The sequence below is a fragment of the Halomonas sp. Mc5H-6 genome, assembly GCF_024124705.1.
Classification (GTDB): domain Bacteria; phylum Pseudomonadota; class Gammaproteobacteria; order Pseudomonadales; family Halomonadaceae; genus Vreelandella; species Vreelandella subterranea.
In genome coordinates this window covers 57,672-113,803 of sequence record NZ_JAMXSI010000007.1, presented here as the reverse complement: position 1 = coordinate 113,803, position 56,132 = coordinate 57,672, and the positions used below count along the sequence as shown (strand labels likewise).

The following is a 56,132-nucleotide window of genomic DNA, read 5'->3' as shown; positions in this document are numbered from 1 at the left end:
CGCGCCAACGGCACTTCTCCCCCGCGCTGCGTAGTTGCTTGGTGCAGCAATGGAACAATGCCTGCCGAGCGGATGATGAGCGTGCGGATGACGCCTCACTTGCCATGCTTCCCGCGCCGGAGGGAACCGACGATTGCCTGGCGGCGCTTCGCGAACAGCAGCTCTGCGCTGTTTTCTTGCGTGACCCCAAACAGGCAATTGACCACCTGATCGAGGATATCCAGGCGGGTCAGGAACTGCTTTGGGTACTCTCCGAAGGCATGAAATATCATCCCCACGGCAAGTCGGCTGAACTGATCCAGGCCAACTGTTTCATGCCGTATGGCCCGGATGGTGAAGAAAACCCGCTCTACCTCGACACCTGGTATGACACCCGCCTTGAACGCTCCCGGGAAAGCCTGTTCGCCCGCTTGATCAAGGAAGAAGAGCGCCGCCTGGCCCGCCTGCGGATCGACGAGCGGCTCTCGGCGCTGGTGGCGCTATTCGATGACACATCACCGGGGGCCTTTTGCCATACCCTTCGCGACGCCATGCTGTTTGATGATATCAACCACCTGGAGCCTTACGCGCTGCTGGCAAGGTGTATCGAGACCCTGCAAACCGGCTTGAACTGCCTCGACCTCAAGGCAACGCCTGAAGAAGCCAAGGCACTCCAGGCTCCTGCAAAGTGTCGGCAAACCCTCGAGACGCTATTTGCGGCGACACAGCAGCACGCTGGGCATGCCTGTTCGCCGTTGCTGTTTGCCGATGAGAACTGCAATACGAACATCTGGGGGAGTCCTTATGCCAGGAACCTGGACGTGCTGCAGGTGGCCGCCAAAAATGTCATGGACCAGCAGGATCAGGTCGCTACCCCGACCGGGGAACAACTGATTGCCTGGCAGCAGCGCCTGGATGAAGACGTCGGTGATCTGGGGCCGGCCATGAGCCGCGCACGCACGGCGCTCAACGGTGCGGACGCTGTCGCCAGCAGCATCGTGCCCACCCTACTCAACGCGGTGACGGGCCTGAAGCTGGGTGAGACCATGACCATTACTCTGGCCACCGATATAGCCGATCTCAAGGGTGCTTTGATGGGTGGCCTCCCCATCGAGGTGGTCGATGCCGATGGCGCCGTTCATTGGCTTTTGCCCAGCCAGTTCAAATCTTTGACCGAGGAGATGGCTCAGGGCGGCATCGCCCTCCAGGCCGCCTCCGCTCGCAACGTTTTGGGTGGCGACGTCGCTTCGTCATCAGCGGCCACCGGCCGTGCTCAGGTGACAGGACAAGTGACCAGTGAGCAGGCCTTTCGATGGACCCAGACGGGGTATATCGGGTTGTGGTCGGGGTTGGCGGGGCTTGAAATATGGAATTTGGTGGTGAGTATAAAAGAAGTCTCTAAAGATAGAAGTGTGCTCAAGGTTTCTAAAGCCGTTAGTGCTGCTATCGATACCTCGCTACTAACAGCGCAGGGTTTAAAGTTGGCTAACGTTAACTGGGGCTGGGCAGTACGTGCCAATAGTTTACTTGACACCCCCTATGTCAAATTAGCTTGGCAGGAAGCTATGGGGGAGGCCGGCCGCTTGCGTGGCTTATTGGGTTTTGGTGCTGGACTATTCACTGCCACACTGGTCGCAGTCGATGCCTATCAGCTCTATCAGCAGCAACAATACACCTCGGCACGCTGGATGGCTGGTGCCAGCGGTGCTATTGCAGTCGGTAGCTATGCGGGTTCAGGTTTTGGCCAAGCGGCTGCCAATATTGCCAAGGAAAACCTTCTTCGTAATCAGTTCTTTCACCGGCTTCTGGGGCTCATAGGCACGCCAAGGCCAATGCCCATCATGCTGGTCAGCTTGGCAGTTGCTCTCGTTTGCAACTATATGGCCACCAATAGCCGCAATGACCGTGTTTCGTTATGGACTAAATATGGCCCGTTGAGCAACAAGCAGGATGAGCGCGAAGGACGCCTCGCAGCCCTGGCTTCAGAAGATGAATCGGAGATGACAGAGAGTGACGCCAACATTCGGGACTACCTCAGCGCCTTGCAGGATGCCTCTCCCCAGCAGGCCTATATGTTGCTCCTTCAGGGGCTGTTTCAAGCTCATTTCGAGCTGGTGGCACCCCAAGGCCTGGTCGATCTCGATTCCGATTTTGTTGACTGCGATATCGCCATTCGCATGACCTGCCCCGGGCTGCGCTACGGCGAATTTAAAGTGCCCATCACTCAGGTAGAAGTAGACTGCTCGGCCCCTGTACCGGATAGGCGTCACACCTATCAATACGCCCCCATGGATAGCCGCCGCTTACTGGTGGAAATTTCGAGACAAGATCCAGAGGACCCGACGGTGCGTTATCTTGGCATCCGCCTTCCTCGGGAGTGGCATCGCCTGGGTGTTCCCACCACGGGGCTTGGCGATGTGCCCGCCAAATGGCTGGCGGCCAGTCATCACCGCTTCCACCATGAGCCGGATTATCAACGCGAATACCACCAAGGCAGTTACCTAGTGCGCATAAGCCCAGGGGATCTTGAAGGCCAAGGCAGCGTGGAATACTGGGACTCAGTCGAACGACAGCACCGCAAGCTGGAAGATAGTGTCTCCTTCGCGGCGCAACCCTCTAAGCTGACCTGGGTATGGAACAAACAAGGAGCCGAAGCATGAGCCTGACGGAACAGCCACAAGGTCACTATGCAGAGACCGCATTCCAGGCCGACGCCATTCCCCGGCAGGCGCCGCCGCCAGAAAAAAGCACTTGGAAAAAACTGGGCAGTCATTTAGACGTGGCCCGGCTACCTTGGGGACATTATATTGGCGTCAATCCCACCCTATATGAGTACGACAATGAGTGGTTTGAGGATTACCAGTATATGAAGGAAGACTATCTAGCCTATGCCATGATTAATGAAGAGCGCTGGTCAAAATTTGTCGATGAAGATATCGGCTTGCTTTATCGCTTCTTGCGCTTTTGGTTTGTGGTCATCTCTCACGGTTTTAGTTTTATCGGTGGGGGGGGGTATTTTATCGCAGGTATTGCTTTATTTGTGACTGTACTGCTTTTGGGTGCTGAGTTATTCGATCCTAGTGAAACATTTCCTTTTGATGCATTTCTAGTTCCATTCGTGATGGTGGCATTCTGCTCAGTAGCTACTGTTCTACGCAAGCTTTACGAGAAATACAGTATTCGTTTTTACAAAAGCAATAAAAACTGGTCGGACGATATCGCTTTTTGTCGGCGCACGGGTATGGTGAAGTCTTTCCAAGGTAACTTTCCGTTCTATGAATTCGATGCCTATATCGAAATGCGCGCTGATATGAAGGGTAATCAGTTCCATAGCCTCAAGGTGCGTCATCGCTATCCTCAACACAGTAAAGACGAACGCAACGGTCTACCGCTTGATTTCGGTTTTCCAGCCGACGGGAGTATTGCCCAGTTATATGCCATGTGGGACATGCTGGGCCGCTATATGGACGTCAGCCAGCCCTTGCCGGATATTCCCCGCCTGGAGCCGTTCCGCCATCTCGACCCCACCACCAAGGCTTTCGATGAGGCGGGTAAGCGTGGCCGTCCAGCCACCTACTGGCGTGATCTCTACGCCAAGGCCAGCGAGCAGGAGCTGAAACAATGGCGCGAAGAGCACCGAAAAGTGGTCGACGCCGCGCCTTGGGGCAGCCGCCCAGACCTGATGGCCCAATCCGTGCCCGGCTATGGTGATAGCTATACCGCTGAGCCCGAAGACGTTAACGCCTACGGCCGCATCCCCAACAAGTCGGACCGCTTCGTTGAGCGTGCTGAAGCAAAAGACACATCCCGGCAGAACAAACGCAATAACTATTAACGTCATCAATACGCCTTTTGCAAAGGCCAGTTATAGGTTTTTCAAGCGGTTTGTAGGCGAACTTGGCGCGTGGCCCATTCCCCGCATTAACTACGATTCCGCCAACGCTGCCCGCCAACCATCACCAGGTGTAGCGGCAGGTAGACGACTACGGGCCATATCAGCGTCAGTAGGAACAGATAAAGCAGAGGGTCGAGGCTGTCTTGAGGTTGGCCGAAGGGCCCGTGTACCCAGTTGATATTACGGTCTGGGTCGGTGAGCAGGTAGGACAACGGCACCACGATCCAGGTCAGCAGGGTTTGCCACAGCAGGGCGCGGCGCGCGTAGCCCAGTTTCGCCACGCCGATGCCTGCCACCAGCGGCAGTACGGCGTGGTAAAGCGACATGGCCCGCGTCATGGGTGGGTGCTCGGGGTTGAACATGTACTCGGTGCCACCGATGGGGTGGACGCCGGTGAGTGCTGCCGTCGCGACGTCAAACGTCCACAGACTACCGACCAGCGCCACCGCCAGCCACTGCATCGACATCAGGGTACGATGCTCTGTCCAAAGCGCCACCAGTAACAGGAAGTTTGCCACGTTGCATAGCCAGAAGAAATTCTGGGGCCCCAGCAGCACTGCATAGCTCGGTGCCCAGATCAGGATCCACAGCGAAAAGGCCAGCTTCAGCCAGCGAGGTACACCCGCTACCGGGGAATCGGCCATGGTCGTCTCCTTGTTGGCTAGACAAATCAACGTCGCTAGTTCATGGCACCCTTACTTTTCCAGCTCATCCCGCCAGGAGTGGCGTGGCGCGAAACCCACCAGACGACGCGCTTTCTCAATACTATAGAAGGTCTCGTACTCGCCCATTTCGCGCTTGATCGGTACCCCTGAGTAGAAGCGTTCAATCACCTGGGCGTTGGTCAGCCCCACCGATAGATCGTCATTGGCGACGTTGAACACCTGGTAGCCCAGGCCGTCAGTCTTCAGGCAGCAATCGACCATCTGGCCCAGGTCGCGGGCGTCGATGTAGGCGAAGATATTGCGGCGGCGCAGCGCCGGGTTGTCCATGTAGGCCGGGAAATGCTGGCGGTACTCGTGGGGCTCGATAACGTTATTGATGCGCAGGCCATAGATATCGATACCCGAGCGTGCCTGGAAGGAGCGGGCGGTGACTTCGTTGACCACCTTGCTCATGGCGTAGCTGTCCTGGGGTACGGTGGGGTGCTCTTCATCGACCGGCAGGTAATCCGGTTGCACCTCGCCGTCGGCAAAACATACGCCATAGGTCGTCTCGCTGGAGGCAAAAATCACCTTGGGAATACCCAGCTTGGTGGCGGCATCCAGTAAGTTATAAGTGCTCAAGGTGTTGATGCGATAGGTCTCGTTGTCCGGCCGGTGCAGGATGGCGGGTATCGCCGCAAAGTGGACAATGGCATCGTAACGCGGCACGCCGGTGCCCGGTTCCAGCTCGTCCATCCCGGCGTAGGCATGGCAGGCGTTGAACACCTGGCCAGCATCGGTGAGGTCTGTCTTCAGAGTGGGAATGCCGGGCACGTCGGAGGTTGCCCAGTCCAGGTTGGTGACGCGGTGACCCTGGTCGCGAAGATAGGCGGTCGCATGGCGGCCCGCCTTGCCACTGCCACCGGTGAATAGAAGTCGCATAGGTATCCCCTAATTAATGGAAAGCACCACATCACCTTAGCAAACAACGGCTAACCCCGCTGATTGATCACCTGGCTGTGCGTGTCATGGCTAAATAGCATTACGAAAACGCATCATCTGGCTGCCGTCGATGGGGTCGGCGAAAATATCGGCGTAGACACCAAAGGTCTGGCGTAGCCGGAATGCCGTCAGTACCTCTTTAGGCGTGCCACTATCCACCAGGCAGCCGCCGTCCATGACACCGATGCGGTCACACTCCATGGCGTGGTTCAGGTCGTGCAGCGAGATAATCACCGTAACCGGAAGTTGCCTGACCAGCTCAAGGATCGACAGCTGGTGGCGGATATCCAGATGGTTGGTGGGCTCATCGAGCAGCAGAATCTTGGGTTGTTGCGCCAGTGCGCGGGCAATATGCACGCGCTGGCGCTCACCGCCGGAAAGCGTGTGCCAAAGCCGGTCGGCCATATGCGCCATATCGACATCGACCAGCGCCTGAAACACGATGGCATCATCTTCAGTAGACCAGGGGCGCAATGCGGTAAGAAAGGGCGTCCGGCCCAGCGCCACTACGTCACGCACGCTAATTCTATCGGTGGTATCGGCCTGCTGCTCCACTAAGGCAATAGATTGAGCAATCGCCCGCTGCTTGAGGTTTTGCAGGGGCTGGCTTCCCATTAGCACCTGTCCTGCTTTGGGTTTGTTCAAGCCTGCCAACAGGCGAAGTAGCGACGTTTTACCCGAGCCGTTCGGCCCCACCAGGCCAAAGGTTTGGCCGGGCTCGACGGTAAGGTTAATGTCAATCAGTAGAGGCGTGCCATGCACTGACCAATCGAGTTTTTGAGCGGTTAACTGCATTACGACCTCTTGCCGCGCACGAGAATGAGCGCAAAGGCAGGTGCGCCAATCAGCGAAGTAATCACCCCGATCGGTAGCACTTGGCCGGGGATCAGAGTGCGCGAAAGAATATCTGAGCCAATCAAAAAGACCGCCCCAGCAAGCGCCGTGGCTGGAACCAAACGCGTGTGTTGGCTGCCTACGATAAAACGCATGGCATGGGGAATCACCAGTCCAACAAAGCCAACCGCCCCCACAATAGACACCATCACCGCCGTGACCAGCGCCATGGCGATAATCAGCATCCCGCGCACCGGGCGCACCGCGATGCCCATGGAGGCGGCGCTGTCGGCACCGAAGGTAAAGGCATCCAGGGAGCGGCGGTGCCATAGGCAAACCAGTACCCCAAACATTGCGGCAGGCACCGCTAAGGTTACATCGGCCCAGCGCACACCAGACAGATTGCCCATCAGCCAAAACATAATGCCGCGGGCCTGCTCGGCGCTCGCCGACTTGGTAATGATAAAAGCGGTCAGCGCATTGAACAGCTGTGAGCCTGCGATGCCTGCCAGAATAATCGCCCCCGCTGCCTGAACGCCGCGGCCACCACCGACGCCACTGTTGGCCGCATGGGCGAGCATCACCACGATACCAAAGGCGAGAAGGGCACCCACGAAGGCACCCAGGGAGAGCGAAAGCGCGCCCGCGCCAATGCCCGCGACGGCCACGGCCACCGCGCCGGTAGAGGCCCCAGCGGAAATGCCCATCAAGTAGGGGTCGGCCAAGGGGTTGCGCAGCAGCGCCTGAAGCACCACCCCTGCCAGCGCTAGGCTAGTACCACAACAAGCAGCGACGACGGCCCGGCTAAGCCGGTAGTTCCAGATAATGCCCGCATCGATCCGGTCCACCGCGTAATCTGCGCCCAGTAGCTGATTGGCGAGCACTTTGAGAATGGTATCAACGGGAATTGGTGTCTCGCCGATGGCGGTGCCCGCGATCAGCGCCGCCACGAGCACCAGCGGCGTGATCCATAGCCAGCGCAGCGCAAAACCCGCCGTAGATAGCCGCGTTAACGCAATGCTCATTCGTCAAATGCCATTGTCGCTAGCGCCTCGGCCAGTGTTTCAAGACCGTAAATAGTGCGCATCGTGGCGCTCATGGCGTGGGCATCCATCTCTATGATGTGGTCGTTTTTAACCGCCGTCATTTCACGGGTAACCGGGTCGCTGCGCAGAAACTCACGCTTGGCTTCAATATCGTCGGCAGGAAAGCGGCGGCGATCCATGCGAGCGATAACAAGCACATCGGGGTCAGCCCTGGCGATGCTCTCCCAGCCCACCGTGGGCCACTCCTCATCGGACTCGATCACATTGCGAATACCGAGCTTGTCCATCATATAGCCCGGTGCGCCGAGTTGACCCGCGACGAAGGGGCTAACCCCCAGGTCTGTCGATGAGAACCAGAACGCCGCTGATAAATCGTCCGGTAAGTCCAGGCTGTTCGCCAGTGCTATTGCTCGCTCTTCGCGGTCGATAAGGTCGGCTACCAGAGCCTCGCCAGCGTCTTGAACATCGTAAATGTCGGCGAGTTCGGTGATTCCCTTATAGACCGAATCCGTAGAGAAAGCGGCCGTGCGGGTGCCATCGCCGCCGGTAGAGTTATCCTTGGTGTCGCAGTCGGCGGGCATAATATAGGTGTTAATACCCAGCTCATGAAACTGCTCACGGGTGGCGACACTGCCGGTGGGGCCTACGTGCCACTCATACTGTACCGCCACCAGGTCAGGCCGCTTATTGACCACGGCTTCAAAGCTTGGGTCGTCGTTGGCGATCCGCTCGATCGCTTCATTGACCTCAGCAAACTGGGGCAGGACCGGGGTGAACCAGACCGAGGTGCCATTCACTCGATCAGCGAGCCCCAGCGAATAGAGAATCTCCGTGGCTGACTGGCCTACCGTCACCGTTCGTTCTGGGGGCGACGCCACGCTGATCTCTACACCGCAATTGGTTAGCGTAAGCGGGTAGTCGGTGGAGGCGTAAGCCGCCTGGGCAAGGCCGACAGCGCTCGCGGCGATGGCCGTGGTCAATCTCAACATCATGTACACTCCCGTGCATGATGAGCTCCGCATTCGGCCAGAAAACACTGGCCGAGCCACTTCGCTCGATGTAAGCAATATATCGGCAGTTCTCCTGACTGACGGGTCATGGCTAGCTCGCCTTCCCAGACGCTGTGTCCAGTGGCATCAAGGAGCATCGCTCGCCGCCTACAGTTGCGGGGGCAGTTCCGTTTCGCGGCAAGCCGCGGCGGATTCTCTATTAAGTTCCGTGGGGAACACCGACACTGGCCATTCTAGGCGGCAGGGAGATAGCGAACAACACAAAGCCTAAGGATCTTATGAAACCCCGTCATTATAGAATGTTATAACATAATATTTAAAGGACGTGTAAAAATCCAGCGGCATGCATAGCGTCAGCTGATATACGCCTTCGCAAAGTTAATAGCTTGTAACAAATTGGCCTCGCTGCTACCCCTTACTCTATACTGAACGCCTTTTCTGTTCCCACTTATTTATGAGTAGTTTATTATCATTCAGCTAGTTACCATGAATAAGATTCAAGATCGACGGTGGTCAAATCAGTTGGCAGCGTTTCAGTTGAAAAGGATTGCTCGATTGACGGGCTTGGCCAGCACGGGAGGTGCCGGTGAGTGAGTTTCCCTTTGCGGCAGTGGTTGGCCAGGAAGCGCTGAAAACCGCGCTGATCCTTAATGCCATTAATCCGCGTATCGGCGGGGTGCTGGTTAGTGGGCCAAGAGGCAGCGCCAAGTCGACCTTGGCACGAGCTCTGGCCGCTATTTTACCTGGCGATAGCGACGGGCAGCGTGCTCCTTTTGTGACGCTGCCCCTGGGCGCCAGTGAAGACAGGCTGGTCGGCAGTCTGGATCTGCAAAAGGTGCTGGCCAATGGCGAAGCCACCTTTCATGCCGGGCTGCTCGCCAAAGCCGACGGCGGCGTGCTGTATGTGGACGAGGTCAATCTGCTGCCGGATACCCTGGTCGATTTGCTGCTGGATGTGGCCGCCAGCGGAACGAACATCGTCGAGCGCGACGGTATCAGCCACTCCCACCCGGCGCGCTTCAGCCTGATTGGCACCATGAACCCGGATGAAGGCGAGCTACGCCCGCAATTGCTGGATCGTTTTGGGCTGTGTATCGACCAGGCCGCGAGCATCAGCGTGGAAGAGCGTATCGCCATCGTCCAGCAGCGCGAAGCCTTTGACCTCGACCCTGAGGGGGCGGCCCGTGGCTTCGAGGAGGCCCAGGCCGCACTGACCGAGCGGATTCATCAGGCCCAGCGTCAACTGGCTGATGTCATTACCCCGTCATGGGTGTATCACACCATCGCCTCGCGCTGTGAAACCGCCGGTGTGGAAGGGTTGCGAGCCGACGTGACATGGCACCGCGCCGCCCGCGCCCACGCCGCCTGGCGCGGTGCAAGCGAGGTGGCACAGCAGGATATCGATACCGTCGAGCCGTGGGTGCTGGACCATCGGCGCACCCAATCGCCCGAGCAAACCCCGCCGTCTTCGCCGCCGAAGTCACCACCTTCGGGAGGTGAGGGTGTTTCGTCATCAACGACTGGTGCGTCGACCGGCGGATCATCCGATCAGCGCGGCGAACAAGGGCAGTGGGGCGCCATGCCGCCCCAGGCTCAGTCAACCATTCAGCAGGCAGCGCCTGAACTGGCGAATACGCCAAACGGTGTTGGTCAGGCGAAAACGGCGATGACTCCGGCGTCCGGTGAAAAAGGGCAGGTATCAGGCAAGGGACGCTCGCGGACTGAAACGTCCCGTCTGGACGGCTTTGCCACCCTGGTCGCCAACCGCGGCCAGTGGCCCTGGCGAACGCTTAAAATGCGCAAGACACAGGCCGGGCAGCCAAGGGCGCACCTGGTGCTGCTGGATACCTCCGGCTCTACCCTGGGGCAGCGCCTGCTGGGTCAGGCGAAGGGGCTTGTGGAAGCGCTGGTGCGTCAGGCCTACGCGGCACGCGAGCAGGTCGCCGTGGTGGGGTTTGGCAATGGCGGTGTGGTGCCGCTCCTCTCCCGGCGTCGTGCGCCCAAGCGGGTACAAGATGCGCTGGAGGCCGCGACGGGAGGCGGGGGGACGCCGCTGCGCGAGGCGGTGATCGAGGCCAAACGCCTGATCCATCAGTGGCAGCGACGCGAGCCCGGGCTGCGCATTCGTACCTATCTGATTACCGACGGGCGTACCCGTGAATCCGTCGCCGACCTCGGCCCGCTGGGCGACTGTGTCCTGCTGGATACCGAGTCATCGAAAATCAAGCGCGGCCAGGGCGCACGCATCGCCCAGCAACTGGGGGCGCGCTACGCGACACCTTTTTCTGGACAGGAAACCCCATGACTGACGATCGCCATACTCACCGCATGCAGCGCAAAAAGGACGTGGTCGACGAGCGCATCAGCCGCGCCACGGAAGAGCGCGGGGTGTTGATCCTGCTGAAAGGTAACGGCAAGGGCAAAAGCAGCTCGGCGCTTGGCACCATGGCGCGGGCGCTGGGCCACGGGCAGCGCTGCGCGGTGATCCAGTTTATCAAGGGCCGCCGTGAAACCGGCGAGTATCTGTTTTTCCGCAATCAGCTCAACCTTGACTGGCACATCATGGGGCAGGGGTTTACCTGGGAAACCCAGGACCGCGAGCGTGATATTGAAGCCGCCCAGTCGGCCTGGGCGGTGGCCAAGGGGTTGCTTGAAAACCCTGACTACCACCTCATTGTCCTCGATGAAATGAGCTACATGTTCAAGTACGGCTACCTCGACCCGCTGCCGGTGGTCGAAGCGCTTAACCAACGCCCCGCGCATCAAAACGTGATCATTACCGGGCGCACCATGGCGACGCCGCTTCAGGAAATTGCCGACACCATCAGCACGGTGCAGGACGAGCGTCACGCCTTTCGTGGCGGTGTTAAAGCCCAGGCGGGGATCGAATACTGATGAGCACACCTACTGCAAGCTGCCCGGCGCTGTTTATTGCCGCGCCTTCTTCCGGGCAGGGCAAGACCACCTTTACCGCCGCGCTGGCCAGGGCGCTGCGCAACCAGGGCAAGGTGGTGCGCGTGTTTAAAACCGGCCCTGACTACCTGGACCCCCAGGTGCTGGCGCAAGCCGCCGGCCAGCCGGTGGATCAGCTTGACCTGTGGATGGCGGGTGACGCCTACTGCCGCCAGCGCTTTTACGAAGCCGCCCAGACGGCGGACATGATCCTGGTCGAAGGCGCCATGGGGCTGTTTGACGGCGAGCCTTCCAGTGCCGATCTGGCCGCGCGGTTTGGCTTGCCCATGGTGGTGGTGATGGACGTCAAGGGCATGGCGCAGACCGCGGGTGCCCTGCTGGCGGGGCTGGCGGGCTTTCGCGACGATATCCGCATTGTCGGGCTTATCGCCAACAGTTGCGGCTCCGAGCGCCACCGCGAGCTGATCGAGACAACCCTGCCGACAGACATCCCGCTGCTGGCTGCCATTGCGCGTAACCCGGAACTGTCGCTGCCCGAGCGCCATTTAGGCCTGGTGCAGGCCGACGAAATTCGGGATGAGCTGGAAGTGCGCTTTGAAAAGGGCGCAAGCGTTATCGAGGCGGAAAACCTGCCCCAGACGCTGCTTGCGCTGCCGCCGGTGACCTTTATCGCCCCGGCAGACGTCGTGACCGCCGACTTGCCGTCGCTTGCCGGTTGCACCATTGGCGTGGCCAAAGACGCCGCGTTCAGCTTCATTTACCAGGCCAACCTGGACCTGCTCGAGCAGATGGGCGCGCAGCTGCGCTTTTTCTCGCCGCTCACCGACAGCGCCTTGCCGAGCTGCGATGCGCTGTGGCTACCCGGCGGCTACCCGGAAATTCATGCCGCGACCCTGGCGGCCAATGCGGCCATGCTCGCGGCGATCAGGCAGTTTTTTGCCGACGACAAGCCGATTCTTGCCGAGTGCGGCGGGCTGCTGTATTGCCTGGAAACCCTGACCGACTACGACGACACCACCCACAGCATGCTCGGCCTGCTGCCGGGGCACGGTGCCATGCGCGGGCGTCGGGGCTGCCAGGGCATGCAAACCGCCGCGTTGCCCGAAGGCCCGGTGCGCGGCCATGCCCACCACCGTTCCATGGCCGAGGGAACGCCTGAGCCCATTGCCCATGGCGAACGCCAGCGCCACCCCGCGCCGGGGGAGGCCATTTTTCGTGAGCGTGGATTGACGGCCACCTACTTGCACCTGTTTTTTGCCAACAACCCTGCCGCGATCGCGCTGCTGTTTAGCGGCAAATCGTCGCCAGCGCTTCAGCCTATCGAATCTAAGGACGAGACCCATGCAGTTAAATAAGATACCCGCCACCGTGGTCACCGGCTTTTTGGGCAGCGGTAAAACCACCCTGCTGGCGAGCATTCTGCGCCAGGTGACCGGCAAGCGAATTGCCGTGATCGTCAATGAATTTGGCGAGCAGGACATCGACTCAAGCCTGCTGCGCGGCTGTGCCCTTGACTGCGAAGACGGGCAGGCGGTGGAAGGCGACGACAGCGGTATTTTTGAGCTGGCCAACGGCTGTATCTGCTGCACCGTAGAGGAAGAGTTTCTGCCGGTGATGAAAAAGCTGGTCGCCCGCCGCGACGATATCGACCACATTCTGATCGAAACCAGCGGCCTGGCGCTGCCTAAGCCGCTGGTGCAGGCCTTCAACTGGCCGGAGGTGCGCCAGCATTGCACCGTCGATGCCATCATTACGGTGATCGATGGCCCCGCCGTGGCCTCTGGCCGCTATGCCAGCGATGTTGCCAAGGTAGAAGCCCAGCGTCAGGCCGATGAAAGCCTGGATCACGACCCCAGCCTGCAGGAGCTGCTCGACGACCAGCTCAGCGCCGCCGATCTGGTGCTGGTCAGCAAGACCGACCTGTTAAGCCCCGACGAGAAGGCGCGGGTCGAGGCACTTATCCAGGCGCGTGTGCCGGAATCAGTGAAGTACCTGTTTGTCGATCAAACCCTGGCCACCAACACCGTTCAATTGGAAGCCCTGATGGGCATCGGGGCGGCCAGCGAAGCGAGCATCGACCTGATCACCAATCACCACGACAAGCATCACGCCGAGGGCGCGCATCACGACCACGCCCACGACAACTTTGATTCCTGCGTGATCAGCCTGGGCGAAGTCGACGGCGACCTGCTGGCGGCCAAGCTGCAGCACATTGTCAAAACCCAGGAAATTTACCGCGCCAAAGGCTTCGCGGCGATTCCCGGCAAGCCGATGCGGCGGGTCATTCAAGCCGTGGGTGAACGCCTGGATGGCTACTTCGACCGCCTCTGGGCGGAGGGTGAAACGCGTCAAACCCAACTGGTCATCATTGGCAAGTCGCTGGACAGCGGCGCGCTGCACGACGCGCTTGCCGAAGCAGAGGTAACAACAGCCGCCTAATGCACCTTTTTGCCGCCAAACCCGGCGGCTTTGTTGATGATGAAGGCATTGTCGATCTTCAACAAAGCCCCGCGGATGTCGTGATTCTCTCGGCCGCCGACAGCAACCTCTCGGCCCTGGCCCAGGCAATCGATCGCCTGGGCGAGCGCTACCCGTCGGTGCGTCTGGCCAACTGGATGAACCTGGTCAAGCCCGCCGCCTACGACCTCTACGAGGATCGGGTGTTGGAAAAGGCGCAGCTTGTGGTCGTGTCGATGCTGGGCGGGCAGGCCTACTGGCAATACGGCTACGAACGCCTGCTGGCTTGGCGGAATGCTAAGCCAGGCCGCCAGTTGATCCTGGTGCCCGGCTGCGACGCCCCGGACGATGCCCTGCTGGAAGCTTCGAGCGTCGACTATGACAGCGCCTATCGGGTGTGGCGCTACCTGCGCGAAGGCGGGGTGGATAACGCCGAACAGCTGCTGCGCTACCTGGGAAGCGAGTGCCTGGCGTTGCCCACCACCTGGAAGGAACCCAAGGTGGTGCCCGCGGCGGTGATCTATGCGCCAAGCGATGCCGCAAGCCAGACGGGGCGCCAGGTGATGAGCCTGAGCGAATGGCGTGCCAACCAGCAGCCGGAACGGCCGGTGTGCCTGCTGCTGTTCTACCGCAGCCACTTGCAGGGCGCCAATACCCTGGTCGTCGACGGCATGATCGAGGCGCTTAAAGGGCAGGGGCTCGAGCCGCTTGCCATCGCCGTTGCCTCCCTGAAGGAGGCCGACTGCATTGCCTTTATCAATCACCTCATCGAGCAGACCGGTGCCATGCTGGTGGTCAACACCACCAGCTTCTCGATCAACCGCAATTCCGACGACACCTACCCGCTGGGCGGAGCGATTCCCGAGAGCGTCTTCGTCGGCCAGCCGGTGATCCTGCAGGCGATCCTTTCCAGCAGCACCGTCGAGGACTGGCAGGCCTCAGCCGCCGGGCTGAGAAGCCGGGATGTGGCGATGCAGATTGTACTGCCCGAAATGGATGGCCGGGTGATCACCCGGGCGGTGGGCTTCAAGGCCGAAGCGCTGTATAACGAACGCAGCCAGCTGTCGGTAACTCACCACGCGCTGCACCCGGAGCGCGCTGAGTTTGTCGCCAAGCTGGCGCGTCGGTTTTCCCACTTGCGCACCACCCCCAATCACGCCAAACGGCTGGCGCTGGTGCTGGCTAATTACCCCAACCGCGATGGCCGGATTGGCAACGGCGTGGGGCTGGATACGCCCGCCTCGACGCTGCAGATATTAACCGCGCTGCAATCCGCGGGTTACCCGGTCAGCGACCTGCCCGACAGTGGCGATGACTTGATCCGCCTGCTGCAGGGGGCGGTGACCAACGACCGCAACGTCATCGACCAGCGTATGTGCTGGCAAAGCATTAGCGTTGACGACTATCTGGCCTGGTTTCAAACCCTGCCCGCCGAACTTCAGGAAACGGTGTGGACGCGCTGGGGCGCGCCCGCTGATGACCCCAAATGCCGCCAGGGGCGGCTGATGATCTCGGGTATCCGGCTGGGGGAAACCTTCGTGGGTATCCAGCCCGAGCGTGACTTTATCGAGGACCTGACTCAGTCCTACCACGATATGCAGCTGGCGCCGCCGCACAGCTACCTGGCGTTCTACTTCTGGCTGCGCGAGCACTATCAGGTGGAAGCGGTGATTCACGTGGGCAAGCACGGCAACCTTGAGTGGCTGCCGGGCAAAAGCAGCGCGCTTAGCGCCGACTGCTGGCCGGATATTGCGCTCGGCCCGGTGCCGCACTTCTACCCGTTTATCGTCAACGACCCGGGCGAGGGCGCCCAGGCCAAGCGGCGCAGCCAGGCGGTGATTATCGACCACCTGATGCCACCGCTGGCCCGCGCCGAGCTGTATGGCGACATGGCCAAGCTGGAAGCGCTCACCGACGAATATTACCAGGCGCTGGATATGGACCCCCGCCGCGAGGCGTTAATCCGCGAGCAGATTCTCGATCACCTGCGCGAGACCGGTATCGACCAGGAGCTGACCAAAGCGGTCGACAGCCAGGACGAAGCGCTGATCCTGAACGAGCTGGATACCTTCTTATGCGACATCAAGGAATCGCAGATTCGTCACGGTTTGCACATTCTTGGCACGCTGCCGCCCCAGGATAAAGTGGTCGGTACCCTGGTGGCGCTGCTGCGCTTGCCGAGGGGCGAAAGCATTGCCCAGCGCGGCCTGCTGCATAACCTGGCCGATGATTTGGCCCTGCAGGGCGAAAGCCAGACGCCCTTTGACCCGCTGAAGGCCGACGCCGAGCCCTGGACGGGGCCACAGCCGAGCGTGCTGCGCGAGCTGGATAGCGCCGCCTGGCGCAGCGGCAACGACACCCGCGAGCGGCTGGAAGCGCTGGCCCATCAACTGGTCGAGGATCACGTGGTCGCGCCGGGCAGCCTGGAGGCGTTGGCCGCCAACTATCCTGCCACCGCCGAACAGCTGCGCTACGCCCGGGACCAGCTTTGGGTGGCGCTTCAGCAGAGCGCCGAGTTGGAAGTCAGCTCGCTGCTGGAAGGCCTGAATGGCCTGTTTGTGCCGCCGGGGCCGAGTGGTGCCCCCAGCCGTGGGCGGCTGGATACGCTGCCCACCGGGCGCAACTTCTTCAGCGTGGACAACCGCTCGATCCCATCCCCGGCCGCCTGGACGCTGGGCGAAAAATCCGCCCAGGCGTTCGTCGAGCGCTACCTGCAGGACAACGGCGACTACCCCCGCCGCCTGGGGCTCTCCATCTGGGGCACCGCCACCATGCGCACTGGCGGCGATGACATTGCCCAGGCCTTTGCGCTGATGGGAGTGCGCCCCATCTGGTCGCTGGGCTCCCAGCGGGTGATCGATATCGAGGTGATTCCCTCGATGCTGCTCAACCGCCCGCGGGTGGACGTCACGCTGCGGGTTTCCGGCTTCTTCCGCGATGCGTTTCCCAATGTGATCCGCCTGTTCGATGCGGCGGTACAGGCGGTGGCCAGCTACGCCGAACCGGGAAACAGCAACACCATCCGCGAGGCGGTGATGGCCCGCCAGCAGGTGTTGGAAAAGCAGGGGCTGAGTACCGAGATGGCCGCCCAGCAGGCAGGCTATCGGATCTTTGGCAGCAAGCCGGGGGAGTACGGTACCGGCCTGAACCGGCTGATCGACAACGGCGCCTGGGAAAATGCCGATGACCTGGCACAGGCCTACTTGGACAACGGCGCCTACGCCTACGGGCAGTTTGCCGAGTCCGGCACCGCCGCCCCGGATGCCTTCGAGCAGCAGCTTAAAGGCCTGGAAGCGGTGATGCAGAACCAGGATAACCGCGAGCACGATATCCTCGACTCCAACAGCTACTACGCCTTCCAGGGCGGCATGGCCAACGCCAGCCGGTCGCTGAGCGGGCAAACCCCGGCGATCTACCACGCCGACCACGCCAACCCGGCCCAGCCCAAGATTCGCACGCTGAAAGAAGAGCTTGCCAAGGTGATTCGCTCGCGGGTGCTCAATCCCAAGTGGATCAACGCCATGCGCGAGCACGGCTATAAAGGCGGCTTCGAGATGGCCGCCACGGTCGACTATCTATTCGCCTACGATGCCACCACCGACCTGGTCGCCGACTACCAGTACGCCCAGGTCACCGATGCCCTGGTGCTGGATGACGCCAACCAGCAGTTCCTGCGCGAGCATAACCCCTCGGCGCTGGAAGAAATGGCCGAACGCCTGCTCGAAGCCGCCCAGCGCGGCATGTGGCAGGCGCCCGGCGAGCAGGGCGACGCGCTGAAAGACCTGCTGCTGGACATGGACGAGGCCAAGGAGGTCGCGGCGGATGTCGGCTGAGCCTCGCATCAAAGGCTGGTGCCCCGGTGCATGGCAGCCGATGGCAACCGGCGATGGCTTACTGGTGCGCGTGCGCCCACGGCTGGGCCAGCTCGAGCGTGGCCAGGTGCTGGCACTGTGCGAGGCGGCGGAGGCCTACGGCAGCGGCTTGATCGAACTGACCAGCCGCGCCAATCTGCAGTTGCGCGGCGTCACCGAGGCGAGTTGGCCAGCGCTGATGGAGACCCTGGTTGCCCACGACTTGATCGATGCCGACCCGGAAGCGGAGCGTCGCCCGCAAATTCTATTGGCTCCCGGCTGGCAAGCGGGGGACGATACCCATAAAATCGCCAGCGCGCTTAACGACCGCTGGCAAGAATTGCCGGTGGTGCCCGCCAAGGTCGGGATCGCCATTGATGCTGGCAAGGCACCGGTGCTGGGCGAAGCCTCGGCGGACTTTCGTATCGAGCGCGCCGAGTCGGGCGGCCTGCTGGTGCGCGCCGATGGCCATGCGCTGGGCACCGCGGTGCCTTCGATCGACGATGCGGTGGCGCAGCTTATCCGCCTGCTGGCATGGTTTGTCGAAAGCGGCGGCTGGGACAGCAAACGCATGCGGCGCCATCATGTGCCGCTGCCTGACTGGGCCCCGGCCAACGCACGGCCCGCTGCAACGGGCAGCCAATTGCCTCTGGGCAAGCACGAACACGGCGCGGTGTACGGCCTGCCGTTTGGGCGGGTGCCCGCCAGGGTGCTGAGGGCTGCGGTGATGCCTGCCGACGTCAACGCCTTGCAGGTGACGCCCTGGCGGCGCATATGGATCGCAGGCGCCAGCGCCGAGACTATCGACGGGTTGATCAGCGACGAACAGGACGTCCGCTTGCGGATTGATGCCTGCCCCGGCGCGCCCTATTGCGAGCAGGCCAGTGTCGCCACCCAGCCGCTTGCCGAGCGCCTGCGTGGGGTTACCCAGGGTGCCGTGCATGTATCCGGCTGCGCCAAGGGCTGCGCCCGCCGCTCACCGGCTGACGTGTGTGTGGTCGGCCAGGCCGGTAGGTTTGACCTTATAATTAACGGCCGTGCCGATAGCACGCCGGTCAAAACAAACCTCACGGAGACTGAGGTAATCGCATATTTGGAGAGTTTAGGTGCCCCACATTTATGAAACCGACGGCCCGGCGATTTACCGGGAGTCCTTTGCCACTATTCGCCGTGAAGCAGACCTGGGGCGGTTTTCTCGCGATGAAGAGCCGATTGCCGTGCGCATGATCCATGCCGCAGGGCTGGTGGAGCTTGCCGCGTCGATTTATTTTTCGGGCGATGTCGTCACCCATGCCCGCAAAGCGCTCGAAGCGGGCGCGCCGATTTTATGCGATGCCCGTATGGTCTCAGAGGGCATCACGCGGAAACGCCTGCCCGCCGATAACCCGATTATCTGCACGCTGAATGACGAGCGCACGCCCGCACTGGCCAAAGAGATGGCCAACACCCGCTCGGCGGCGGCGCTGGAGCTCTGGCGCCCGCATCTGGAAGGCGCGGTGGTGGCGATTGGCAACGCGCCCACGGCGCTGTTTCATCTGCTCAATATGCTTGAAGACCCCAACTGCCCCCGGCCCGCGGCGATTATCGGCTGCCCGGTAGGCTTTGTCGGTGCGGCGGAGTCTAAACAGGCGCTCTGGGAAAGCCAAGTCAGCCCCTGCTGCACAGTGCAGGGCCGCCTGGGCGGCAGCGCCGTGACCGTCGCCGCCCTCAATGCCATCGCGGACCGAACAGAATGACCCAGGGAATCATCTACGGGGTCGGCCTTGGCCCGGGAAGCCAGGACCTGATGAGCGTTCGCGCCGACCGGCTGATCCGCGGCGCCTCGCACGTGGCCTACTTCCGCAAGAAGGGGCGTACCGGGCATGCGCGCAGCATCGTCGAAGGCATGCTGGCCCCCGAGGTCACCGAGCTTGCCATGGAATACCCGGTCACCACGGAAATCCCCTTCGATGACCCGCGTTATAATGAGTTGCTGGCCAATTTTTATGAGCGCAGCGTGGCGCTGTTGATCGAACTAGCCGAGGCGGGGCGCGATGTGGTGGTGCTCTGTGAAGGCGACCCGTTCTTCTACGGTTCCTTCATGCATCTCTATACCCGGCTACTGGACCACGCGCCGGTCTCCGTGGTGCCGGGGATCACCGGGATGTCGGCGGCCTGGACCGCTACCGGCCAGCCGATCACCTGGGGCGACGACATCCTCACCGTGGTCATGGCCACGCTGCCGGAGGCCTCCCTGGCCGAGCGCATCGCCGAGACTGATGCCCTGGTGGTGATGAAAATCGGCCGCAACCTGGACAAACTTCGCCGGGCGCTGGCCCAGGCCGGGCGCGAGGACGACGCCTGGCTGATCGAATACGCCGCCATGCGCCAGGAGCGCGTTCAGCCCTTCAAGGACGCAGGCGAAAGCGTGCCCTACTTCTCGATTGTGCTGATTCACGGCCACGGGAGGCGCCCATGAGCGGCTGGCTGAAAATCGTCGGCTTGGGGCCGGGCAGCGACCAGTTGGTGACCCCCGAGGTGTCGGCGGTGCTCGCCGAGGCCACGGATGTGGTGGGCTACGTGCCCTACGTTGAACGGGTTGCGCCCAGGGCCGGGCTTGTGCGCCACGGCTCGGACAACCGGGAAGAAATCCAGCGGGCCGAGCAGGCGCTGACGATGGCCGCCGACGGTCGTCGCGTGGCGGTGGTATCCTCCGGCGATCCGGGCGTGTTTGCCATGGCCTCGGCGGTGTTTGAAGCCTTGGAGGCGGGCGATGCCCAGTGGCGCTCGCTGGACGTTCAAGTACTGCCGGGGATTTCCGCCATGCTGGCCGCCAGTGCCAGCGTCGGCGCGCCGCTGGGGCACGACTTCTGCTGCATTAATCTATCCGACAACCTCAAGCCCTGGGCGCTGATTGAAAAGCGCCTGCGCCTGGCCGCCGAGGCCGACTTCGCCATGGCGTTCTACAACCCGCGCTCCAGGGCGCGGCCGGAGGGCTTTGCGCGTACGCTTGAGGTGCTGCTTGACGCCTGCGGGCCGGATAGGCTGATCATTTTCGCCCGCGCTGTCTCGACTCCGGATGAGTCGATTCGCGTGACCACCCTGAGCGAAGCAACGCCGGAGATGGCGGACATGCGCACCCTGGTCATCGTGGGCTCCAGCCAGACGCGGTGCATTGAAAGACAAAACTCTGAACAGAGCGAACCCTGGGCTTATACCCCTCGCTCGGTGGGCGCAAAAAGCCAGGCCAGCACGTCATCCACGGTGTGACATTCCCGGCGTGAGGGCAGCGTGGGTCGCCCGATCATCACCACCGGCAGGCCAAGCGTGCGGGCGGCGGTGAGTTTGGACACCGCGCCGTCGCCGCCGGCATTTTTGCACACCAGTCGCTCAACGGCGTGGTCTTTGAGCAAGGCCAGATCGCCCGCCGTGGTAAACGGGCCGCGCGCGACGGTGATAGTCTGGTGGGGCAGTGGTATCGGCTGCTCGGGGTGATCGACGAGCCGCAATAAATAGTGATGCTGCGGCATCGCGGCAAAGGCTTCCAGGTGCTGACGCCCGATGGCCAGCATGATGCGCTGGGGCGGGCCGTCCAACTGGCTCACTGCCTCGTCGATGCTGGCAGCGTGCGTCCAGTCATCGCCGGGTTGGGGTTGCCAGGCCGGGCGGGTGAACGCCATCAGGGGGACGTTACACTGTTCGGCTGCGGCCAGCGCGTGGCGGCTCATCTGCTCGGCGAAGGGGTGGGTCGCGTCAACCAGGTGGGTAATGCCCGCTTGCTGAAGGTACGCGACCAGGCCAGCCACGCCGCCAAAACCGCCAACACGCGTCGGCAAGGGTTGCGGCTTGGGGGTGCTGACCCGCCCCGCATAACTATAGACGGCCGGGATCGAACGCTCGGCCAGCAGGCTGGCCAGGGCGCTGGCCTCTGAGGTTCCGCCAAGAATCAGGATATTCATAGTGGTTAACGGTAACGAGGTTCCCTGGCTGACGATAATAGGCTGGGGGGAGAGTGGCACACAGGGTCTCACGGCGGCAAGCCGCGAGGCGCTTGAGCGTGCCGAGGTGGTGTTTGGCGCCCGCCGACACCTGCGCCTGCTTGCACCCCTGAGCACTGACCAAAGCGCCGATCTGAAAGCCGACCTGAAAACCAAGCTGCGTGAATGGCCAGTGCCGTTTGCCGACGGCATCCCCCAACTGCTCGCCGAACGCGGCCGCCGCGTGGTGATGCTGGCCTCAGGCGACCCCTTCTGGTTTGGCGCGGGCACCTCCCTAGTCAGCCACCTTGAGCCCCAGGAATGGCAGGCGCTGCCGTCGCCCTCCACGTTCAGCCTGGCGGCTTCCCGCCTGGGCTGGCCGCTTCAGGACTGTACATGCCTGGGCCTGCACGCCAAGCCGTTAACCCGCGTTCGCCCCTACCTGCATCCCGGCAGGCGCGTGCTGGTGCTGGTTCGCGACGGCGACGCTGTAGCGGAGCTCGCCCGGTGGGTTTGCCAGTTCGGCTTTGCGAATTCAAAACTGACGGTGCTGGAAGCCGTGGGCGGCGAGCACGAGCGGGTGCGTGCCTTTCCGGCAGCGGCGACACTTCCCGATGACATCGCGCACCCGGTCGCGGTAGCGCTTGAGGTCGCAGGCGAGGGGCCCGCATTGCCGCTGACGCCCGGATTGCCCGATGACTTTTTTGACCACGACGGCCAGATCACCAAACAATCCATTCGCGCCATGACCCTGGCCGCGCTTGCCCCCAAGCCTGGCGAACGGCTGTGGGATATCGGCACCGGTTCGGGCTCGATTGCCATCGAGTGGCTGCTGGCCCACCCCGACAATCAAGCGGTAGGCTTTGAACAGAACGCCAGCCGCGCCGCCCGGGCTGCCCAAAACGCCCGGCAACTGGGCGTCGACTGGCTTGAGGTAAAAGAGGGCAGCGCGATTGAGCGTTTAAGCGATGCAGCGCCGCCGCACGCGGTGTTTATCGGCGGTGGGCTCTCCCAGGCGCTGTTGGAATCGTTATGGCAAATTCTGCCGAGCGGCGTGCGTATCGTCGCCAATGCGGTAACGCTGGAGTCCGAAGCGCTGCTGGCCCACTGGCACCAACAGGCGGGCGGCGAGCTGCTGCGCCTGGAGCATGCCAGCGCCGCGCCCTTGGGCACCCGCCGGGGCTGGAGGGCCAGCTACCCCATTGTGCAGTGGCGGGGCGTTCGATGAGCGGGCAGGAGCGAAAAATCATGGGCTTTGGTTTTCGTCGCGGTGCGTCGCTCGCCTCGCTGGCAGGGTTGCTCGATACGCTGACCCAGCGCTTTGGGGCCATCGACGCCCTGGCGGGCACGCAATCCATGCGCCCGCTGGTGCAAAGCCTGGGTCAGGCGCGCTGCCTGAATGTCATCCTGGTCGCCGATGCACACCTGCCAGGCGTCACCACTCTCACGCAATCCGCGCAAAGCCTGCAGGCGCGGGGGACGGGCAGCGTGGCCGAAGCGGTGGCGTTATTGGCCGCCGGGCCAGGGGCGCAGCTGCTCGGCCCACGGCACATTTCTACTGACCGGCAGGCAACGGCGGCCATCGCCATAGGAACATCATTATGACCGTACATTTCATCGGTGCGGGGCCAGGCGCCCCGGACCTGATCACGCTGCGCGGCCGCGACCTGATTGCCGCGAGCTCGGTGTGCCTCTACGCAGGCTCGCTGGTTCCGGAAGAACTGCTGGCGCATTGCCCGCCAGGGGCGCGCATCGTCAACACCGCGCCGCTGTCGCTGGACGAGATTATCCAGGAAATCCAGGCAGCCCACGCGGCTGAGCAGGATGTCGTGCGGCTGCACTCGGGGGATCTATCGGTATGGTCGGCGGTGGGGGAGCAGACCCGCCGCCTGCGCGTGCTGGAGATTCCCTACACCATCACTCCCGGCGTGCCCGCCTTTGCCGCCGCTGCAGCCAGTTTGGGCCAGGAGCTGACCCTGCCGGGCGTGGCGCAATCGGTGGTGCTGACGCGTACTTCCGGGCGCGCCAGCGCCATGCCGGATAACGAAACCCTGGCCAACTTTGCCCAAACCGGCGCGACGCTGGCCATCCACCTGTCGGTTCATAACCTCGCAAGCGTGGTGGCGTCGCTTACGCCGTATTACGGCAGTGACTGCCCCGTGGCCATTGTGTGGCGAGCCAGCTGGCCCGATGAAAAAATCATCAGAGGGCGCCTCTCTACTATTGAGGTGTTGGCCGCCAACACGCTGCAGCGCACGGCGCTGATTCTGGTGGGGCCGGTGCTTGAGAGCCAGGACTTCCAGGAAAGCGCGCTGTACGCCGTGGGCTACGACCGCCGTTTTAGGCCGCAGTCCGCGGACTCGCCGTTTGCCAACCTGCCAGACGATGAGGGCCGTGACCTATGACGACGCTTTCGCTGATCGGCATCGGCACGGGCAACCCGGACCACGTCACGCTCGCCGCCGTGCGGGCCCTCAATGACGCCGACCTGATCCTGCTGCCTCGCAAAGGCGAAGCCAAAAGCGACCTGGTCGACCTGCGCCGCCTACTATGCCAGACCTTGCTGCGCGAGCCCGAGCAGGCCCAAATCGTCGAATTCGACCTGCCTAAGCGCGGCGAGCGCGGTGATTACCTGGGCGCCGTCGATGAATGGCATCACGCCATCGCCGAAGTATGGGCAACGCTGATGGCGCACCACCTCCCCGAAGGCGGTCGGGTCGGCATGCTGATCTGGGGCGACCCCTCGCTTTACGACAGCAGCCTGCGCATCGCTGAACGCTTGAGCGCAGCCGGGGGACAAGTAGACGTCGAGGTGGTGCCGGGCATCACCAGCCTGCAGGTACTCACCGCCGAACACCGCATACCGCTGAACGCGCTCGCCGAGCCCATCCAGATCACCACCGGCCGCCGCCTGCGTGAACGCGGCTGGCCAAGCGATGCCGCCACGGTCGCCGTCATGCTCGACAGCGGCGGGGCGTTTACCGCGTTGCCCGCCGACGATACCTACATCTGGTGGGGCGCCTACCTCGGCATGGAGAAACAGTGCCTGATCAAAGGCTGGCTAAGCGAGGTCAGCGACGAGATCGTCCAACGCCGCGCCAGCCTGCGCGAACAGCACGGCTGGATCATGGATATCTACCTGCTGGCGAAACAGCCGCTGATTTGACGCCGGTATCAATATGGAATGTTTTTCCATAAAATAACTGTATCGACTAAATGACTGCGTTATCAGGAGCGACCATGAGCTTTTACGTTTATCTATCCGGCGAGATCCACACCGACTGGCGCGACGAAATCCAACGCGGCGCCGACGCGGCAGGCCTGGACATCGTCTTCACTGCCCCGGTGACCGACCACGACGCCTCGGACGCCGCCGGAGACCACCTCGGCAAACCCGAAAATGGCTTCTGGCGCGACCACCAGTCCTCCAAGGTCAACGCCATCCGCACCCGCACCATGATCGAACAGGCCGACCTGGTCGTCGTTCGCTTCGGCGACAAATACAAGCAATGGAACGCCGCCTTCGACGCAGGCTACTGCGCCGCCCTCGCCAAGCCCTACATTACCCTGCACAGCGAAGACATCGTCCACCCGCTGAAAGAAGTCGACGCAGGCGCCCAAGCCTGGTGCACCACCACCGATCAAGTCGTCGAGACCCTACGCTACGTCCTTAAAGCTTAATACGCCCATCCAGCGAAGTGCACGGTGTCTTGCAGGAGCGCGACCAGCAGAACCGTGGCACCTAAGCCCACGGTGAGGGGGGACGTAGGAGCCCAATTCATTGGGCGATCAGCGTGTAATCAGCCACCAAAAACGATCGCCCGACGAAGTCGGGCTCTTACAGAAGCCCATTGCAATGGGGTTGCAACGGGCTAATCCATTTCCATTCTAGAAATCATCACGCCATCAATGCCTGCGTCTAGGGGGTTGTAGGAGCCCAATTCATTGGGCGATCAGTATCAAATAAGCCAACAAAAACAATAATTTGTACAGGGTTTCCTTCCTCACCTTTCCAACCCTGAACACACCACCGACAAAATTTACCTTCCCGGCGCGTGACCTAAGCCAAATTTATGAATAGAGTATGATTGAACAGAGTAAAATGAGCGGGCACGCGATTTTGTATATGCTGCCGAACGGTAAGGTTGATGTATTGTAAAACAGTAGGTTATGAGAATGCTGCTTGCTCGATAATATCAATAAACGCGTCGGCACGTTCATTGATATTATGCAGCCGGGCATATAATCACTGTTAGGAAAATATGAGCATTTCGCGACCATACAGAAGGACTTGCCGCCAATTCACCGATGGGAATTACTCAGAAGGTGGGAGGTGGATGTATCTGTTGCACCGGAAATACGCGACAGATCCAAGACACTACGTCAGAGCATTCCTGCTTATACAGCAGGATATGTTGGACTTGTTTTCCTATGTTGAACCATCAGACAGAAATCTGGACACATATTCCCATCGAATTCAGCAGCTCTTGATGAGGACTTGTGTCGAAATCGAGGCAAACTTCACCGCCATATTTCTCGATAATGAATTCTCCGTCTCTGGTAGAAATTTCACAATCAATGATTACAAGCTGATCAATAAGTCTCATAGGTTGTCGTCATTCGAGACCCGAGTTCCTGGCTGGATTGGTGATCATGGAATTCGACAGCCTTTTGCTAGCTGGGCCGAGGAACAACCTTTGTCTTGGTATCGTGCCTACAACAAGTCAAAGCACAACAGGCATGAAAACTTTCATCTCGCAACTTTCGATTCGCTAATCGATGCATTTTGCGCCCTAAACATCTTGCTATCAGCTCAGTTTATGGATGAAGAGTATGGGCCTGGCGGAAAGAGTATTGGTCTAAGCGGTTCAGACTACTTTTACGAGGGAGATGACGGAATGGAGCCCTCGATAGGAGACATTTTAAGAGTTCGCTTTCCAGACGATTGGCCAGCAAACGAACGTTACGATTTCAATTGGCAGGAATTGCGTAACCTAGAGGACCCTTTTGAAAATTTTGACTATGCAGCGTATTCCTAACAAGTCAAAGCACTCGGACTTGGTAAAGTTGTCATTTTTTTGTTCCAAAAAAGCCGCCAACTTCACCAAGCCGGTGTTTGAGGCGTTAGAGCCATATTCGAGGTTGAATTAGGTCTGTTATGAGAGAACTCTTGGATGCGGTGACAACAAGAATTCAAGCTCCCTATTTTGGGTATTCCATTTTAGCCTTCTTGGTTCTGAATTGGCGGGCTATCTTTTTGCTGTTCATGCTGGATGCACCGGCCAATGAGCGGATTGCAATATTTGAACAAGAAACCAGTTTTTGGACAGTAGTTGTCTTTCCGCTCTTAGCCGGCGCAATTTTAGCCATTCTGACCCCTTGGTCGAGATACATCTTCGAGCATCTATCTCAAAAGCCATTTTCACTTCGTGACCGTCTCCAGCTCAATGCGGATCATCAAAGAACAATTTTACAAACTGAGTTGGAACAGGCCCGGTCCGAGTTATTTGGTCAAAAAGAAGAGGAGTTAATTGATCGAGCGAAGCGCGATGAGGAAATAGCTAATATCGAAGATGAGGAGGTCAAAAAACGTTTGGTAAGCGAATTGGCTGCGTTGAGAGCAGAGCGAGATAAGCTAAGCTCTCAGGTGAGTTCCACGAGGGCTTCAGCCGATCCGGATGTTTTAAGCAAAGAATCCGTTAGCTTGATTAAAGCGGCAGCTAAAAATAAGAGGGGAACCATACTGACGCCAAAAACACTCAGTGGAAGATCTATCAATGCTGGCGATTCCGTTTTTGGTGATCAAGATGCTAAATCATATGCTCTGTACGAGTCAGCTTTGGAGGACCTTGAGGTACAAGGGTATGTCAAACCGAAGGGTTCAAAGCGCGATATTTTTGAACTTACGCATAAAGGATGGAACATTGCTGAGTCGCTCTAACAATCGCAGGCACGGCGACGTCTTTTCCATTGCGGCTTCGCCTCCATTCCAAAGCCGCGTATGCTGCGAGCGTTACGCCAATAACTTGGTCATTCTTTCGCGAGGAGAAACATGAATTACGCAACATCGAAAATTTTTATCATTGTTTTTTGCTCAATCTTCATGCTGATCGGTGGTGGAGCCATATTTTCGGCCTTGCTTGCCGGCGGAAACCTGTTCTTCCTCGTGTGGGGCGCGATGTTTTTCTTCATCCCGCTCACTATCATGAGAGGGCGCCTTAAGCAGTTATCCACTTTCGAGAAAATGACCTACGACTGGTACAAGTCAGAACATCCTGACCATATCCAAGGAAATAAGGTTTCGTGCTTTTCCTGCGGCAATGCGCGCATCAATGTTCGGGCGCTTATGAACCGAACCTTCCATCGTGAGCACTTTTGTACTCAATGCGGCAAGACGCTTTACTATTCGCCCGAGCAATCGTGAGCTGGGGGCCAACCGATTATTCCACCGGACTTGCGCAAAAAGCCGCGCAGCCCGGTGAATTCAGACGTTGAGCCTGTAGAAAAAACCGCTGACCCCTAAGTTTTGGTAGGATCGAGAGAACAGACGAGGAATGATCAGCATGCCGCACTTCAAGGCTTATAACTACGATCAGAGCGCCATTGCGGTGATCAACTACCAAGATCAGCTCCAGCCAGGCACCTTTGAGCAAGCCGTACATTACCTGGTTAAGCTCAAGCACGACTTGTTTGTCTTCTATCCCAAGTATCGCAACGGCGCGATCAGTCGGCTGTCTATGATGCAGCTATTCTACAAACTCAGTGTTTTACCAACTCAGGCTATTAAAGGCGATCAACCAATATTATGACCAGAAAAACACTAGGCTTGAAAACAAAAAGGCAGGTAGACGCCCAGCCAGCCGACGACGTTGAAGATCCATTCCCCAATGATCCCGAAAAGCGTTTTCTAAATGGCGTCGCTATTCATCCTTCCCCACGCATTGTTTTAGCGCCTAGTTCTCAGCAGCGTACGGTGCGGGCGATGGATTTGATTACGCCTATTGGGATGGGGCAACGGGGGTTGATTGTGGCGCCGCCAGGCTCTGGCAAAACGACGATGTTAAAGCATATCTGTCAGGCCGTGGCCGAGGCGCATCCTGACATAAAGCTGTATGCCTTGCTGATTGATGAGCGGCCTGAAGAAGTGACGGATTTTAAGCGTAGTGTGACGGCAGAGGTACATGCCTCGTCGTCAGACGAGACCTACACTCACCATGTGCATTTGGCCGATAAGCTGCTTGAGACGGCGCGTAAGCAGGCAGGCGAGGGGCATGATGTAATGATCGTGATCGATTCGCTTACCAGACTCTCGCGCGTTCATAATGCCGAGCAGCGGGGCAATGGTCGCACCATGTCGGGTGGGCTGGATAGCCGGGCGATGGAAATACCGCGAAAACTGTTTGGCGCTGCGCGAAAGATCGAAAACGGCGGATCGCTCACCATCCTGGCCACCGTGCTGGTGGATACGGGAAGCCGTATGGATCAGGTGATTTTCGAGGAGTTCAAGGGCACGGGCAATATGGAGCTGGTGTTATCCCGCGACGTGGCAAATCAACGGATTTTCCCTGCGATCGATATTGCCAAAAGCAGTACCCGTCGAGAAGAGCTTTTGATTGATGCTAAAGATATTGAAAAGGTAAGGGCATTGCGTAGAGCGTTGACAACGCTTAAGCCAGTAGAAGGCGCGCAGAAGTTACTTGGGTTATTGGAGAAGTATCCCACTAATGCCGAGCTATTGGATGCATTTTTGCCTGCCTCGTGACATGTCTATAAAAAAACAAGCCCACTTTTTTAAGAGGTGGGCTTGTTTGGTAAGTATTAACGAGTACTTTGTTTGCTATAGTTCAAGTTTGACGCGGGCACTGCTTTTTTAACCGGGAAGCCTGCAATTTCTTTGCGCTCAATCGTGTTTTTCAATCGCCTTTCAATAGCACAAAGATTTTTAAAGTCACTGATGTCTACAAGCGAGATGGCTTCACCTGAGGCACCCGCGCGGCCGGTTCGCCCAATACGGTGGATGTACTCTTCGGGCTGGAAAGGCAAATCGTAATTCACCACACGGCTCAGCTCACCAATATCCAACCCTCGAGCGGCCACCCCCGTGGCGACCAGATACTTGAGTTCGCCCGTTTTGAACTGAGTTAACACCTGTTCGCGCATGGCCTGGCTTCTGCCGCCATGAATGGAATCCGCTGCGATGCCGCGTTTTTCAAGTTGGGCAACCAGCTTGGCCGCACTGTGTTTTTTCTCGACAAAAATAAGCGCCTGATCCCACGCTTGCTCGTTGATCAAATGGCTCAATAAGGCGGACTTGGTGTCTTTGTCTACCGTGATCAGCCACTGTTTGATCGTGGCGGCGGCGCGGACGTTGGGCGTAATGGCGATGTCAGCCGCCAGGTTGGTCATCTTGCTGTCTGAAAAAGCGTGGGCGATGGCGCGTACGTCATTGGTCATGGTGGCCGTGAACAACAGGTTTTGACGGTTTTCAGGCAGGCGCACGATGATTTTGTGAATATCATCGACAAAACCCATGTCGACCATTCTGTCCGCTTCGTCCAACACCATCACTTGTAGCTCATCAAAGTGTAGCGCTCGCTGATGCGCCAAATCAAGCAGCCTGCCCGGCGTAGCAACCAGAATATCCACGCCTGCGATTAAGCGCTCTTTTTGCGGCGCGGTATCCACGCCGCCATACGCGGCCATCGAGGTTAAGGGCGTGTGTTTAGCGTATTGAGCCACACTGGCTTCGACCTGAACCGCCAGTTCGCGGGTTGGTACCAGGATCAGCGCACGCATGCGTTTGCCGCGCAATGGTTCCGCGTTACTGAACTGTTCCAGCAGAGGCAGCACAAAGGCAGCGGTTTTGCCTGTGCCGGTTTGTGCGGTGGCGATCAAGTCGTTACCCGAAAGAATGGCAGGAATGGCTTGTTCCTGGATGGGCGTTGGCGTTTTGTAACCGAGCTCGGTAATCGCTTGAACAAGAGGACTGGATAATCCTAGTTTTGCAAATGGCATAAGGCGCTCTGACATAAAGTCGTGAGGGGTGTCGATAATAAAAAGTGGTGCAGTATAGCGCGAGAGCCGCCGTTCGTTTTGCCTCCGCGAGTGTTTATTTAGCTATGCTATCCCGATTCAGTGGCCCTAAAAAGCCGGTCAACAGGACGTCAGCTACAGCTCAAAGGGAACATGCAATGTTTAAACAAGTCGGCGGTGTAGAAATACAGCCCCAGCATAAGGCGACGTGCCACTGCGGCATGGTGGTACTTGAGCTTGATCTGCCTGACGGCCTTGTCGACCCCAAAAGGTGTAATTGCTCAATGTGTAGGCGCAAAGGCGCGGTGATGGCCTATGTGCCATTGAGTGGTCTGTGTGTTGTCAGCGGCGCTGATCAGCTAAGGCTCTATCAGTTCAATTCGGGGGTCGCAAAGCACTACTTCTGTTCCAACTGCGGCATCTACACGCACCACCAAACACGCTCAAATCCCGATATATACGGATTCAATGTAGGGTGTTTGGAAGGCGTTAACCCGCATGACTTACCTGACCTTCCCGTCAGTGACGGTATCAATCATGAAGCTGATCAGTAGTCTCGGCCAAGATGGCATTGCAGTGAGTCCTGGGCTGCGAAATGCTTTAGCAAGCATGGAATACAGATGCTGACGCCGATAGGAGTTCAATTATGAAGGTGTGTGCTGCTCAGCTTCGACCCATCGCGGGTGATTTTGCGCGTAATCGAGCGAACCATCTTGAACTCATCGAGCTTGCCGTTGCGCAGCGAGCAGATGTCGTATTCTTCCCTGAGCTTTCGCTAACGGGGTTTGAGCCGCGCCTTGCTGATTCACTGACTGTCGATATAAACGATCACCGGCTTGATGTGTTCCAGGTATGGAGTGATCAACACAACCTGCTTATCGGTGTTGGTATGCCGATTGCCGTTGATGAGGGTGTGCAGATTGGCATGGTGTGGTTCACGCCGGGTAAGGCACGCTTCATTTATTCTAAACAACAGTTGCACCCCGATGAGCACTCCTATTTTGTGCCAGGCTATGAACAACTTTTATTCGAGAGGGACGGCTGCAAACTGGCTCCGGCTATCTGTTACGAGTCGCTTCAAATGAGCCATGCTGATGAGGTGGCTGCCTTATCCGCCGAGTTTTACTTGGCCAGCGTTGCCAAACCCGCAGGTGGTCTGTACAAGGCCATGGCGCATTATCCCGCTGTCGCGCGCCAACATCATATGAGTGTGATCATGGCAAATTGTGTCGGGCCGAGCGATGATTTTATCAGTGTAGGCCAGTCGGCCGCTTGGAACGTGCGTGGAGAACTGCTTGCGCAAATGGATGCAGGCTCAGAAGGACTGGTTGTACTAGACACCTGTAACGGGCGCGCTAGTGTGGAGCAACTTGCTAATATGACGCTTTAGCCAAGGTCAGGAAGTGATGCGGCCGGGCTGTGTTCACAGTTTAATGACGCTGCAGGCGGTTCCCCAAAACTACGCTTTTTGGTTGCACTGCCGGGTGATTTTGACGCTATGACGTTGTGACGTCATAATGTCAAGACGTTACCTCATTCGGAGAGTGCCATGAGCGAGACATCTAAGCGTTCTACGGTTTATTTCGACCCGCAGCTACATGCTGCCCTGCGCCTAAAGGCCGCGCATACGCATCGTTCACTGTCAGATATCGTCAACGATGCTGTTCGTGCGGCACTGGCTGAGGATCAGGAAGACTTGGCGGCATTTGAAGAACGAGTTTCTGAGCCCACCATGAGCTACGAAGCATTGCTGGACGATTTGAAGGCTCATGGCAAGTTATAAGCTGGTATTCAAAAAATCTGTCTCGAAGGATTTTCGGTCAATCCCCAATAAGGATGTTGCCCGTATTCTGCAGCGTATAGAGGAACTGCCATATAATCCTCGTCCCGTTGGCAGTGAAAAGCTTTCAGGGCAAGAACGTTACCGGATTCGACAAGGGGTATACCGCATCATATATGAAGTGGTAGATGAATTGCTTGTCGTCACGGTTGTGAAGGTGGGGCATTGAAAACATGACTATCAGCACAGCTAACTCTATTTTAAATTTAACTTAATATTCATAGTTTTTTACTATTAAGTGGTTCTTTTATAAAAAGGTAATAATCAGTGATCAACACCAAGATATACAAGGCGGTTTACGAATTGGCGGAAAAGTTGATGAAGGCTGCCACCAAGGATGACAGAGAAACATTTGATGCGCTGTATGCCGAGTTGCGGGCAATTTGCGTTGATAACGAGAGCACCGATAAAGACCATCCGGAACAATGGGAAACCCTGGCAGACTTTACCGAAGAGCTGGAAGACGCGCTGGCGGGCTACGAAAAGGCCCTGGAAAAGGCCAACGCCATTGATTCCAACGACCATCGGGCTTCCATTGGTTTTTCCATGGCGATGTTGCAAGCTGAGGCAGGCCAGACCGACGCGGCTATCGCCAGTTTGCGACAGGCCAAAACCAGCGCGCAGGGCATTGAAGATGACGAGCTGAAAGCCGACATCGATGAACTTCTTAAAAAACTAACTACCGGCCAGGAACCCCATTTTGACCAATAACGATATTTTTCGCCGCATCCGCTACACCTTCGATTTAAAAGACAGCACCATCGTGGATATTTTCGCCCTGGCAGAGGTCAGCGTGACCCGCGAGCAGGTCGCCGCCTGGCTGAAAAAGGATGAGGATGATGCCTTTGTCACGATGAAGAACAAGGAGCTTGCGGCGTTCTTGAACGGGTTTATCAGTTTCAAGCGTGGCAAGCGCGAGGGACCTCAGCCCGAGCCGGAAGCGCAACTGAACAATAATATGGTGTTCCAGAAACTGCGCATTGCGCTGAACATGAAAGCGGATGATGTGCTGGAAGTTTTTGAGTTGGTCGGGCTGCCGTTGAGCCATCATGAACTCAGCGCCTTTTTCCGCAAGCCAAGCCACAAGAATTACCGTGAGTGCAAGGATCAGATGCTGCGCAATTTCCTGCTCGGCATTCAGCGCCAGTTGCGGCCCAGTTCTGAAGACGCTAGTCCCGAAGTCTGAAAGAAGCCTTCACGCCAGCAGTGCCCCGCCTTAGTAAAGGTAAGAAGGCGGGGCACTCCGCTTTGCTCTGTTTGCCTCAAGCCCTGGCGGCGCTGCCCTTGTAAAGATGCGCGCTAAAGAAACTCCGTCTATTTCCGATAACTCTCTATACGACGAACATGCACGACCGTCACCCAACGTCATGAGAGCCCGCCATGCCCAACATATTGCGCTTTATTATCACGGCCGTACTGCTGTCTTTCAGTGCGCATGTAATGGCCCATACTGCCAATGAGGCGGAGGCCGCTGCGCTTGCCTGGTTGAAAGCGATCGATAACGGTAATTATGAACAAGCCTGGGAGACCTCGTCGCCGATCTTAAAAGCGCCGCTTTCACAAGGTATGTTGGCGCGCACCATTGAGCTTGTACGCCGGGACTTTGGCGAGGTGGCCTCGCGCAAGCGCATTCGTACCAGCCACCAGACGTCCATGCCGGGTGCGCCGAGCGGCGACTATATCGTCTTTACCTTCCAAACCGGCTTCGAGAACAGCGGGCGTCGGCTCGAGACCGTTACCCCTCACCTTGAAAACGGCACCTGGCGGGTTAGCAGCTATTACGTGGAAGCGCCCTGATTTGCCCGCTACCAGCGCTGCATGCCTGGCGAATCAGCGTTATTTCCCGATAAGGATAAAAATGCCAGGTTGGCGCTAAATCGAGTCAATTTTTCCCGCTAAGGAAGTTTACGCTTCGCCTCATTACCCAACCCACCATAAGTGCTATGTTGAAAGTATATCGATGTGGCGACATTACTTGTTCAGAAAATATGCAGGGTGTAAGTTTTGTATATGATGATTCCGGTGGTGGGCATGCTTATATGATGGCTGCTGACCCAGGCAGCTAGGCAATGGTTTCAGGACGCGAGGCGCGGGGAGAGCTGATATGCGAAGCCTTTCTTACAAATCCCCTTGGCTGTGGTTATCGCTGGCAGGTTTGTTGATGCTGGCGCTGTCTTTCGCCTGGCAGGCCACGGCGCAGACCTCTTCGCGTAATGCCCTGGTCATGAACATTGAAGGGGCCATTGGACCCGCCACCAAGGATTATCTTGAGCGCGGGCTGCGCAAGGCCCGTGAGCAGAACAGCGAGGTGATTGTCGTTGAACTGGATACGCCAGGTGGCCTGGTCGACACGACCCGCGACATGATCCGTGAAATGCTGAATACCGATATTCCCGTGGCGATGTATGTCTCCCCCAGCGGCGCCCGGGCGGCCAGTGCGGGCACTTATCTGCTGTATGGCAGCCACGTCGCCGCCATGGCGCCTGCGACCCATCTGGGGTCTGCCACGCCGGTGCAGATGGGCGGTTCCGGCTTTCCCGGCAGCGCTGATGAAGCGGATGACAAAGTCGAAGGTCAATCGGAAGGCGAGAGTGAAAGAGAAAGTGAAAGCGCATCTGGAGGCGAGAGCAGCGCCATGGAGCGCAAGGTCATGGAGGACGCGGTGAGCTTTATCCGCAGCCTGGCCGAGCGTCACGACCGGAACGCCGATTGGGCCGAAGCGGCGGTGCGCGAGGCGGTCAACCTCACCGCCAGTGAGGCATTGGAGCAGAACGTCATCGACGTGATTGCGCAGGATCTGAACGATTTACTTTCACAAATAGACGGTACGACGGTGGTCATGGAAGGTGGTGATCGGACGCTTGAGACAGCCGACCTCGCCATCGAGCGCTTCGATCCGGATTGGCGCACAGAGCTGCTTTCGCTGATTACTAACCCCAATATTGCCTACTTCCTGCTGATCATCGGCTTTTACGGGCTGATCTTCGAACTTTCAAGCCCTGGCAGCCTGTTTCCTGGCACTATCGGGGTTATTTCGCTGTTGTTGGCGCTCTTTGCCTTTCAGATGCTGCCGATCAATTATGCGGGCCTGGCGCTTATCATCGTGGGATTGGCGCTGATGGTGGGCGAGGCGTTAATGCCCAGCTTTGGTGTACTGGGAGTGGGCGGGATTATTGCCTTTGTGCTGGGGTCGATCATGCTGATGGATGCCGAGTACCTCGCCATTTCGCTGCCACTGATTGGCGGTGTGGCGCTGGTGTCCGGCGGGCTGATGCTATGGACGCTGACCCGCTTCGCAACGCTGCGCAAGCGCCCGGCCCACACAGGGATGGAGCAGCTGATTGGCGCAAGTGCTATTGCCCTGGAAGATTTTGACACGCGCGGCCACGTGCGACTGCACGGCGAGCGCTGGAACGCGGTGAGTAACGTGCCGATCAAGCAGGGCGACGAGGTGAAAGTGGAGCGCCTTGAGGGCTTGACGGTCTACGTATCACCCCCGTAAGCGCCTGGCCGCCAGTGCGTTACACATCAATCGCTAGACGAGGTGTCCCATGTTGCTATCTTACTTAGTGCCCGTTGTCCTGGTGGTGTTGCTGATAGCCGCCTCCATTCGCATTCTGCCGGAATATAAACGTGGCGTGGTGTTCTTTCTGGGCCGTTATCAGAAGGTAAAAGGGCCTGGTCTGGTTATCGTGATCCCGGCCATTCAAAAGATGCAGGTGGTCGATCTGCGTGTCATCACCATGGACGTGCCCGAGCAGGATGTGATCTCCCAGGACAACGTCACGGTGAAGGTCAACGCCGTGCTTTACTTTCGTGTGATCGACCCTGAAAAGGCGATTATTCAGGTGGAGAACTTCACCCAGGCGACCAGCCAGCTGGCGCAAACCACGCTGCGTTCGGTATTGGGTAAGCATGACCTGGATGAAATGCTTTCCGAGCGCGACAAGCTCAACGACGACATCCAGGAAATCATTGATGCTCAGACAGACTCCTGGGGTATCAAGGTGGCGAACGTCGAGATCAAGCACGTGGATCTGGACGAGAGCATGATCCGCGCCATTGCCCGCCAGGCCGAGGCGGAGCGTGAACGTCGCGCCAAGGTCATCCACGCTGAGGGTGAGCTGCAGGCTTCCAAGAAACTGGTCGAGGCGGCCAACGTGATGCAGGAAAACTCTGCTGCGCTGCAGCTACGCTACCTGCAGACCATGAGCGACATGAGCAACAAGAACGCGTCGACGATCGTCTTCCCGCTGCCCATGGACATCATGGAAGCCTTCAAGGACATGAAAGCCAAGCACATGCCGCCCGCATCGGGTACGCCAAAAGACGACGCTTAAACGCTCCTGATAGGGCTATAACGAAGGGTCAACGTGGCGGTAAATGGCGGTAAGCACGCTATAGCACCCAAACGCCAGCAGGCCAATGGCGACAAACCCAAACAGCCATTGCCCGAAGGCCTGGCCCCGCAAGGTGTTAAACGCTTCCGCCGTGCCGCCAGCTTCGTTGGGGTCGAACTGGTAGGCGGCGACCATGAACAAGCTACCCACGATCACAAAGACGAGCCCGCGAACCACCAGGCCAAAGCGGCATATCGGGTAGGCCCAGGCTTGGGTGCGCGAGGGCATGGTGAAGTGCTTGTCAAACTTGGCCTTGTAGCCTTTGACGGCATGGGCGATCCCCGCACCGATGATGGCGATGCCGACGGCAGCCACCAACCAGCGGCCAAAGGGTTGCTGCATCAGCCAAGTGGCCATGCCTTCCGAGCCACCGCTTGAGCCACCCGAAGAACCGGACGAAAGAAAGCGGAAGACAAGGCGGGCGGCAAAAAATGCCAGCAAGGTGTGGGTAACCGCACTGACGAACAAGCCTGCGCGAATCACCAGCCCTTTGGCGCTGGTGCCGTGGTGGTCGGGGTCCTTGAAGGCCTGTATGCAGCGCCACATGGCGTACCCAAGCAGCCCCACGGCGATAATGCCCAGCATCACCTTGCCGAACGGCGCCCCCAGCACGGCTTCCAGCGCGCCACGGCTGCCTTCCGCCTGGCCGCCCTGATCTATGGCGGTGAGCGCCGCCAATCCCCCCACCAAAACGTAAACCACGCCGCGGGATGCATAGCCCAAACGGGCGAATGCGCTGATGGCATCGCGGTGGTCGGGTGCGGGCGTAGAGCTTGCCATGGTGTCCTCCTGACCAATAAGGCTGTTGCCAATTATCCATAAGCAACTTGAATGAGCGGGGACTATACTGTGTCTGCGCCGTGCTATTGTCCAGCTTAGGCGAAGCAAGCCCTGCTGACGAGTTGAGCGGGGCGGGCCTGTCTTTTCCTTTTTCCATTATTTGAATTGTTTGAGTAGTGCATGAGTCCATCGTCTTCTCCGCTTTTCTGGCGCGGTCAGCGCATGCCCCATGTAGAGTTGCGTAAGATCAGTGATGCGCGGCAAGTCTGCTATGCGCCTCACAGTCACGTGCACTGGTCGCTGGGTGCCGTTACCGCAGGCAGAAGCACCTTTCGTTACCGCGATACGACCTATCAAATTAGCGCGGGGGATCTGGTGATGATGAACCCGCATTGGGTACATGCCTGTAACCCCATCGAGAATCAGCCCTGGGCGTATCTGATGCTCTACGTCGATACCACCTGGCTGAGTAACTTGCGCTATCAGTTGGGGCTGCTGGATACGCCTGACTGGCAAGACATTGCCACCGCTGTGCTTACCCAACCCGAGCTTTATGCAGCGTATTGCGATATGGCGTCCTGCCTGCTGGATGACCGGCAAGCGATTGACGATAAGCAAGCAGTACTAACTGACTACCTGTCTAGCCTTATGCAGGCGCTTGCCCAAGCGCCTCCTGCGGCATTGCCGGAAGCGTCCAGCACGCTAGAGCAGGTTGCCGTCTATTTACGTAATAATTGCACCGCAGACATTTCGCTTGAAAGCTTATGCCAGCAGTCCGGCTACAGTGCGGGGCATTTAATCCGCGCGTTCAAACAGCATTACGGGCTAACGCCCCATGCCTACTTGATTAATCAACGCATCCAGATGGGGCAAGAGGCATTAAAGCAAGGGCAACCTATTGTTGAGGCGGCGTTGAACGCTGGCTTTAACGACCAACCCCACTTTCAGCGAACCTTTAAGCGGCTGGTGGCAGCAACACCCAACCAGTACCGCTACCCGCTACTCAATCAATAAATAGATAGCACTGGCGGCCAAACATGCCGCCAACACGCGGTTAACCGTTAGCAGGATGGTAGGGCGGTGAACATAGCGTTTGAGAAAAGCGCCTGCGTATACCCAACTGGCAAGCGATAGCCAGCAAATAGGCAGGTAGAGCCCCGCGAACAGCCAAAGCTGGTAGGGGGCGTCACCGCTGGTGTAGGCACCAATACCAGCAGCAGACGCCAGCCATGCCTTGGGATTAAGCCACTGCATCATCGCGCCCGACATAAACCCTGGCGCTTTCTCGGCGCCTTGCTCGTGCAGGCGTCCATCGTGCTGAAAAAGTTGATAACTGAGATAAAGCAAAAACAGGATACCCGCCCAGCGTAAAATATCTTCCAGTAGCGGCACCACTTGCAGCAGCGAGTAAAGGCCGGCGCCAATCCCCAAAAACAGGGCGATGAAACCTAGTGTGGCGCCCGTTACAAAGACAAGGCCCTGGCTAATGGGGTAGTAGGTGCCGCTGCTCAAGCAAACGATATTGACCGGCCCTGGCGAAATGGACGCGGCAAGGGCAAATGCGGACATGGGTAGAAGCAGGGGCAGTAGTGAAGCGTTCATTGTCATCCTCCTTGGTCGTGCAAGGAGTGTGCAGTGGCGTGTGGCAAGTAGATTGCACAAAATTGATCTACGAATAGCTTTTTAGCTAATGTTAAGTATCTTTAAAGCTGGCAAGGGCGCTTTGAATTTATCGAAAGGAGGCAAAGGGTTATGAAAACCATCGGCTTGCTCGGAGGCATGAGCTGGGAATCCACGCAGACCTATTACCGTATGCTCAATCAAGGTGTTGCGGAGCAACTGGGGGGCTTTCATTCGGCGAAAATAGTGCTCTATAGCGTGGATTTTGCCGAGATCGAAACGCTTCAACGCCAGGGCGACTGGGAGGCGATGGCGGACATCCTGACGAATGCGGCCTGCTCGGTGGCGGCAGCTGGGGCGGATTTTCTGGTGATCGGCACGAATACCATGCATAAAGTAGCTGCCGAGGTGGAGGCAGCATCAGGCCTACCGCTTTTGCATATTGCCGAGGCAACCGCCGATATTCTGGCCCAGCAGGGGATAGACCGCGTTGGCCTGCTAGGTACCCAGTTCACCATGGAGCAGCCCTTCTACCGGCAGCGACTGGAGGCGCGGGGGATCGAAGTTATCGTGCCTGAGCCCGAGCAACGTGAGGTGATTCATCGCGTGATCTATCAGGAGCTCTGCCGGGGGACGATCAACCCCGCCTCGAAAGAGGCTTATCTGGACGTGGTGGCGACGCTTTCAGCGCGGGGCGCGCAGGGCGTGATTCTAGGCTGCACCGAGATTGGTTTGCTGATTAACCAGAGCGATACCCCGGTCGCGCTTTTTGACACCACCGAGATCCACGCCCAGCGTGCGGTGGCCTGGGCGTTGGGCGTTGGGTGATGGCGTGGCCGCCTGAACGCTTGCCGTTAATGGCCAAACACCGACCAGCCAGTTTTCTGGACAAACATTTCGAGCGCCTGGGTGCCTAGCAGGCTGTTGCCGTAGGCATCGAGCCCCGGTGACCAGACGGCGATCGCCCCGTGGCCCGGCGCGATCGCCAGTATGCCGCCGCCCACGCCGCTTTTAGCCGGTAAGCCGACACGAAAGGCAAATTCGCCGGAGGCGTCGTAGTGGCCGCACATCATCATCAACGAGTTGATTCGTCGGGCCCGCTGGGAAGCCACCACCCGAATGCCGCTGGGTTTATTGATGCCATCGGAAGCCAAAAACAGCCCGGCGTGAGCGAGCTGTTCACAGCTCATGGCAATGGCGCACTGGTGGAAGTAGGTGCCCAGCACTTTATCGACATCGTGGCGTAGGTGCCCAAAGGCTTTCATGAAATGCGCCAGTGAGGCGTTGCGGTCACGATGGGCCATCTCTGAGGCGGCCACCGCATGGTCGAAGTAGATGCTGTCGTCATCGGCGATATAGCGCACAAAGCTGAGAATCTCACCCAGGGTCTCTTTGGGTTCGTGGCCCATCATGATCGCATCGACCACCGCAATGGCCCCGGCATTGATGAACGGATTACGCGGCTTGCCGCTTTCATGCTCCAACTGAACGATGGAGTTGAACGGATCGCCCGATGGCTCGCGGCCCACTTTCGACCACAGCGAATCCCCCACTTGCCCAAGCGCAATGGTCAGCGTGAATACCTTGGAGATACTCTGGATGGAGAAGGGCGTGGTCGCGCAGCCCGCCGAGCACACCTTACCATCCACGGTGGCCAGGGAAATGGCAAACTGTTTTGGGTCAACGTGGCCGAGCTCGGGGATATAGTCCGCTACTTTGCCACGTTCCTCTGCGCTCGCCATGGTGGCGGCAATGTCGTCGATCAAGGCTTGCATGGGCGTATCGTGACCGTCAGTTGAGGCGGGCAATAACCCTAGCGAAAAATCCGGGCACTGTCTGCTATTGCAGTCAGCAAGATTCGGGTCGGCAACTCGCCTTTGAGCGCATAGGCTGTGAAGGTAACGGTTAATACGACGATGTGAGAGACGACAATGAACGACTATGAGCGTATCGAGAAAGCCATGGATTACATGGTGGCCCATGCGGCCGCGCAGCCCAAGCTGGAAGCGGTGGCCGCTCACGTTCATTTGAGCGCCTTTCACTTTCAGCGATTGTTCTGCCGTTATGTCGGGATCAGCCCCAAGCGTTTTTTGCAGGCGCTGACCCTGGAGCGCGGCAAGCAGTTGATGGCATCCTCTAGCTCACTGCTGGATATCGCCCATACGCTGGGGCTTAGCGGTGGCTCGCGGCTTTATGATCACTTTGTGCAGCTGGACGCGGTCACTCCAGGGGAGCACAAGCGCCAGGGGCAGGGCGTCGAGATTGCTTACGGCGTTCATGCCACGCCGCTGGGCAGCCTGTTCGTGGCGGTCACGCCGCGGGGTATCTGCCGCATGGGGTTTGTGGATGCCACCAGTGCCGACGAGTTATTGACCCGGCTTGCCAAAGAGTGGCCGCTTTCCACGCTTCATCACGATCCTGACGCCACGCGTTTTGCGGTGGAGGCGCTTTTCAACAGGTCAGGCGATGCCTCTGCCACTTTGTCGCTGCATGTGACCGGCACCAACTTCCAAATCGCCGTATGGCGGGCGCTGCTGACCATTCCCGAAGGCCAACTGGCCAGCTACTCGCATATCGCCCAGGCGCTGGGCACGCCCAAGTCGTCGCGGGCGGTAGGCAATGCGGTGGGTGCCAACCCCATCGCGCTATGGATACCCTGTCACCGGGTAATCCAACAAAGCGGTGCGCTAGGTGGCTACCGCTGGGGCCTCGCGAAGAAGCAGATGGTGCAAGCCTGGGAGTTGGCAACGGTCAACAACGAATCGCTTTCTCCCATGGCCACGCCTTAATCAATTAACCCGTTGGCATCATAAAACGGGAAAGGGCCGGGGTAGGGGTCGATAAACCCTTGGTGAGTCACCATGCCGTTAGCTGCCGACCACTGGTGCAGCAGGTAACCGGGAGGCTCAAGCTGGAAGTGGGCGGGGCCGTCTGGGGTGAGATCCAGGCTAACCTGATGGGAAACCCCGGGGCAGCTCATCGCCAGGGTGTTGGCAAAGCGCGCCTGAATCGAACGGTGCAGGTGCCCGCAGAGCACGCGCTCGACCTGGGGGTGCTTGCCAATGACGTCGGCTAGCGCCTCTGGCCGTTTGAGCGGCTGGCGATCCATATGGTCGATGCCACTCACGAACGGGTGGTGATGCACCATGACCAGCGTCGGTTTATCGGGCTGCTCCACCAGCGTTGTATCCAGCCACTGAAGGCTCTCATCGCTTAGCTCCCCATGGGGGTTACCCGGTACCAATGAGTCGAGCCCTATGATGCGTACCGGGTAGTCATCCACGACCCACTGCAAGTAGTCGCGGTGCTGAAACAGGTAGCGATGCGCCGGGAATGCATTACGCAGATGTTGGCGGTCGTCGTGATTGCCGGGAATCAGATACACGGGCAGCGTTAACTCAGCCAGGAGCTGCTTAAAGGTGGCATACTCCTCGGGATGGCCAAAATCAACCAGGTCGCCGCTAATCAGCACCAGGTCGGGCCGCGGCGCAAGCTGATCGAGCTTGCTGATCGCTTTGCGTAAAGCATTAGCAGTATCCACTTGGCGATAGGAGAGCTTGCCGCCTGCCTTTATGTGCGGATCGCTAATCTGGGCGATAAGGCATGGCTGGGTATGAGGACCTTTCTGAATGTCAGCCATTGACCGCCTCCTTAGCATCAATTGGGGCAGTGGGCTTATCCGGGTGAAAAACCACGTGGGAGGGGAGTGCCAAACCAATCGCGCTACCGTTTGGCCAGCGCTGGCGGGAGGGGGCCTCAATCTGGAGTGGTGAGGCATTGCCGGTATCGACCATCAGGCGTTGGCTTTGGCCCAGGAAAATGCTTTGCACTACCGTGCCTTTTATATCGGCTTGGTCAAGGGGCACTACCTGAATATCTTCTGGCCGACAGTAGACCGTGGGTACGCCCTGCAAGTGAGAGGCAGAGAGTTCGCCACCATGTACCATCAACCTTCCCTCTTCTCGGCTGCCGATCACGTCCAGGCAGTTAACCGCGCCAATAAAATCGGCCACAAAGGCATTGGCTGGCTGGTGGTAAATCTCTTGAGGCGTGCCTAGTTGGGCAATACGGCCGGCTTGCATCACTGCAATACGATCACCTAAGGCCATTGCCTCATTCTGGTCGTGGGTGACGTAGACGGCCGTGGTGCCCAACTCACGCAGCAACTGGCCAATCTCGATGCGCAGGCGGTCACGCAGTTTGGCATCAAGGGCTGCCAATGGCTCGTCAAACAGCAGTACCTTGGGCCGCACGGCAACCGCACGGGCGAGGGCGACGCGCTGTTTTTGCCCGCCGGAGAGGGCGTCGATACGCCGCTCACCAAAGCCCTGCAAGTCGACCATGCGCATCACTTCGTCAAGCCGTTGGGCAATCTCTGCCCGCGGCAAGCGCTGTATTTTTAGCCCGTAGGCAATGTTGTCGGCAACGCTCATATTGGGAAACAGCGCATAGTTTTGAAACACCATTCCTACATCGCGCTTCTCAATCGGCAGGGCGGTGACATCGCGCTCGCCAAACAGCACCTGCCCACCTTTGTCGGGGCTCTCCAGGCCGCTGATAATGCGCAGGGTGGTGGTTTTGCCGCAGCCGGAAGGGCCCAGCAGTACCAGGGTTTCGCCCGCGTTAACCTGTAGATCAAGCGGCTGTAGCGCGGTCGTGCCACCCGCAAAGGTGCGGCTGCACTGGTTTAGGGTAATGCTGACAGATGAACTCATAATGGATTCTCAACTAAAACAGTCTGGTGTCTTTCAGTAAGCGTTTATCGACGTTGCCCGGTGAGGTGGCCTGCCCACTGAATCGCCACCAACAGTGGCACCACCATCGCCAGAAATATCAGCGTGTAAGCCGAGCCCACTTCAAGGCGCATGGAGGCGTAGCTGTCGGCTAAGCCGACCGGCAGCGTTTTGGTCAAGGGGGTATGCAGCATCCAGGTGATGTTGAATTCGCCGATGGATAAGGTAACCACCATCAGCGCGCCTGCCAGAATGCCGCTCATACAGTTGGGAACGACTACGCCGAAAAAGCGTTGGTGGAAGCTGGCGCCCAGGCTGGCGGCGGCCTCTTCTAGCTGCGGAAGTTTGGTGGTCTGCATCACGGAGAGTACCGCGCGCACCATAAAGGGCAGCGTAAACAGCACGTGTCCGACAAGAATAAATAGCCAACTGCCGCGAAATTCCCGATAGCTGCCGTAGGCGAGCAGCAGGGCAAGGGCGGTGGCCAGCCCAGGCACGGCTACCGGTAAAAGCAGCAGCTCTTCAATGGCATTGGCCCAGCGGCGGCGGCTGCGCAGTAGACCGTAGGCGGCGGGGACGCCGATCAGAATAGTGATCAGTAAGCAGGCGAGCGCCAGTTTAATGGAGAGCCAGATGGTATCGGCGTAGAGGTACCACACTTCATCGACCCAGCGCAGGGTCAGCCCGCTTTCAAGGCCAACAAAGTAGTTCTCGGTCAGGCCCGCCATCACCGACATGGCGACGGGCACGATCATGAATAAGCACACCAGCAGGGTGAAACTGAGTTGCAGAACAAAGCGTAGGCGCGATTTCATACCGAAGCTCCCAGATTGCCGCCTGCCAACCGACGGGCAAGGCTTAACGCCATCCAGGTGATCACACCCAGCACCACCGAAAGCGCAGCCGCCATGGCGAAGTTGGCGTAGTTGGTGAATTCGCCGTAGATATTGAGTGGCAGGATGCTTAGCCGCGTGCCCAGGGTAAACGCCGTGCCAAAAGCGCCCATGCTGGTCGCAAAGCAGATAGCACCGGTTGAGAGTAGTGCGGGCGCAATGCCCGGCACGATAACGTCTTTGGTGACCTGCCAGGTGTTAGCCCCTAACGAGCGGGCTGCCTCTTCAAGGCTTTGATCCAGGTTGTCGCAGGCCGCCATTACCGTGGTGATCACACGAGGAATGGAGAAGTAGAGGTAGCCAATAAAGAGCCCGGCCAGTGAATAGGCGAACATCCAGCGCTCGCCAAATAGCCATAGGCTGGTTTGCGCCAGAGCACCCTGGCGGCCGCCCAGCATAATGACCAGAAAGCCCACCACGACGCCAGGAAAGGCCAGCGGAAAGGTGAGGATAGCCACGAGTATGGACTTGCCAAAAAAACGCTGCCGGGCGAGAAAAAAACCGCCAACACCGGCAATGGCCACCGCTACCAGTGACACGACCAGCGAGAGACCAACGGTGGTCGCCAGACTGATCAAGTACTGCCGATGGGTGAGAATAGTCAGATAAGCACTGATGCCACTGCTTGGGTCTGCTTCGGCACCCATCATGATCAGACGTGAAAAAGGCAGTAACCAAAAGGCGCAGAAAATGACCAGCGCAGGCAGCAGGGCGAACAGCACGATCAGGCGTTTACGCTGGGCTGGCCCTGCCATCGCAGGCGATCGACTGAGGTAAGAAGCAGCCCCGGAGGGCTGCTTGGCTGCCGCTGTCATGATTAACGCACCTCCGACAGATACCGCTCGGAGAAGCTACGTTGAGCAGCCGCCATGGCGTTGTAGTCGAGTGCTTCGGCGCGGGCATAGTCGCTATCGGGAAGGAACACTTCGCGTGCTTCAGGGGAGATGGCGCTGGCGCGCACGGGGCGTAGGTAAGCATCTGCCCACACCGCCTGGCCTTGATCAGAGAGCACAAAATCAAGCACCTGTTTGCCGTTCTCGGGGTTGGGGCCATCCTTTACCAGGCTCATGACATAAGGCACCACCACGCTGCCCTCTTCGGGAATCACGAACTCCACGTTGGCGCCATCGCTGTGGCGGGCCCGATAAGCGTTGAAGTCGTAATCAAGCAGAATCGGGATCTCGCCAGAAAGCACCCGTGCATAGCTGGTCTGCTTGGGCACGATCGGGTCGTTTTCGGCCAGCTGATTGAAGTAGTCGATTGCCGGGGTGAAGTCGTTTAGATCGCCGCCCATGGCTTGGTTGACCGCTACAGCACCGACGTAGCCGACAAAGGCGCTGGCCGGGTCAAGGTAGCCCACCATGCCGCGATACTCGGGCTTGAGCAGGTCTTCCCAAGAGGTGGGCACCGGGGCGCCATCCAAGGCATCGGCGTTGACCATAAAACCGAGCGTGCCGGAGTGAATGGCAAACCAGTTGCCTTCGGGATCTTTCAAGCCTTCGGGAATCTCGTCCCAGTGGTCAGGCTGGTAGGGCGTTACCACGTCTTCTTCCATGGCCTGAATACCGAAGGTTACCCCGTAGTAGACGACATCCGCCACCGGGCTATCCGCTTCGGCGACCAGTTGGGCTAATGACTGGCCGGAGTTTTTGTTGTCTTGGGGCACGCGGATGCCGGTTTCCTGTTCAATCAAACGCAGTTGCGTACCCCAGTCTGCCCACTCGGGCGGGCAGTTGTAGCAGATCGCACTGTTGTCTGATTGCGCAAACACGCTTCCCGACGTACTGATAACTGCCGTGGCCAATACCGTTTGATAAAGACGCTTAAGGTTCATGCTGTGCTCCTCTCTAACGTACCGAACGTGGACTAGCGGGATGCCGGAGTTCCGGCACTTTCGCCCTTACGCAGTGCGTGGGGCATTGGGGCGGGCGCGCAGCGCTCTCCCCGAATCATGGCTAACAGGGTGTGAACAGCACTGCGCCCGATGTCGGCGCGAGGCTGCTCAATGGTGCATAGCGACGGGTAGAGGTGCTTGCCCAGGGCGATTCCATCGAAGCCCATGACGGAAAGGTCATCAGGCACCCTAAATCCGGCGCGCTGAAGTTCGCCCATCAGGCTGATGGCGAGCAGGTCGTTGGTGCAGATCACTCCTGTGAGCGCATCAGCGCCTTGTAACGCTGAGGTGAGGCGGGTCAGATCTGCTTGGGTATGGTGCGCCATCTCTACCAGCGGGCGCGGCATCAGCCCCGCTTCGTCCATCGCGTGGCAGTAACCTTCAAAGCGTTGTTGGGCGCGGTCTGACTGCAGCAGCGGGCCAGCGACCATGCCAATTCGCTTATGGCCCAGGGCGATCAAGTGGCGAGTGGCATCGGCGCTGGCGGCACGGTTGTCGACGCCCACCGAGGGGAAGCCGCTGTTGCCAGGCGGGTTGTAGACCAATAAGCAGGGAGTGCTCTCCACGCGAAGCTTGTCCAGCACGGCGCTGTTATCCGCTTCGGCCACGGTCAGCACCAAGCCGTCGACGCGTTGGCGCAACATCTCCTCGACGATGTCACCCTCGCGGCTGGGTGAGTATTCGCTGGTGGTAACGATCAGTGAGTATCCAGCCTCGCGAGCGGCCACTTCCATGGCTTGTAGCTGCTCGGCAAATACCGGGTTGTCGAGGCTGGGTACCATCACGCCAATCATTTGTGTGGCTTGGGAGCGTAGCTGTTGAGCGACTTTATTGGGCCTGAACGCCAGTTGCTGGGCCGCGTTAAAAACGCGCTCCCGGGTCGCTGGGCGTACCAGCTCGGGGCTTGAAAAAGCCCGCGCCGCGGTTGCCCGAGAGACGCCGGCAAGTTTGGCCACAGTGAGTAAATCTGCCATGGGAATACCTGTTGTCAGTGCAATGAGATCGATCTCATTTATTAGGTATTAGCCTAGAGGGGGTATGTGACGGCTAAATGGCAGGAATATGTATTTTTAGCGTGATTATGATGACAAGACGATTAATCACCATGAAGCTCGAGAGCTAATGAAAAGGGGGCTGTTTTGCTTGCTTACATTGCGCTGATTTCTGGAGGCCGCTACAGTCTCGCTCTTGTTTACCTGGACGAGACCTCCTTATGGCCACACTGATGATTCAGGGCACCACCTCGGATGCGGGCAAAAGCACCGTGGTGGCTGCGCTCTGCCGTGCGTTGGCCAGGCGTGGCATATCGGTGGCGCCATTCAAGCCTCAAAACATGGCGCTCAATAGCGCCGTTACCGAAGATGGTGGCGAAATTGGCCGTTCCACCGCGCTCCAGGCCCAGGCCGCTGGCGTTAAGCCACACAGCGATATGAACCCGGTGCTGCTCAAACCGGAAAGCGATCGTGGTTCGCAGGTGATTCTACGCGGCAAGGTCTACGGCCATATGGACGCCATGGATTACCACGCCTTCAAGCGCACCGCCAAAGAGAGCGTGATGGCCGCGTGGCAGGCGTTGGAAACCCGCTTCGATGTGATTATCGCCGAAGGCGCGGGCAGCCCTGCTGAGATCAACCTGCGCCAGGGTGACATCGCCAATATGGGCTTTGCCGAAGCGGCTGACTGCCCGGTGATACTGGTGGGCGATATTGAGCGAGGCGGGGTGTTTGCTCAGTTGGTGGGGACGCTTGCGCTGCTGAGCGAAAGCGAGCAGGCGCGTATGAAAGGGTTTGTGATCAATCGCTTTCGTGGCGACATGAGCTTGTTAACCCCAGGCATTGAGTGGCTGACGGCACACACCGGCAAGCCTGTATTGGGCACCTTGCCCTACCTTCAAGGATTGCTGCTGGATGCCGAAGACAGCATCGGCCTGACCCACGCGCCTACCCAGGGGGAGTCGCTCAACGTCGTGGTGCCCGCGTTGCCGCGCATCAGTAATCACACCGATTTTGATCCATTGCGTTTGCATCCTCAGGTAAACCTCACCTTTGTCGGCGAAGACGAGCCGATTCCTGCGGCCGATGTGATTATCCTGCCGGGCAGTAAAAGTACGGCGAGTGATCTGGCATGGTTAAAGCGCCAGGGTTGGGATAGGGCAATTCAGCGCCATCTGCGCTACGGCGGCAAGGTGTTGGGTATTTGTGGTGGTTTTCAAATGCTCGGCGAGTGGGTGGAGGACCCTGACGGCCTGGAAGGCAAGCCCGAACGTGTCATGGGGTTGGGGCTGCTATCGCTCACCACGCGCATGGTGGCGGGCAAACAGCTACGCAATGTGAGGGGCGTGACGGTGGCCGAAGGGGCGAGCGTCACGGGCTACGAAATTCACAATGGCGTAAGCGAAGGCACTGCGCTGGCCCAGCCGCTGTTTGATCTAGGCACCCACCTTGATGGCGCCGTCAGCGACGATGGGCAGGTGATGGGCACTTATCTGCACGGCCTGTTTGATCATTCAGAGGCTTGCCAGGCGCTGTTAACGCGCCTGGGATTGTCAGCGGCCCAGCGCCTGGATTATCGCGCCCATCGCGAGCGAGAGCTGGACCGTCTGGCCGATACGTTAGAGGCGCACCTGGATATCGAGGCGCTTATTGCTCTTTTGGGAGCTGGCGCGTCGCCATCACGGTGATCTCGACGTGGCAGCCACCACAGATATTGGGCGATTCGGTACAGGTTCTGGCTGGGTAGCGGCCCGGCTCGAAGAACTCGGCATAGACGCTGTCCATGTCGTTGATGGTCTTCAGGTCAGTCAGGTGAACGTCCACTCGTAGCACGTCTTCCAGGCTGCCGCCTTCCATTTCCAGCATGCGTGAAATGGCGCGCATCACTAACCGGGTTTCTTCCTTGACGTCGCCCTTGGCCGCATGGCCGTTCGATAGGTCAGAAACCGTCAGCCCGGAAAGAAACACATAGCGATCATCCATCACCATATGACTACCTGGGAAACTCGGCGTTGGCATGGTGGGGTCGTTCATAAATGTCGTCATAATCATCCTTTTATGGTGACTGGTTAAGCGTCAGACACGTTAACCCCCGCTAGGTTCATGTTGCGTGGCGCTGTTAAAATAGCTGTGTTTACACTAGGCTTGCCGCTTTTGGCGAGCGGGGGACCTCATGAAAGTAATCCAAATAGACCAGGCAGCACAGCAGGATGCCTGCCTGGCACGGCTGTGCGCAGAGGTTTATGGCCAATCCGCCGGGCTGACGCCGCTCGTGGTATTTACCGGCACACGCAATGTGCTCCTGGCCGAAGAAGCCGCGCGCCTGGTGGCGGCGGTTGACGGCGAAGGCGAGCCCCAGGCTCTCGCGCTGCTGGTATTGGACGAAGAGGGCGAAGGGATGGCACTGACCCACGCCTGCGACCTGGAGGCGCCCCAGGCCAAGGTGTGGCTAATAAGCGAACTGGCGCTTAAAGCGCCGTTGCGTGTTGATGCTGGCGACGCTGAACAGGAAGCGTTTTATCAGCAGTGCGGCATTAAGCGCTGGCTGGACGGCGCCGAGGGTCGGCGGATCGGGTTAGGCGCTCGCCACCCGGCCAATACCGTCGAGGAACTCACCGCGACGGTGGCCATTGACGAGGCGCTGATTTTACGCCGTTTCAAGCATGACCCGGCAGCGTTTGAACAGGCTAAACAGTTGTTTGTCGATGGCCTGGCACATTTCCCCGAGGCCTTTTAAAGGCCAATCATGCAGTGACCAAGCGTCTACTTTTTCGCCAGTTCCCGCATGGCGGTTTCCAGCCCTTCCATCGTCATGGGGTACATGCGGTCGTCGATGATCTCGCGGATAAGCTGCGTTGAGTAGGTGTACTCCCAGGCCCTTGGGGGCATGGGGTTAAGCCAAGCCAGGCGCGGGAAGGTTTCGCACAGGCGCTTGAGCCACAGGCCGCCGGGTTCGTCGTTGAAGTGCTCCACGCTGCCGCCTGGGTGGGTCACTTCATAAGGCGACATGGCAGCATCGCCGACAATCACGACCTGATAATCCGCGCCGTAGGTATGCAGCACCTCCATGGTCGGAATGCGCTCGCTGCCGCGGCGCATATTGTTCCGCCAAACGCCTTCGTAAAGGCAGTTGTGAAAGTAGTAGTGCTCAAGGTGCTTGAACTCGGAGCGGGCCGCCGAAAACAGCTCCTCGCAGACGCGAATATGGTCGTCCATTGAGCCGCCTACATCCAAAAAAAGCAGCACCTTCACCGCGTTGTGGCGTTCAGGGCGCATCTGCACGTTGAGCAGCCCGGCGTCCTTGGCGGTTTCGCGAATGGTGCTATCCACGTCGAATTCTTCGAGCGCGCCCTGGCGGGCAAACTTGCGCAGGCGGCGCAGCGCCATTTTGATATTACGCGTGCCCAGCTCTAGCGAGTCATCGTAGTCGCGAAAGCGCCGCTCGTCCCATACCTTGGTGGCGCGCCGGTGGCGTGAACCGTCCTGACCGATGCGAATGCCTTCCGGGTTGTAGCCGTAGGCGCCAAAGGGGCTGGTGCCGCCGGTGCCAATCCATTTGTTGCCGCCTGCGTGGCGCTCTTTCTGCTCTTCCAGGCGTTTCTTGAACGTCTCAATGAGCTCTTCCAGGCCGCCCAGGGATTCGATTTTGGCTTTTTCTTCATCCGTCAGCTGTTTCTCCAATTCACGGCGCAGCCAATCGTCGGGGATCAGCGCTTCAATGGCGGCGTCCATGTCCTCGAGGCCTTTAAACCAGGTGGCGAAGGCACGATCAAAGCGGTCGAAATGGCGCTCGTCCTTGACCATCACCGTACGGGCCACCTGATAAAACGCTTCCATATCGGCGAACACCACGCCGCGCTCGACCACGGCGTGAAGGTCCAGCAGCTCGCGCAGCGACACCGGCACGCCTGCGCGTTTTAATGTTTCAAACAGGCCGATGAACATGGCTTAGCGGCCTCTATTTTTCTGGCGGCGCATCATGAATGCCAGACGCTCCAGCAGTTGAGTATCCTGCTCGTTTTTGACCAGGGCACCGGCCATGGGCGGCAGCGCTTTTGCCGGGTCGCGGTTATAAAGCGCTTCCTGAGCCAGCTCATCTGCCATCAACAGTTTCAGCCAGTCCACCAGTTCCGAGGTTGAAGGCTTTTTCTTGAGTCCCGGGGCATCACGCAGGTCGAAAAAGACTTCCAGGGCTTCGCTGACCAGCCGGGGAGCGATGTCAGGAAAGTGCACGTCGACAATAGCCTGCATGGTCTCGCGGTCGGGGAATTCGATGTAGTGGAAGAAACAGCGGCGCAGGAACGCATCCGGCAGCTCCTTTTCGTTGTTGGAGGTGATCACGATGATCGGGCGATACTCGGCGCGGATGGTTTCGCCGGTCTCGTAAACGTGAAACTCCATCCGATCCAGCTCCTGGAGCAGGTCGTTGGGGAATTCGATATCGGCCTTGTCGATCTCGTCGATCAGCAACACCACCCGCTCGCCGGTACTGAAGGCTTCCCATAGCTTGCCGGGCTTGATGTAGTTGGCGACGTTCTCTACGCCTTCAACACCCAACTGCGAGTCACGCAGGCGGCTCACGGCATCGTACTCATAAAGCCCCTGGGCCGCCTTGGTGCTGGATTTGATATGCCAGGTGATCAACTGGGTACCGAGCGATTCGGCGAGTTCTTCGGCCAGCAGGGTTTTGCCCGTGCCCGGCTCGCCCTTGATCAACAGCGGGCGCTCAAGCACCACGGCAGCATTGACCGCCTGCTTGAGCGCATCAATGGCAATATAGGAAGAGGTGGAGTCAAATGCCATGGAAGGGGCCTCGGCTTGTCGAAAGCGGGTTTATAAAAGGATAAACGGATTCAAACAAGTGTACGTGAGGGTCAACCCAAGGCCAACAGCCTTCTCTGTCGTGTCGTTGTTTACCCCTGCCAATTCGGCGGCACGATGCCTTGGCGCTGCATTTGCCGGTAGATCGTGGGCCGAGAAACCCCTAGCGCGCGGGCCACGGCGCTTATGTTCCAGTGCTGTGCCTTAAGCATTTCCAACAATGTGTTATTGGTGTCGCCATGAGCGTCTGTAGGCTTGTGAGAGCTTTGCTGGGTAATGCGTTGGCTAAGGCATTGCTCGGGCAGATCGTGAACGGTGATTTCGTCGCTTTCTGAGGTGGCCAGGGCAAACGCCAGTGCATTTTTTAGCTGGCGGATATTGCCCGGCCAGGCGTAGGCGAGCAGGGCGCTGATGGCATCGGCCCTTAGCCTGGGCGAGGGGCTGCTGCCGCGTTCGCTGACCACATCGTTAAACACCTGGCGAATCACGTAGAGCTTATCGGCCCGTTCACGCAGCGCGGGCAGGCGCAGTTGAGCCCCGTTAAGGCGGTAGTAGAGGTCTTCGCGGAACTCCCCCAGCTCGATCATTGCCTCGATATTGCGGTGGGTGGCGGTAATGACCCGAATATCGACCCTCACGGGCGTATTGGCACCCAGCGGCATGACTTCCCGTTCTGCCAGTACGCGCAGCAGCCGGGTTTGCAGTGACAGCGGCATATCGCCGATTTCATCCAGAAACAGCGTGCCGCCGTGGGCCTGGGGAATCAGCCCGCGCATCCCTTTGGCGCGCCCACCGGTAAAGGCGCCTGGTTCATAGCCAAACAGTTCGCTTTCAATCAGCGCTTCGGGGATAGCGGCACAGTTAACCGCAATAAACGGATAGTTTGAACGGTTACCGCTTTCGTGGAGGGCGCGGGCAATGACCTCTTTGCCGGTGCCGGTTTCTCCGCTAATCAGTACATTGACGCTGGTTTCATTACGCAGTCGTTCAGCGAGTTTCTGTACCTTGCGCATGGCGGGGTCATCCGCGCCTAAGCGCGCCAGCGATTCTGGCAGTGAGGCGCTGGCCGGTTTTGTCGGCTGGCTCGAGCGGGGGCGCTTGGGTTCCAGCAGGCTAATAAAGCATATGGTATTGCTGGCGCGGGCCCGAAAGGCGCGAATCTGGTCGTCGGTGGCGCTGTTGATGCTTAAGATATCGGTAATTTCACACTCGAATAATTCTCCTAGCGTGGGCGTAGGATCTGCCGACCAGGGTGGCCAGCGGCGCTGGTGCTCGGCGATCAAGTCACGACCCACTGCGTTGGCGGCAATCACTTGCCCGTTCTCCTCAATGGCGATGAGCCCCCGTCCGTTAACGTGTACAAACTCCCTCGACGTATCCAGACGCACCATCAGGCAGTCGCGATAGCGCTGTAAAAAGTAAGCGTCTTCAATCATGCGTGCGTAGAGCGTTACCAGCGAGAGACTGAAATTCTGACTCTCACGCTGAGTAGGCGATTGCAGTGCGGATATGTCCAGCACGGCCATTACATTGCCCTGGGGGTCGGCGATGGGCGCGGCGGTGCAGGTGAGTGAAATATGCGAGGCGTCGAAGTGTTCCTGGCGGTGACAGATGATTGCCTGTCGGTCGTGCAGGCAGGTGCCCACGGCGCAGGTGCCTGCAAAGCGCTCGTCCCAGTCAGCGCCCAAGTAGAGCCCGGCCTTACGCAATTGCTGATCCTGGCGTGGGTCGCCGCGAAACTCGACTGTGATACCGCGTTGGTCGGTAAGCAGCAGGACATAACCAAGCTGGGAAATTTGGCCATAAAGCTGCTCGACCCCCGCCCGGGCTACGTGCAGCAATTCATCCACCGATTCACGGTGTTCCAGCAATGTCTGTTGTGGCACGACGCGCGCGGGTCGTGGTTGGGTCGGGTCCAACTGGTATTCGTTCAAGCAGCGCAGCCAAGAATGGCGAATCATTTCCTGGGCGGGTAGATGGGGCGAATCCAGGCCTTCGCCGAGCTGAAACACATGCTCAATATGCTGGCGCTGAACGGATCGTAGCTGCGCAGGCAGGGGCGAGTTGGTCGGCATGGTATTCCTCACGTCGCGCTTTGTTGTTGTCCTTCCAGACTATGCGCTTTGGGTAAGGTGTCAACGCGGCTGAATTACACCGTTAGTCGCGAGTTACACCTGTAACGTCAGGGTGTAAAGGGTGTGACAGGTGTACACAGTTGCGGTGTTTTATGGCTGCCTATTATATGTCTATTTATCAGTATCTTAGGTGGCCTTTAAGTGACTTGGCACGGCGGGTGCTTAGAGCTTGTTGAATCATGGTTGATTCAACAATAACAAACCTGATCTGGAGTACCGATATGACACAGCCAACCGCCACGGCCATTGTACAAGCATGGCTGACTAACTTTGACACCGCCCTGCAAGCTAAGAATATTCAGCAGATAGTCTCTCTATTTGGCGATGAGTGCTATTGGCGCGATTTCCTTACCTTTACCTGGAATTTAAAAACCTGTGAAGGTAAAGACGAGATTCAGGCCATGCTGAACGCTACGTTGGATAATACGCGCCCGGCCAACTGGCAACTCGAAGGTGAAGCAACCCAAAATGGCGATATCGTTGAGGCGTGGTTCACCTTCGAGACCGCGGTCGCCAGCGGTAAAGGCTACCTGCGGCTGAAAGAGGGTAAATGCTGGACGCTGCTCACCACGATGCAGTCACTGCACGACTTCCCCGAACCGCGTAATCACAATCGCCCCAAAGGCGCTGAGCACGGCGCCAATAAGCAGCGTGAAACCTGGCTGGAAGCACGACAGCGCGAAGAAGCGGAACTTGGCTACACACAGCAGCCTTACTGCGTGATTATTGGCGGCGGCCAGGGTGGTATTGGTCTGGGCGCGCGGCTAAAGCAGATGGGCGTGCCGACCATTATTATCGAGCGCAACGAACGTGCAGGGGACTCCTGGCGAAATCGCTATAAGTCGCTCTGCCTGCATGATCCCGTCTGGTACGACCACCTTCCCTATATTCCTTTCCCTGAAAACTGGCCGGTGTTTGCCCCCAAGGACAAGGTGGGCGATTGGCTGGAGATGTACACAAAGGTGATGGAGCTCAATTATTGGAGCTCCACCGAGTGTCAGAATGCACATTTCGATGAAGCTGCAGGCGAGTGGGTGGTGAACGTGACGCGCAACGGCGAAGCGATCACTTTACGCCCCAAGCAACTGGTGATGGCCACCGGGATGTCGGGGATGCCCAATGTGCCGACATTCCCAGGCGCGGAAAGCTTCGCAGGCGAGCAGCAGCACTCCAGCCAGCATCCGGGGCCAGATGCTTACACCGGTAAAAAGTGCGTCATCGTGGGCTCCAATAACTCCGCCCACGATATTGCCGCTGCACTGTGGGAGCACGATGCCGACGTGACCATGCTGCAACGCTCATCTACCCACGTCGTTAAGTCGGATTCGTTGATGGAAGAGGTCTTGGGGCCGCTCTACTCCGAAGAGGCGGTGGCCAGTGGCTTGACCCATGACAAGGCTGATC

56 protein-coding genes and 1 riboswitch (2 of these 57 cut by a window edge) are annotated in these 56,132 nt (G+C 58.7%); of the genes, 36 read left to right on the top strand and 20 right to left on the bottom strand.

Annotated elements, in window-relative coordinates; all coding sequences use genetic code 11:
• Together NH395_RS11660 and NH395_RS11655 are read left to right on the top strand one after the other, a co-directional pair.
• A protein-coding gene (locus NH395_RS11660) for a hypothetical protein (protein WP_253025003.1) crosses the window boundary here: on the top strand, positions 1-2,639 show its 3' portion. Its footprint begins 715 nt before the window's first position; 2,639 of the gene's 3,354 nt are visible here — the last part of the coding sequence; its start codon lies beyond the left edge, outside the window; the stop codon is at positions 2,637-2,639.
• Complete coding sequence (locus tag NH395_RS11655; protein ID WP_253025002.1) at positions 2,636-3,814, top strand: hypothetical protein; 1,179 nt, start codon at positions 2,636-2,638, stop codon at positions 3,812-3,814. The genes NH395_RS11660 and NH395_RS11655 overlap by 4 nt, the downstream gene beginning before the upstream one ends.
• A gap of 86 nt (positions 3,815-3,900) precedes the next feature.
• Here NH395_RS11655 and NH395_RS11650 read toward each other — a convergent pair whose 3' ends face one another.
• The 5 genes from NH395_RS11650 to NH395_RS11630 form a co-directional block, all read right to left on the bottom strand.
• On the bottom strand, positions 3,901-4,518 hold the full coding sequence (locus NH395_RS11650; protein ID WP_253025001.1) for a hypothetical protein: 618 nt from the start codon (positions 4,516-4,518) through the stop codon (positions 3,901-3,903).
• Between the two features lie 51 nt (positions 4,519-4,569).
• Complete coding sequence (locus NH395_RS11645; RefSeq protein ID WP_253025000.1) at positions 4,570-5,460, bottom strand: NAD(P)-dependent oxidoreductase; 891 nt, start codon at positions 5,458-5,460, stop codon at positions 4,570-4,572.
• A gap of 90 nt (positions 5,461-5,550) precedes the next feature.
• The gene (locus NH395_RS11640) at positions 5,551-6,315 is read right to left on the bottom strand and encodes an ABC transporter ATP-binding protein (protein WP_253024998.1); all 765 of its coding nucleotides are present in this window, start codon (positions 6,313-6,315) and stop codon (positions 5,551-5,553) included.
• Positions 6,315-7,379 (bottom strand): iron chelate uptake ABC transporter family permease subunit, encoded by a 1,065-nt coding sequence (locus NH395_RS11635; protein WP_253024996.1) that lies wholly within the window; start codon positions 7,377-7,379, stop codon positions 6,315-6,317. Before NH395_RS11635 ends, NH395_RS11640 begins: the two co-directional genes overlap by 1 nt.
• Entirely contained in the window at positions 7,376-8,392 is a 1,017-nt protein-coding gene (locus tag NH395_RS11630) for an ABC transporter substrate-binding protein (protein ID WP_253024994.1), read from the bottom strand. Before NH395_RS11630 ends, NH395_RS11635 begins: the two co-directional genes overlap by 4 nt.
• Before the next feature lie 63 nt (positions 8,393-8,455).
• A riboswitch (cobalamin riboswitch) is annotated at positions 8,456-8,648 on the bottom strand.
• A 348-nt stretch (positions 8,649-8,996) separates the two neighbouring features.
• Between NH395_RS11630 and NH395_RS11625 the strand changes: the two genes are divergently transcribed.
• The 9 genes from NH395_RS11625 to cobJ are packed head-to-tail and all read left to right on the top strand — an operon-like array spanning position 8,997 to position 20,880.
• On the top strand, positions 8,997-10,715 hold the full coding sequence (locus NH395_RS11625) for an AAA family ATPase (RefSeq protein WP_253024992.1): 1,719 nt from the start codon (positions 8,997-8,999) through the stop codon (positions 10,713-10,715).
• A complete protein-coding gene (gene cobO / locus NH395_RS11620) occupies positions 10,712-11,305 on the top strand; it encodes a cob(I)yrinic acid a,c-diamide adenosyltransferase (protein WP_253024990.1) in 594 nt (197 codons plus the stop codon). Before NH395_RS11625 ends, cobO begins: the two co-directional genes overlap by 4 nt.
• Positions 11,305-12,678 (top strand): cobyrinate a,c-diamide synthase, encoded by a 1,374-nt coding sequence (locus NH395_RS11615; RefSeq protein ID WP_253024988.1) that lies wholly within the window; start codon positions 11,305-11,307, stop codon positions 12,676-12,678. Before cobO ends, NH395_RS11615 begins: the two co-directional genes overlap by 1 nt.
• A complete protein-coding gene (gene cobW / locus NH395_RS11610) occupies positions 12,665-13,762 on the top strand; it encodes a cobalamin biosynthesis protein CobW (RefSeq protein WP_253024986.1) in 1,098 nt (365 codons plus the stop codon). Before NH395_RS11615 ends, cobW begins: the two co-directional genes overlap by 14 nt.
• Positions 13,762-17,613 carry a cobaltochelatase subunit CobN gene (cobN, locus tag NH395_RS11605; protein ID WP_253024984.1) on the top strand — a complete coding sequence of 1,284 codons (3,852 nt, stop codon included), beginning with the start codon at positions 13,762-13,764 and terminating at the stop codon, positions 17,611-17,613. Before cobW ends, cobN begins: the two co-directional genes overlap by 1 nt.
• Positions 17,603-18,754: a cobalamin biosynthesis protein CobG gene (locus tag NH395_RS11600; RefSeq protein ID WP_253024982.1), complete on the top strand. Its 1,152-nt coding sequence runs from the start codon at positions 17,603-17,605 to the stop codon at positions 18,752-18,754. The genes cobN and NH395_RS11600 overlap by 11 nt, the downstream gene beginning before the upstream one ends.
• On the top strand, positions 18,738-19,367 hold the full coding sequence (locus NH395_RS11595) for a precorrin-8X methylmutase (protein WP_253024980.1): 630 nt from the start codon (positions 18,738-18,740) through the stop codon (positions 19,365-19,367). The genes NH395_RS11600 and NH395_RS11595 overlap by 17 nt, the downstream gene beginning before the upstream one ends.
• Positions 19,364-20,089 (top strand): precorrin-2 C(20)-methyltransferase, encoded by a 726-nt coding sequence (cobI, locus tag NH395_RS11590; protein WP_253024978.1) that lies wholly within the window; start codon positions 19,364-19,366, stop codon positions 20,087-20,089. The genes NH395_RS11595 and cobI overlap by 4 nt, the downstream gene beginning before the upstream one ends.
• The gene (gene cobJ, locus NH395_RS11585; protein WP_253024976.1) at positions 20,086-20,880 is read left to right on the top strand and encodes a precorrin-3B C(17)-methyltransferase; all 795 of its coding nucleotides are present in this window, start codon (positions 20,086-20,088) and stop codon (positions 20,878-20,880) included. Before cobI ends, cobJ begins: the two co-directional genes overlap by 4 nt.
• Here the strand turns inward: cobJ and NH395_RS11580 are convergent.
• Entirely contained in the window at positions 20,823-21,569 is a 747-nt protein-coding gene (locus NH395_RS11580; protein ID WP_253024974.1) for a cobalt-precorrin-6A reductase, read from the bottom strand. The genes cobJ and NH395_RS11580 overlap by 58 nt on opposite strands.
• Between NH395_RS11580 and cbiE the strand changes: the two genes are divergently transcribed.
• From cbiE to rho, 10 genes are all read left to right on the top strand, one after another.
• Positions 21,568-22,815, top strand: coding sequence for a precorrin-6y C5,15-methyltransferase (decarboxylating) subunit CbiE (cbiE, locus tag NH395_RS11575; protein ID WP_253025121.1), 1,248 nt, complete (start codon positions 21,568-21,570; stop codon positions 22,813-22,815). The two genes, NH395_RS11580 and cbiE, sit on opposite strands and share 2 nt — an antisense overlap.
• A 20-nt stretch (positions 22,816-22,835) precedes the next feature.
• Positions 22,836-23,192, top strand: a complete 357-nt coding sequence (locus tag NH395_RS11570; RefSeq protein WP_253024971.1) for a cobalamin biosynthesis protein — start codon at positions 22,836-22,838, stop codon at positions 23,190-23,192.
• Positions 23,189-23,992, top strand: a complete 804-nt coding sequence (cobM, locus tag NH395_RS11565; protein WP_253024969.1) for a precorrin-4 C(11)-methyltransferase — start codon at positions 23,189-23,191, stop codon at positions 23,990-23,992. Before NH395_RS11570 ends, cobM begins: the two co-directional genes overlap by 4 nt.
• On the top strand, positions 23,989-24,753 hold the full coding sequence (cobF, locus tag NH395_RS11560) for a precorrin-6A synthase (deacetylating) (protein ID WP_253024967.1): 765 nt from the start codon (positions 23,989-23,991) through the stop codon (positions 24,751-24,753). Before cobM ends, cobF begins: the two co-directional genes overlap by 4 nt.
• A gap of 74 nt (positions 24,754-24,827) precedes the next feature.
• Positions 24,828-25,268, top strand: coding sequence for a YtoQ family protein (locus NH395_RS11555; protein ID WP_230447928.1), 441 nt, complete (start codon positions 24,828-24,830; stop codon positions 25,266-25,268).
• 656 nt (positions 25,269-25,924) lie between these two features.
• The gene (locus tag NH395_RS11550) at positions 25,925-26,626 is read left to right on the top strand and encodes a hypothetical protein (RefSeq protein WP_253024965.1); all 702 of its coding nucleotides are present in this window, start codon (positions 25,925-25,927) and stop codon (positions 26,624-26,626) included.
• 131 nt (positions 26,627-26,757) lie between these two features.
• Positions 26,758-27,528, top strand: coding sequence for a hypothetical protein (locus NH395_RS11545; RefSeq protein WP_253024963.1), 771 nt, complete (start codon positions 26,758-26,760; stop codon positions 27,526-27,528).
• Positions 27,529-27,639: 111 nt separating this feature from the next.
• Positions 27,640-28,011 (top strand): hypothetical protein, encoded by a 372-nt coding sequence (locus NH395_RS11540; protein WP_253024962.1) that lies wholly within the window; start codon positions 27,640-27,642, stop codon positions 28,009-28,011.
• Positions 28,012-28,150: 139 nt separating this feature from the next.
• Positions 28,151-28,396 (top strand): transposase, encoded by a 246-nt coding sequence (locus tag NH395_RS11535; RefSeq protein WP_253024960.1) that lies wholly within the window; start codon positions 28,151-28,153, stop codon positions 28,394-28,396.
• Entirely contained in the window at positions 28,393-29,349 is a 957-nt protein-coding gene (gene rho / locus NH395_RS11530; RefSeq protein ID WP_253024958.1) for a transcription termination factor Rho, read from the top strand. The genes NH395_RS11535 and rho overlap by 4 nt, the downstream gene beginning before the upstream one ends.
• Positions 29,350-29,405: 56 nt before the next feature.
• Here rho and NH395_RS11525 read toward each other — a convergent pair whose 3' ends face one another.
• Entirely contained in the window at positions 29,406-30,602 is a 1,197-nt protein-coding gene (locus NH395_RS11525) for a DEAD/DEAH box helicase (RefSeq protein WP_253024956.1), read from the bottom strand.
• 176 nt (positions 30,603-30,778) lie between these two features.
• Between NH395_RS11525 and NH395_RS11520 the strand changes: the two genes are divergently transcribed.
• From NH395_RS11520 to NH395_RS11485, 9 genes are all read left to right on the top strand, one after another.
• Positions 30,779-31,174 (top strand): GFA family protein, encoded by a 396-nt coding sequence (locus tag NH395_RS11520; protein ID WP_253024954.1) that lies wholly within the window; start codon positions 30,779-30,781, stop codon positions 31,172-31,174.
• 92 nt (positions 31,175-31,266) lie between these two features.
• Positions 31,267-32,010, top strand: coding sequence for a carbon-nitrogen hydrolase family protein (locus tag NH395_RS11515; RefSeq protein ID WP_253024943.1), 744 nt, complete (start codon positions 31,267-31,269; stop codon positions 32,008-32,010).
• Positions 32,011-32,169: 159 nt separating this feature from the next.
• Positions 32,170-32,403: a CopG family transcriptional regulator gene (locus tag NH395_RS11510; RefSeq protein ID WP_146875068.1), complete on the top strand. Its 234-nt coding sequence runs from the start codon at positions 32,170-32,172 to the stop codon at positions 32,401-32,403.
• A complete protein-coding gene (locus tag NH395_RS18475) occupies positions 32,390-32,629 on the top strand; it encodes a type II toxin-antitoxin system RelE/ParE family toxin (protein ID WP_366065734.1) in 240 nt (79 codons plus the stop codon). The genes NH395_RS11510 and NH395_RS18475 overlap by 14 nt, the downstream gene beginning before the upstream one ends.
• 98 nt (positions 32,630-32,727) lie before the next feature.
• The gene (locus tag NH395_RS11505) at positions 32,728-33,171 is read left to right on the top strand and encodes a tetratricopeptide repeat protein (protein ID WP_253024941.1); all 444 of its coding nucleotides are present in this window, start codon (positions 32,728-32,730) and stop codon (positions 33,169-33,171) included.
• Positions 33,161-33,646: a DUF1456 family protein gene (locus NH395_RS11500; protein WP_092828664.1), complete on the top strand. Its 486-nt coding sequence runs from the start codon at positions 33,161-33,163 to the stop codon at positions 33,644-33,646. The genes NH395_RS11505 and NH395_RS11500 overlap by 11 nt, the downstream gene beginning before the upstream one ends.
• 194 nt (positions 33,647-33,840) lie before the next feature.
• Complete coding sequence (locus tag NH395_RS11495) at positions 33,841-34,257, top strand: DUF4019 domain-containing protein (RefSeq protein WP_253024940.1); 417 nt, start codon at positions 33,841-33,843, stop codon at positions 34,255-34,257.
• 307 nt (positions 34,258-34,564) lie between these two features.
• On the top strand, positions 34,565-35,962 hold the full coding sequence (locus NH395_RS11490; RefSeq protein ID WP_253024939.1) for a nodulation protein NfeD: 1,398 nt from the start codon (positions 34,565-34,567) through the stop codon (positions 35,960-35,962).
• A 49-nt stretch (positions 35,963-36,011) separates the two neighbouring features.
• Positions 36,012-36,800, top strand: coding sequence for a slipin family protein (locus tag NH395_RS11485; protein WP_253024938.1), 789 nt, complete (start codon positions 36,012-36,014; stop codon positions 36,798-36,800).
• A gap of 15 nt (positions 36,801-36,815) precedes the next feature.
• Here the strand turns inward: NH395_RS11485 and NH395_RS11480 are convergent, their stop codons facing one another.
• Positions 36,816-37,640 carry a DUF1206 domain-containing protein gene (locus NH395_RS11480; RefSeq protein ID WP_253024937.1) on the bottom strand — a complete coding sequence of 275 codons (825 nt, stop codon included), beginning with the start codon at positions 37,638-37,640 and terminating at the stop codon, positions 36,816-36,818.
• Between the two features lie 180 nt (positions 37,641-37,820).
• Between NH395_RS11480 and NH395_RS11475 the strand changes: the two genes are divergently transcribed.
• Positions 37,821-38,654, top strand: a complete 834-nt coding sequence (locus NH395_RS11475) for an AraC family transcriptional regulator (protein ID WP_253024936.1) — start codon at positions 37,821-37,823, stop codon at positions 38,652-38,654.
• On the opposite strand, the gene NH395_RS11470 is transcribed toward NH395_RS11475, so the two are convergent.
• Positions 38,640-39,242 (bottom strand): LysE family translocator, encoded by a 603-nt coding sequence (locus NH395_RS11470; protein ID WP_253024935.1) that lies wholly within the window; start codon positions 39,240-39,242, stop codon positions 38,640-38,642. The genes NH395_RS11475 and NH395_RS11470 overlap by 15 nt on opposite strands.
• A gap of 150 nt (positions 39,243-39,392) precedes the next feature.
• On the opposite strand from NH395_RS11470, the gene NH395_RS11465 reads away from it, so the two are divergent.
• Positions 39,393-40,088, top strand: a complete 696-nt coding sequence (locus NH395_RS11465; RefSeq protein WP_253024933.1) for an aspartate/glutamate racemase family protein — start codon at positions 39,393-39,395, stop codon at positions 40,086-40,088.
• Positions 40,089-40,114: 26 nt separating this feature from the next.
• Here the strand turns inward: NH395_RS11465 and NH395_RS11460 are convergent, their stop codons facing one another.
• The gene (locus NH395_RS11460; protein WP_253024931.1) at positions 40,115-41,035 is read right to left on the bottom strand and encodes a glutaminase; all 921 of its coding nucleotides are present in this window, start codon (positions 41,033-41,035) and stop codon (positions 40,115-40,117) included.
• 156 nt (positions 41,036-41,191) lie between these two features.
• Between NH395_RS11460 and NH395_RS11455 the strand changes: the two genes are divergently transcribed.
• Positions 41,192-42,049, top strand: coding sequence for a methylated-DNA--[protein]-cysteine S-methyltransferase (locus NH395_RS11455; protein ID WP_253024929.1), 858 nt, complete (start codon positions 41,192-41,194; stop codon positions 42,047-42,049).
• On the opposite strand, the gene NH395_RS11450 is transcribed toward NH395_RS11455, so the two are convergent.
• Genes NH395_RS11450 through NH395_RS11425 form a run of 6 tightly spaced genes read right to left on the bottom strand, consistent with a single transcriptional unit; the run spans position 42,046 to position 47,754 of the window.
• On the bottom strand, positions 42,046-42,900 hold the full coding sequence (locus NH395_RS11450) for a phosphodiesterase (protein ID WP_253024927.1): 855 nt from the start codon (positions 42,898-42,900) through the stop codon (positions 42,046-42,048). The two genes, NH395_RS11455 and NH395_RS11450, sit on opposite strands and share 4 nt — an antisense overlap.
• Positions 42,893-43,975, bottom strand: a complete 1,083-nt coding sequence (locus NH395_RS11445; protein WP_253024925.1) for an ABC transporter ATP-binding protein — start codon at positions 43,973-43,975, stop codon at positions 42,893-42,895. The genes NH395_RS11450 and NH395_RS11445 overlap by 8 nt, the downstream gene beginning before the upstream one ends.
• Before the next feature lie 44 nt (positions 43,976-44,019).
• A complete protein-coding gene (locus tag NH395_RS11440) occupies positions 44,020-44,808 on the bottom strand; it encodes an ABC transporter permease subunit (protein ID WP_253024923.1) in 789 nt (262 codons plus the stop codon).
• Complete coding sequence (locus NH395_RS11435) at positions 44,805-45,701, bottom strand: ABC transporter permease (RefSeq protein WP_253024921.1); 897 nt, start codon at positions 45,699-45,701, stop codon at positions 44,805-44,807. Before NH395_RS11435 ends, NH395_RS11440 begins: the two co-directional genes overlap by 4 nt.
• A 2-nt stretch (positions 45,702-45,703) precedes the next feature.
• Positions 45,704-46,720: an ABC transporter substrate-binding protein gene (locus tag NH395_RS11430; protein ID WP_253024919.1), complete on the bottom strand. Its 1,017-nt coding sequence runs from the start codon at positions 46,718-46,720 to the stop codon at positions 45,704-45,706.
• Between the two features lie 32 nt (positions 46,721-46,752).
• Positions 46,753-47,754, bottom strand: coding sequence for a LacI family DNA-binding transcriptional regulator (locus tag NH395_RS11425; RefSeq protein ID WP_253024906.1), 1,002 nt, complete (start codon positions 47,752-47,754; stop codon positions 46,753-46,755).
• Between the two features lie 239 nt (positions 47,755-47,993).
• On the opposite strand from NH395_RS11425, the gene NH395_RS11420 reads away from it, so the two are divergent.
• Positions 47,994-49,460, top strand: coding sequence for a cobyric acid synthase (locus NH395_RS11420; RefSeq protein WP_253024904.1), 1,467 nt, complete (start codon positions 47,994-47,996; stop codon positions 49,458-49,460).
• Here the strand turns inward: NH395_RS11420 and NH395_RS11415 are convergent.
• Positions 49,420-49,818 carry a RidA family protein gene (locus tag NH395_RS11415; protein WP_253024902.1) on the bottom strand — a complete coding sequence of 133 codons (399 nt, stop codon included), beginning with the start codon at positions 49,816-49,818 and terminating at the stop codon, positions 49,420-49,422. The genes NH395_RS11420 and NH395_RS11415 overlap by 41 nt on opposite strands.
• Positions 49,819-49,945: 127 nt before the next feature.
• Here NH395_RS11415 and NH395_RS11410 point away from each other — a divergent pair, with 127 nt between their 5' ends.
• Positions 49,946-50,509: a hypothetical protein gene (locus NH395_RS11410; protein ID WP_253024901.1), complete on the top strand. Its 564-nt coding sequence runs from the start codon at positions 49,946-49,948 to the stop codon at positions 50,507-50,509.
• 26 nt (positions 50,510-50,535) lie between these two features.
• Here NH395_RS11410 and NH395_RS11405 read toward each other — a convergent pair whose 3' ends face one another.
• The 3 genes from NH395_RS11405 to NH395_RS11395 all read right to left on the bottom strand — a co-directional run bounded on the left by NH395_RS11405 (position 50,536) and on the right by NH395_RS11395 (position 54,668).
• Positions 50,536-51,717, bottom strand: a complete 1,182-nt coding sequence (locus NH395_RS11405; protein ID WP_253024900.1) for a VWA domain-containing protein — start codon at positions 51,715-51,717, stop codon at positions 50,536-50,538.
• A 3-nt stretch (positions 51,718-51,720) separates the two neighbouring features.
• The gene (locus NH395_RS11400) at positions 51,721-52,575 is read right to left on the bottom strand and encodes a MoxR family ATPase (protein WP_253024899.1); all 855 of its coding nucleotides are present in this window, start codon (positions 52,573-52,575) and stop codon (positions 51,721-51,723) included.
• 110 nt (positions 52,576-52,685) lie between these two features.
• The gene (locus NH395_RS11395) at positions 52,686-54,668 is read right to left on the bottom strand and encodes a sigma-54-dependent Fis family transcriptional regulator (protein WP_253024898.1); all 1,983 of its coding nucleotides are present in this window, start codon (positions 54,666-54,668) and stop codon (positions 52,686-52,688) included.
• Positions 54,669-54,949: 281 nt separating this feature from the next.
• Between NH395_RS11395 and NH395_RS11390 the strand changes: the two genes are divergently transcribed.
• Positions 54,950-56,132, top strand: partial view of an NAD(P)/FAD-dependent oxidoreductase gene (locus NH395_RS11390; RefSeq protein ID WP_253024897.1) — the 5' portion only. Its footprint extends 614 nt past the window's final position; the window shows 1,183 of its 1,797 coding nt (coding positions 1-1,183); its start codon is at positions 54,950-54,952; the stop codon falls past the right edge of the window.

What these genes read in the sequence shown, in the direction of transcription:
- NH395_RS11600 (WP_253024982.1), top strand. Translation starts at nt 17,603, where the DNA reads ATGTCGGCTGAGCCTCGCATCAAAGGCTGGTGCCCCGGTGCATGGCAG.
- NH395_RS11495 (WP_253024940.1), top strand. Translation starts at nt 33,841, where the DNA reads ATGCCCAACATATTGCGCTTTATTATCACGGCCGTACTGCTGTCTTTC.
- NH395_RS11465 (WP_253024933.1), top strand. Translation starts at nt 39,393, where the DNA reads ATGAAAACCATCGGCTTGCTCGGAGGCATGAGCTGGGAATCCACGCAG.
- NH395_RS11445 (WP_253024925.1), bottom strand. Translation starts at nt 43,975, where the DNA reads ATGAGTTCATCTGTCAGCATTACCCTAAACCAGTGCAGCCGCACCTTT.
- NH395_RS11485 (WP_253024938.1), top strand. Translation starts at nt 36,012, where the DNA reads ATGTTGCTATCTTACTTAGTGCCCGTTGTCCTGGTGGTGTTGCTGATA.
- cobM (WP_253024969.1), top strand. Translation starts at nt 23,189, where the DNA reads ATGACCGTACATTTCATCGGTGCGGGGCCAGGCGCCCCGGACCTGATC.
- NH395_RS11520 (WP_253024954.1), top strand. Translation starts at nt 30,779, where the DNA reads ATGTTTAAACAAGTCGGCGGTGTAGAAATACAGCCCCAGCATAAGGCG.
- cobN (WP_253024984.1), top strand. Translation starts at nt 13,762, where the DNA reads ATGCACCTTTTTGCCGCCAAACCCGGCGGCTTTGTTGATGATGAAGGC.
- NH395_RS11425 (WP_253024906.1), bottom strand. Translation starts at nt 47,754, where the DNA reads ATGGCAGATTTACTCACTGTGGCCAAACTTGCCGGCGTCTCTCGGGCA.
- NH395_RS18475 (WP_366065734.1), top strand. Translation starts at nt 32,390, where the DNA reads ATGGCAAGTTATAAGCTGGTATTCAAAAAATCTGTCTCGAAGGATTTT.
- cobF (WP_253024967.1), top strand. Translation starts at nt 23,989, where the DNA reads ATGACGACGCTTTCGCTGATCGGCATCGGCACGGGCAACCCGGACCAC.
- NH395_RS11440 (WP_253024923.1), bottom strand. Translation starts at nt 44,808, where the DNA reads ATGAAATCGCGCCTACGCTTTGTTCTGCAACTCAGTTTCACCCTGCTG.
- NH395_RS11555 (WP_230447928.1), top strand. Translation starts at nt 24,828, where the DNA reads ATGAGCTTTTACGTTTATCTATCCGGCGAGATCCACACCGACTGGCGC.
- NH395_RS11525 (WP_253024956.1), bottom strand. Translation starts at nt 30,602, where the DNA reads ATGCCATTTGCAAAACTAGGATTATCCAGTCCTCTTGTTCAAGCGATT.
- NH395_RS11615 (WP_253024988.1), top strand. Translation starts at nt 11,305, where the DNA reads ATGAGCACACCTACTGCAAGCTGCCCGGCGCTGTTTATTGCCGCGCCT.
- NH395_RS11540 (WP_253024962.1), top strand. Translation starts at nt 27,640, where the DNA reads ATGAATTACGCAACATCGAAAATTTTTATCATTGTTTTTTGCTCAATC.
- cobI (WP_253024978.1), top strand. Translation starts at nt 19,364, where the DNA reads ATGACCCAGGGAATCATCTACGGGGTCGGCCTTGGCCCGGGAAGCCAG.
- rho (WP_253024958.1), top strand. Translation starts at nt 28,393, where the DNA reads ATGACCAGAAAAACACTAGGCTTGAAAACAAAAAGGCAGGTAGACGCC.
- NH395_RS11515 (WP_253024943.1), top strand. Translation starts at nt 31,267, where the DNA reads ATGAAGGTGTGTGCTGCTCAGCTTCGACCCATCGCGGGTGATTTTGCG.
- NH395_RS11410 (WP_253024901.1), top strand. Translation starts at nt 49,946, where the DNA reads ATGAAAGTAATCCAAATAGACCAGGCAGCACAGCAGGATGCCTGCCTG.
- NH395_RS11400 (WP_253024899.1), bottom strand. Translation starts at nt 52,575, where the DNA reads ATGGCATTTGACTCCACCTCTTCCTATATTGCCATTGATGCGCTCAAG.
- NH395_RS11570 (WP_253024971.1), top strand. Translation starts at nt 22,836, where the DNA reads ATGGGCTTTGGTTTTCGTCGCGGTGCGTCGCTCGCCTCGCTGGCAGGG.
- NH395_RS11460 (WP_253024931.1), bottom strand. Translation starts at nt 41,035, where the DNA reads ATGCAAGCCTTGATCGACGACATTGCCGCCACCATGGCGAGCGCAGAG.
- NH395_RS11550 (WP_253024965.1), top strand. Translation starts at nt 25,925, where the DNA reads ATGTATCTGTTGCACCGGAAATACGCGACAGATCCAAGACACTACGTC.
- NH395_RS11535 (WP_253024960.1), top strand. Translation starts at nt 28,151, where the DNA reads ATGCCGCACTTCAAGGCTTATAACTACGATCAGAGCGCCATTGCGGTG.
- NH395_RS11645 (WP_253025000.1), bottom strand. Translation starts at nt 5,460, where the DNA reads ATGCGACTTCTATTCACCGGTGGCAGTGGCAAGGCGGGCCGCCATGCG.
- NH395_RS11490 (WP_253024939.1), top strand. Translation starts at nt 34,565, where the DNA reads ATGCGAAGCCTTTCTTACAAATCCCCTTGGCTGTGGTTATCGCTGGCA.
- NH395_RS11455 (WP_253024929.1), top strand. Translation starts at nt 41,192, where the DNA reads ATGAACGACTATGAGCGTATCGAGAAAGCCATGGATTACATGGTGGCC.
- NH395_RS11430 (WP_253024919.1), bottom strand. Translation starts at nt 46,720, where the DNA reads ATGAACCTTAAGCGTCTTTATCAAACGGTATTGGCCACGGCAGTTATC.
- cobW (WP_253024986.1), top strand. Translation starts at nt 12,665, where the DNA reads ATGCAGTTAAATAAGATACCCGCCACCGTGGTCACCGGCTTTTTGGGC.
- NH395_RS11580 (WP_253024974.1), bottom strand. Translation starts at nt 21,569, where the DNA reads ATGAATATCCTGATTCTTGGCGGAACCTCAGAGGCCAGCGCCCTGGCC.
- NH395_RS11480 (WP_253024937.1), bottom strand. Translation starts at nt 37,640, where the DNA reads ATGGCAAGCTCTACGCCCGCACCCGACCACCGCGATGCCATCAGCGCA.
- NH395_RS11420 (WP_253024904.1), top strand. Translation starts at nt 47,994, where the DNA reads ATGGCCACACTGATGATTCAGGGCACCACCTCGGATGCGGGCAAAAGC.
- cobO (WP_253024990.1), top strand. Translation starts at nt 10,712, where the DNA reads ATGACTGACGATCGCCATACTCACCGCATGCAGCGCAAAAAGGACGTG.
- NH395_RS11405 (WP_253024900.1), bottom strand. Translation starts at nt 51,717, where the DNA reads ATGTTCATCGGCCTGTTTGAAACATTAAAACGCGCAGGCGTGCCGGTG.
- NH395_RS11630 (WP_253024994.1), bottom strand. Translation starts at nt 8,392, where the DNA reads ATGATGTTGAGATTGACCACGGCCATCGCCGCGAGCGCTGTCGGCCTT.
- NH395_RS11655 (WP_253025002.1), top strand. Translation starts at nt 2,636, where the DNA reads ATGAGCCTGACGGAACAGCCACAAGGTCACTATGCAGAGACCGCATTC.
- NH395_RS11395 (WP_253024898.1), bottom strand. Translation starts at nt 54,668, where the DNA reads ATGCCGACCAACTCGCCCCTGCCTGCGCAGCTACGATCCGTTCAGCGC.
- NH395_RS11510 (WP_146875068.1), top strand. Translation starts at nt 32,170, where the DNA reads ATGAGCGAGACATCTAAGCGTTCTACGGTTTATTTCGACCCGCAGCTA.
- NH395_RS11635 (WP_253024996.1), bottom strand. Translation starts at nt 7,379, where the DNA reads ATGAGCATTGCGTTAACGCGGCTATCTACGGCGGGTTTTGCGCTGCGC.
- NH395_RS11475 (WP_253024936.1), top strand. Translation starts at nt 37,821, where the DNA reads ATGAGTCCATCGTCTTCTCCGCTTTTCTGGCGCGGTCAGCGCATGCCC.
- NH395_RS11640 (WP_253024998.1), bottom strand. Translation starts at nt 6,315, where the DNA reads ATGCAGTTAACCGCTCAAAAACTCGATTGGTCAGTGCATGGCACGCCT.
- NH395_RS11450 (WP_253024927.1), bottom strand. Translation starts at nt 42,900, where the DNA reads ATGGCTGACATTCAGAAAGGTCCTCATACCCAGCCATGCCTTATCGCC.
- NH395_RS11435 (WP_253024921.1), bottom strand. Translation starts at nt 45,701, where the DNA reads ATGACAGCGGCAGCCAAGCAGCCCTCCGGGGCTGCTTCTTACCTCAGT.
- NH395_RS11650 (WP_253025001.1), bottom strand. Translation starts at nt 4,518, where the DNA reads ATGGCCGATTCCCCGGTAGCGGGTGTACCTCGCTGGCTGAAGCTGGCC.
- NH395_RS11415 (WP_253024902.1), bottom strand. Translation starts at nt 49,818, where the DNA reads ATGACGACATTTATGAACGACCCCACCATGCCAACGCCGAGTTTCCCA.
- cobJ (WP_253024976.1), top strand. Translation starts at nt 20,086, where the DNA reads ATGAGCGGCTGGCTGAAAATCGTCGGCTTGGGGCCGGGCAGCGACCAG.
- NH395_RS11470 (WP_253024935.1), bottom strand. Translation starts at nt 39,242, where the DNA reads ATGAACGCTTCACTACTGCCCCTGCTTCTACCCATGTCCGCATTTGCC.